The organism is Methylobacterium sp. Leaf91 (genome assembly GCF_001422815.1).
In the GTDB taxonomy this organism is placed as follows: domain Bacteria; phylum Pseudomonadota; class Alphaproteobacteria; order Rhizobiales; family Beijerinckiaceae; genus Methylobacterium.
The window spans coordinates 1-53,849 of the sequence record NZ_LMMP01000011.1 but is presented as its reverse complement, the minus strand read 5'-3'; the positions used below and the strand labels follow the sequence as shown (position 1 = coordinate 53,849).

Below are 53,849 nucleotides of genomic sequence, written 5' to 3'. Positions count from 1 at the left end.
CGCCGCAGCAACCAGCCGGGCCTCTTGTCTTCGCTCATTCCCACTTGCTCCCCCGACCCCGCATCAGTAGCGCAGGGCGATGTCTTCAGCCGATGTTCCCGTGGATCAGCCCATAACAGACATAGGCGCGCGCCTCCTCTACCGCGATGCCCTTGTCCTCGTCATCGACAAGCCGGCGGGCCTGCCCGTCCATCCCGGCCCCAAGGGCGGCGAGACGCTGACCGACCATCTCGATGCCTTGCGCTTCGGCCTGCCGCGCCGGCCCGAGGCGGCCCATCGGCTCGACCGCGACACCTCGGGCTGCCTGGCGCTCGGTCGCCACGCCAAGGCCCTGGCCCGTCTCAACAAGCTGTTCGCCGCGAGCGGCACGGTGGGTAAGACCTACTGGGCCATCGTTGAGGGCGGTCCCGCCGAGGACGAGGGCCGCATCGATCTGCCCCTCGCCCGCCGCTCGGACGACCCGCGCTCGTGGTGGATGAAGACGGACCCGGCCGGAGACCCCTCGCTGACCACATGGCTCGTCCTCGGCCGTTCGCCGGACCGGAGCCTCGCCTGGCTGGCCCTCAGCCCGGTCACCGGCCGCACGCACCAGCTGCGCGTCCATTGCGCCGCCATGGGCTGGCCCATCCTCGGCGATCCGATCTACGGTACCGCCCCGCGCTCGGGCGGGCCGGGGCTCCAGCTCCACGCCCGCGCGCTGACCCTGCCGCTCTACCCCAAGAAGCCGCCGATCGTGGTCGAGGCGCCTGCGCCGGGGCACATGCGGGAGCGGATGGAGATGTGTGGGTACGAGGCCGACGAGTAAGGCGCGAGTCCCTCCTCCCCCTTGTGGGGAGGAGTTGGAGGTGGGGGTGGTTGGGTGACCCTCAGCTTGCGGAGGCAAGCGGAACCACCCCCACTCCTAACCTCTCCCCACAAGGGGGAGAGGGACGCGCTCTGCCTGATAAAGCAGTTGGGTGGATCTCCTCGCTCGCAGAGGGGAAAGGATCACTCCGCCCCGATCAGCACCCGGCCATCGTGCCCCGCGATCGTCACGTCGCGGAGCTCGCTCGGAGGCGTGTCCGCCGCCAGCCGGACCGGCGTGAACCCTTCCGTACGCGCCATTCCGCCACGCTCGGTGAGTACCTGGTGCCTCCGGCCGACCTCCCCCGCGAGATGCGCCGTCAACGCCGCCGCTCCCGCGTCCCGGAGACGGGCGGCGCGCTCGCGGATCACGTCTCCGGCGACGGGCGGCATGCGCGCGGCCGGCGTGCCGGGGCGCGGTGAATAGGGAAACACGTGGAGATGCGTCAGCCCGCATTCCGCCACGAGATCGAGGGAGCGGGTGAACTGCTCCTCGGTCTCTGTGGGAAAGCCGGCGATGAGGTCGGCCCCGAAGACGGCATTCGGGCGAAGACGCCGCACGGCCTCACAGAACCGGATCGCATCGTCGCGGCCGTGCCGGCGCTTCATGCGCTTGAGGATCAAGTCGTCGCCGGCCTGCAGCGAAAGGTGGAAATGCGGCATCAGCCGGTTCTCGCCGGCAATCGCCTCCCAGAGAGCCGCGTCGGCCTCAATGGAATCGATGGAGGACAGGCGCAGGCGCGCGAGATCCGGCACGTGGCGCAGGATCGCCTGGACCAGCCGTCCCAGGCTGGATGACGGCGACAAATCCCGGCCATAGGCGGTGAGGTCGACGCCGGTGAGCACGACTTCGCGCCCGCCATGGTCGACGATGCGGCGGACCTGATCGACCGCGTCATCCAGCGTGACGGAGCGGGAATTCCCCCGGCCGAAGGGGATGATGCAGAAGGTGCAGCGATGGTCGCAGCCGTTCTGCACCGGCACGAAGGCGCGGGTACGGCCGGCGACCGAGGCGATCCGCGTCGGTGCGGCTTCCCGCGCGGCCATGATGTCGTCGATCTCGAGACGCGGTCTGACATGCGTGGCGGGCAGCCAGGTCTCGGCCCTGGTCTTGGCGTCGTTGCCGACGATGCGCGCCACTTCCGGCATCGCCGAATAGGCATCCGTCTCCACCTGAGCGCCGCAGCCGGTGACGACGATCTCGGCCCCCGGCCGCTCGCGGGCGAGCTTGCGGATCGCCTTGCGGGCCTGGCGTCCGGCCTCCGTCGTGACGGCGCAGGTATTGACGAGGACGAGGTCCGCCCCCGTCCCGGCCGCCTCGGCATGGCGGCGCATCACCTCGGATTCCACAATGTTGAGGCGGCAGCCGAAGGTCAGGGTCTCCACCGCCACTCAGTCCACCCGCGTGAAGAGTTCGGGGGACAGGAAATCCTCCCATTCGAGGGCCACGGGGCCGGTCATCAGCACGTGGTCGTCGGCGCGCCATTCGATGACGAGGTCGCCGCCGGGCAGGCTCGCGGTGGCGTGGCGCCCGAGCATGCGCAGGCGCGAGGCCGCCACCAGGGTGGCGCAGGCGGCGGTGCCGCAGGCGAGCGTCAACCCGGCGCCGCGCTCCCAGACCCGGAGCTTCATCGTGTCGGGCCCCGTCACCTGCGCCACGGAGATGTTGGCGCGCTCGGGAAAGATCGGGTGGTTCTCGAGCATCGGGCCGATGCGGCCGAGATCGTAGCCGTCGGGATCGCGCTCGACGAAGAACACCGCGTGGGGGTTGCCCATATTCACCACGCCCGGCGAATGCAGCACGGGCGCGTCGATCGGGCCGATCTGGAGCTCGATCCGCCGCGTGTCGGGGAACGGCTCGGCCAGCGGGATCTCGTCCCACTTGAGGCGGGGGCGGCCCATATCGACCGTGAAGGAGGTGTGCGCCACGCGCTTCACCTCGACGAGCCCCGCCTTGGTCTCCAGGGTGAGGCGGCCGTTCTCAGCCGGGCGCGCCATGGCCGGGTCGTCCAGCATGGCGTAGGCGACGCAGCGGGTGCCGTTGCCGCAGGCGCCGGATTCCGACCCGTCGGTATTGTAGATCCGCATGAAGCCGTCCGTGCCGGGGCTGCGCGGATCGTGGATGACCATGAGCTGATCGAAGCCGGAGCGCGGGTGGCCGGCGATGGCGCGGGCCTCCTCGGCACGCACGACCAGCTCCGTGCCGCGCAGGTCCAGCACCACGATGGCGTTGCCCGCCCCGTGCATCTTCAGGAACCGACGGTTCTCGAGCCTCGTCATGATCGTCTTCGGTTTCGTTGTCTGAACGGGGCATCCCGCGTGCGAGGCCCCCGCATATAGGACAAAGCGCCGGGCCGCGCACGCGGGGTCCGCTCGGGGGAGCGTTGCACAAGGGACGCGCCCGTCACGTTCCTGCGTTCGGGGCGGGTTGGCGTCTCGCAGGCGGGCGGCTTCCTCCCTATTTTAAGGCTTCGCGATTCAGCCGTACGATTCGTCGCGGCGTGCGATCTCCGGAGCGTTGCCTTGACCCGTCATCGTCTATTGCCGCTCGTCAGCCTCGCCGCCGCTTTGGCCGTCTCCTCCGCGCTCGCGCAGCAGCCGTCCTCGCCCGCGACCTCCTCTCCCCTGCCGACCACGACGGCGCCCGATCCGGTCAATCCCGACGCGCCGTCGCGTCCGGTGCCGACCCAGGCGCTCCCCGCCGCCCCGGTCCTCACGCCGGGACCGTCGCGCCCGACCCTGGTGGAGACCCCCGGCGACGCCAACGACGTGGACGAGGTCTCCCTGCCTCCCAAACCCGCCGCGATCCTGGCGGGGCGGGCGAGTTGGGAGGAGGCGGTGCCGGCCCTGAAGGCCGCCTTCGTGAAGATCGAGGAGGCGCTGGCCAAGGACGGGATCACCCCCACCGGGCGGCCGATCGCGGTCTTCGCCAAGACCGACGATGACGGATTCCAGTTCGAGGCGATGATCCCCATCGCCTCCATGCCGGACCCGAAGCCCGCCGAGACCGGCGGCCTGCGCTTCGGCACGACCCCCAGCGGCAAGGCCCTGCGCTTCCCGCACAAGGGCTCCTACGACGAGATCGACGGCACCTACGAGACCCTCACCGCCTATCTCGACGCCAAGGACGTGGTGGTCCAGGACCGCTTCATCGAGGAATACGTCACCGACCTGAACGACAAGTCGGACGAGAAGCTCGACGTGAACATCTACGCCCTGCCGAAATAGGCGGAGTCTCGCTCACGCGGTCGCTTCCGTTCGGGGAGCTTCCAGGATCGCGCCGTTGTTCAGGTGGATCACCCGGTCGGCCGCATCGAAGTAGCGGTCGTCATGGCTGATGACGATCAGGGTCCGGCCCTCACGCTTCAGGTCCGGCAGGAGCCGTGTGTAGAACAGGCGGCGGAAGGTGGGGTCCTGCTCCGCCGCCCACTCGTCGAGGACGAGGACCGGCCGCCCTTCGAGATAGGCCTGAACCAGGGCCAGGCGCTTGCGCTGCCCGGCCGAGAGATCGACGGTGGAGAAGGCCCCGTCCCGGATCGTCACCTTGTGGGCGAGGTCCAGGGTCTCGAGATAGGCATCCGCCGCCGCCGGATCCGCCCCGGCGGGCAGGACGAGATCGTCGAACAGGTAGTAATCGAAGAACACCGCCGAGAAATGCTGGCGGTAGGCGTCCCGCGTCTCGTCCGTCACCGGCGCCCCGTCGAGGAACAGGGTGCCGGTCTGTGGCGGATACAGGCCGAGGATCAGCTTGATCAGGGTGGTCTTGCCCGAGCCGTTCTCGCCGACGATGAACAGGATCTCCCCCCGCCGCACGGTGAGGTCGATGGGGCCGAGGGTGAAGCCCGGCTTGCCCTCGACGGCCGGGAAAGCGTGGCTGACGCCGCGAAGCTCGATGTCACTGATCGCACGGGGCGTCCGTGTTTCCACCGACGCGAGCAGGTTCGGCTCCGAGACGGTGCGTCCGGCCGAGAATTCGGCGATGCGCTGGTAGGCGATCCGGGCCCTGCCGATCTCGGGCAGGATGGCGAGGATATAGGTGACCGGCAGCTCGATATAGAGCAGCACGAGGACGAAGCCGGAGAGGACGGCGTTGTCGATCCCCAGAGTCGCCTTGTAGGTCACGATGGCCGCGATCGTGGCGAACAGGGCCAGCTTCTTCGTCAGGTAGGAGAATTCGAGGAGCGTATGGGTCCTGAATTCGTTGCGGCGGAGCTCCTCGATGGAGGAGGTCAGGGCCCCGTCCCTCAACCGCATCCGGCGCTGCCGGTTGAGCCGCAATTCCCGGCTGCCTTCGGTCAGGCTCTGGAAATGCTTCTGCATCGTGTCGGCGAGGGAGCGGCGCGTGCGGTAGCCGACCATGGCGCGGCGGCGCAGGATGTTCTCGACATAGCTGCCGAGGCCGAAGACCAGCAGGGTGATGGCGAGGAGCGGGGCTGACAAGGTGAGCATGTAGACGAGGCATCCGGCGGTGACGCCGCTCTGGATGATGAGCCCCGACAGCATCGCCACCGTCGTCGACAGCGTGCCGGCATCCGTGTTGAGCGAAGCGAGGACCTTGTGGCGGCCGATCTGCTCGATGCGGTCGATGGGCGCCGTGAGGATCATGTCGGCGAGATCGCGGCTGAGGCCGGCGCTGATGCGTCCGCTCGCCAGGGCGCTGCCGAGCCCGGAGAGAAGGGACCCGCCCACGCCGAGAAGGACGAGGCCGAGGAAGACGGGAATGAAAGTCTCGGAAAGACCGCCATCCGCATGGATGGCCGTGTTGACCTTGGCCAGAACCGTCGCCGTGGCGAGGCCGCTCAGCGCCCCGATCGCCGAGGACACGGCCACGAGCGGCCAGATCGGACGCAGCAGGCGCATCGCGTCCTTGCCGAGCCCGCTCAGACGATTGTCCGGTCCCGCCATTCATCCCTCCGGCTCGGCCCCGTCGTTGGGCCGCTGGAGAGGCGGATACGTCAGGAACGGGATGCGCCAAAATTCGAAACACGCAGGGCGTGTCTGCGGACGGGCCTGCTTGTCGTCGCGGTGGGGATGTGGAGAATAGCGACATCCCCAGATCGAAAGCATCGCGCCGGGTTCAGAGCAGGCTGAGCTGCGCCGAGACCCTGGAGGTCGCCCCGCGCTCAAGCGCGAGCAGCCATCGTTTCGTATCGAGGCCGCCGGCGAACCCCGTGAGGCTGCCCGCCGCGCCGATGACCCGGTGGCAGGGAACGACGATGGGGAGCGGGTTGGCGCCGTTGGCGGCCCCCACCGCCCGGCTGGCGCTCGGACGGCCGATTCGCCTGGCCAACTCGCCGTAGCTGATCGTCTCGCCCGGCGGGATGTCCATGAGCGCGGTCCAGACTTGCCTCTGGAACGGCGTGCCGCGCGGGTCGAGTTCGAGGTCGAACCGGGTCAGCCGGCCTTCGAAATAGGCACTCAATTGCCGCCGGGCTTCGGCGAAGGCCGCGTCGTCCTGGTGCCAGTCGGCCCGGGGTGTCACCGCGCCCTTGCCGGTGGGAAAGCCGATGCAGCGCAGGCACTCGTCCGCTCCCGCGAGAAGCAGCGCGCCGATGGGCGTGTCGAGGAAAGTGTAGCGGGTGTCGGGCATGGCGGATCGTCTCGGGCCGGCGGTTGCGCGCCTCGGGAGACCGCCATCCTACACGGAGGGAAGCGGCCCTCCTCCCCAGCGGATCTCGGGCCTGCCTGAGATCCGTCGAGCTTGTGGGGAGGAGTTGGAGGTGGGGGTGGTTGGGCGACCCTCATACCGCCGAGGCTGGCGGAGCCACCCCCACTCCTAACCTCTCCTGGAAGGCAGGGCGATCGCATATGCCGATTCGCCTGTCAGAAACCCGCTGGCACCACCCCGTCATCCCGGGTCCGCGCAGCGGAGCCCGGGATCCAGAAACACAAGTGGTGCAGGACTTTACACTGTCGGCGGCTCTGGATTGCACGCCTCTGGCGCGGCCCTCCGGGTCCGGGCTCGCCTGTGGCGACCCGGAATGACGGCGTGGTGTCATATGCGATCGCCCTGCCACAAGGGGGAGAGGGACGCGCTCTGCCCGTAGGAGGAGAGGTGTGGAACCAGTAGGCGAGGAGGCGGAAAACCCGCCCTATTCGGCCGCCTCGCTATAGGCATCCACCGGCGGGCAGGAGCAGACGAGGTTGCGGTCGCCGTAGGCGTTGTCGACGCGGTTGATCGGCGGCCAGTACTTGTCCATGCCGAGACTTCCCGAGGGGAAACACGCCGCCTCGCGGGAATAGGGCCGCTCCCACGGGCCGATCAGGTCCGCCACCGTGTGCGGCGCGTGTTTCAGCGGGTTGTCGACCTTGTCCATCCGGCCTTCCTCGATGGCGCGGATCTCCTCGCGGATCGCCAGCATCGCATCGCAGAATCGGTCGATCTCGCCCTTGGTCTCGGATTCCGTGGGTTCGATCATCAGGGTGCCGGCCACCGGCCAGCTCATGGTCGGCGGGTGGAAGCCGCAATCGATCAGCCGCTTGGCGATGTCCTCGACGCCGATCCCGGCCGATTTCTGGAACGGCCGCACGTCGATGATGCATTCATGCGCCACCCGGCCCTGTGCCCCGGCATAGAGCACCGGATAGGCGCCCTTCAGGCGGCTCGCGATGTAATTGGCGTTGAGGATGGCCACGCGGGTGGCCTGGGTGAGGCCGCGCCCGCCCATCAGCAGGCAGTAGCTCCACGAGATCGGCAGGATCGAGGCCGAGCCGTAGGGCGCCGCCGAGACGGCCCCTTCCTCGGCCGTACGCGGATCGGAGGGCAGGAACGGGATGAGATGCGCCTTGACGCCGATGGGACCCATGCCGGGGCCGCCGCCGCCATGGGGGATGCAGAAGGTCTTGTGCAGGTTGAGGTGGCTGACATCGGCGCCGATATCGCCGGGGCGCGCAAGGCCCACCATGGCATTGAGGTTGGCCCCGTCGAGATAGACCTGGCCGCCATGGGCATGGACGATGTCGCAGATCTCTCGGACCCGCACCTCGAACACCCCATGCGTCGACGGATAGGTGATCATGCAGGCCGCGAGGTTTTCGCCGTGCAACTCGGCCTTCCGCGAAAAGTCCTCCACGTCGATGTTGCCGTGCTGGTCGGCGCCGACCACGACGACGCTCATGCCGCACATCTGCGCCGAGGCCGGGTTGGTGCCGTGCGCCGAGGACGGGATCAGGCAGACCTTGCGGTGCCCCTCCCCGCGCGAGAGGTGGTAGGCCCGGATAGCGAGCAAGCCGGCATATTCCCCCTGCGCGCCGGAATTCGGCTGCATCGAGATCGCGTCGTAGCCGGTGATCGCGCAGAGCTTGTCGGAGAAGTCGCGCAGGAGTTCCTGGTATCCCTCGGCCTGATCCGCCGGCACGAAGGGGTGGATCTCCGAGAATTCCGGCCAGGAGATCGGCAGCATCTCGGCGGTGGCGTTGAGCTTCATCGTGCACGAGCCGAGCGGGATCATCGCGCGGTCCAGCGCCAGGTCGCGGTCGGCGAGGCGACGCATGTAACGCGTCATCTCGCTCTCGGCCCGGTTCATGTGGAAGATCGGGTGGGTGAGATAGACGGAGGTGCGGAGATTCGCCTCGGGGAGACGCTGCGCCGGCCAAGCCTCGTCATAGCTCAGACCTTCGCCGCCGAAGGCGCGCCATACCGCCTGGACGATGTCGGGCCGGGTACGCTCGTCGACGGTGATGCCGATACGGTCCGAGCCCACTTTCCGTAGGTTGATGCCGTTCTTCACCGCGTTCTGCAGGATCAACCCCTGGAAGGCGCCGACCTCGACGGTGATCGTGTCAAAGAAGCCCTTCGGCTCGACGGTGAAGCCGAGACTCTCAAGCCCTTCGGCGAGGCGCACCGCGTCGCGGTGGACCCGGGCGGCGATGGCCTTCAATCCGCGCGGCCCGTGGAACACCGCGTACATGCCGGCGATGACCGCCAGCAGCACCTGTGCGGTGCAGATGTTCGACGTCGCCTTCTCACGACGGATATGCTGCTCGCGGGTCTGCAGGGCGAGGCGATAGGCCCGGTTCCCCCGCGCATCGACGGAGACGCCCACGAGCCGGCCCGGCAAGGTGCGCTTATGCGCCTCGCGGGTGGAGAGATAGGCCGCGTGCGGGCCGCCATAGCCCATGGGTACGCCGTAGCGCTGCATCGAGCCGATGGCGATGTCGGCGCCCATTTCGCCGGGGGGCTTCAGCAGGGTGAGGGCCAGGGGATCCGCGGCCATCACCGCGACCGCGCCGGCCTCGTGCAGGCGGGCGATGATCTCCGAAAAATCGTGGATGGCGCCGCAGACGCCGGGATATTGGAAGACCGCGCCGAAGACCTCCGTGGGGTCGAGATCGGTCGACGGGTCGCCGACGACGATGGTCCAGCCCAGCGGCGCGGCACGGGTCTTCAGGACGGCGATGGTCTGGGGCAGGCATTCGCCGTCGACGAAGAAGGCGGTCTTGCCGTTGCGGGCGATACGCGAGGCCATGCCCATGGCTTCCGCCGCCGCCGTGGCCTCGTCGAGGAGCGAGGCATTGGCGATGTCGAGGCCGGTGAGGTCGCAGACCAGGGTCTGGAAGTTCAGCAGCGCCTCGAGCCGGCCCTGGCTGATCTCGGGCTGGTAGGGCGAATAGGCGGTGTACCAAGCCGGGTTCTCGAAGATGTTGCGCTGGATCACCGGCGGCATCGTGGTGCCGTGGTAGCCCTGGCCGATGAGCGAGACGAGAAGCCGGTTCTTATCGGCGATGCCGCGCATATGTTCGAGCACCCGGCGCTCGGTGAGCGACGTGCCGAAATCGATGCGCTCTTCCTGGCGGATGTCAGCCGGCAAGGTCTCGTCCACGAGGCCGTGCAGGCTCTCGGAGCCGATCACGGCCAGCATCGCCGCGATTTCGGCGGTGGTCGGACCGATATGGCGGCGATTGGCGAAATCGTAGGGATCGTAGCGATCGTTTGGCATGATGGGCCTCGGAGGTGCAATTGACGGCTGTGCGCGTCCCTCTGCCCTCTGCGGGAGAGGGTGGCCCGCGAATGCGGGTCGGGAGAGGGGAGCGCGTTGTCCGGAGAGGTCGCCCTCTCTCCCGCCTGCTCCGCAGGCACCCTCCCCCACCCAAATTGGGCTTGGCCCCATTTGGGCACTCAGGAACAGATCTCGGGCAGGCCCGAGGTCTGCGGGGGGAGGGTGGATTGGGCGCTACTTCGCGAACTCGGCGTAGGCGGCCTCGTCCATCAATCCGTCGAGGGAGGCGACGTCGTCGAGGCGGAGGCGATAGAGCCAGCCCGCGCCCTGCGGGTCGGTGCCGATGCTGGCCGGGTCCGACACGGCGGCCTCGTTGATTTCGGTCACCTCACCCGAGACCGGGGCGAACACATCGGACGCGGCCTTCACCGATTCCACCACCGCCGCGGCCTCGCCCTTGACGAGCTTGGCGCCGACCTTGGGGAGTTCGACGAAGACGAGGTCTCCGAGCTGCTCTGCCGCATGGGTGGTGATGCCGATGGTGGCGACATCGCCCTCGATGGCCAGCCACTCGTGCTCGTCCGTGAATTTCAGCATGATGCGCTCCGTGAAGAGGTGGTGTGGGGGAAGTCGGCCGGGGGCCGGGATTCAGCTGCGCTTGAAGCGCGCCGGCACGAAGGGAAGCGCCACGACCGAGACCGGCAGGCGCCGGCCGCGCACTTCCGCGAAGAGGCGGGTGCCGGGCGTCGACAGGGCGGCGGGGACGTAGCCCATGGCGATGGGCGCCTTGCGGCTGGGGCTGAAGCCGCCGGAGGTGACCCGGCCGATGGCCTCGCCGGCTTCCTCTGCGACGAGCGCGGCCCCTCCCCGCACCGGGGTCGGGCCCTCCGGCAGCAGGCCGACGCGTCGCGACGCGGGACCGTCACCGATCTCGCGGAGGATGCGCTCAGCGCCCGGAAAGCCACCCGCGCGCGCGCCGCCCTCGCGGCGGACCGGCTGGATCGCCCAGGTCAGACCGGCCTCGACCGGGCTCGTCCCGGCATCGATATCGGCTCCGTGCAGACACAGGCCGGCTTCCAGCCGCAGGGAATCGCGTGCGCCGAGGCCGACGGGCTCCACGTCCCTGTCCTGCAGCAACGCCTCGGCGACCGCATCCGCGGCATCCTCGGGAAGGGAGATCTCGAACCCGTCCTCCCCGGTATAGCCGGAGCGGCTGACGAGGGCGGACGCGCCGAGGAGCTCCACCCACTTCACATCGAGGAAGCGCATGGCGGCGGCCTCCGGGGCGAGCCGTGCCAGGGCGCTTTCGGCCATCGGCCCCTGGAGGGCGAGGAGCGCCCGGGGCAGCACCGTGATCTCGCACAGGCCGTCCAGATGAGCGCGAAGATGGGCCTCGTCCGCCATCTTGTTGGCTGCGTTGACCACCACGACCAGGCTGTCGTCGAGGCGCGCGACCATGAGGTCGTCGAGGATGCCGCCGGTGTCACCGGTGAGGAAACCGTAGCGCTGCCGGCCGGGCGCCAGCCCCAGCACGTCGATCGGCAGGAGGGTTTCGAGGGCGCGCGCGAGCTCCGCCATGCCGCCCGGACCTGGCTTCAGCTGGATCTGGCCCATATGCGACACGTCGAACAGACCGGCCGCCTTGCGGGTGTGCAGGTGTTCGGCGATCAGGCCGGCCGGATAATGGAGCGGCAGCGCATAACCCGCGAAGGGCACCATGCGGGCGCCGTGGCGCAGATGGAGCGCGTGAAGCGGTGTGCTGGAAGCGTCGAGCGGCATCTGGTCACCCCATGACAGATCGGCTCCGGATGCTCGATCGAGCGATCCGGCTACCCCCATCTGTCACGGTTACCTGAGAGCTTCTCCCGCCCCGCGAGGGACCGGGATTTCTCCTTCGGTGGACGCCCGCGAAGGCGCCTCTCTCCAGATTGTCAAAACGAAGCGGTGATTGTGCCTGAGAGTTTCCGGGGGTGGTTGCTCCGTCGGCGCCATGACCGGTTGGTACCGGCCTGGGCTCTCCCGCTTCGTCATTCGCTGACGGACAGAGCCTCGCATGACCTTCGCCGGGGCGCAAGGTTCGGGCTTTCACCTTGGCGCAACTGTCAGTCTATTGCACGATACTGCTGCCCTGCGGCACTTCCTCTCGCGCCGGATCGGAACCGGCGGGACTCGGCGCGGATTCCGTTGTCATGTCCATCGCATCCGGGCACGACCTCGCCGGCCCCCGCCCCCGGCAGACCAGACGCTCCGTTCCCCTCGCGGATGCGAGCCTGACGGACAAGGCGCTCGAGATCCATCGCCGGCTCTGCCCCGTCTACGGCTGCCCGATTCCGTATTTCCACAGCCTCGATCCCTTGAGCGAACTCGTCTCCTCGCTCCTGTCGCACCGCACCCGGAATGCCGATTCCGGTCGCGCCTTCAAGGCGTTGCGGGCACGCTACCCGGATTGGGCCGACCTCGTGAGCGCGCCCGTGGAGGAGATCGAGGCCACCATCTCCGGCGTGACATGGCCGGAACTGAAGGCTCCCCGCATCCGTGCCATCCTGGCGGCGGTGGCCGAGCGCCACGGCTCCCTTTCGCTCGATTTCCTGAAGGAGATGGAGGTCGATGCGGCGCGCTCGTGGCTCGAGGCGATTCCGGGCGTCGGCCCGAAAACCAGCGCGGCGGTGCTCTCGTTCAGCCTGTTGCGGATGCCGGCCCTGCCGGTGGACAGCCACCACCACCGAGTGGCGCAACGCACCGGCCTCATCGGCGCGAAGGTCGATGTCGGCCCCTCGCATCCGATCCTGCGGGCGCAGCTTCCGGCGGATTGGAGCGCGCAGGATCTCTACGACAACCACGAGATCCTGATGCTCCATGGCCAGGCCGTGTGCCATCACCGCAATCCGGCGTGCGGGAGATGCGTGCTGCTGGACATCTGCCCGACCGGGCAGGCGCGGCAGCGGGGTTAGGCGGTAGCGGCGGCGCTACCGCTTGGCGGCTCCGTATACGGCACTTCGCTCCCGCTTGCCGACCGCCACCACCGTCACGGTGACCGTCGTGTCATCGACACGGTAGACCAGGCGATAGCCTGCGGACCTCAGCTTGATCTTGTAGCAATCCTTCAGGTCGGCATCGCGCAGCTTGTCCGCTTCGACCCTCGGGTTCAGCAGACGCTCCGCCAGCTTCTTCTTGAACTGCCCCCGGAGCGTCTCGCCGAGCTTGTGCCACTCCTTGAGCGCGGAAGGCAGAAACTGGAGTTCAAAGGGCATCCAGGGTGACCCGCACGGGCACTTCCCCGGAGCGGGCTTTCACGATCGACGCCAGCACGTCGTCGTCAATGGCGTCCATCATGGCCTCGAAGGTCTCCGGCGGGACCATGTAGCCCATGACGCGGTTGTGGTTCAGGATCGCCACCGGTGCTCCGTCGGCGCGGTTCATCACCGATGTCGGGCTCTTCTTCAGCTCCGACACACTCACCGCCACATCGGCCATGACACTCTGCAGCTGAGCTTCCATTCGCGACTCCACCGCCTGCCGCCTCCCTGGAACGGCAGAGGCGATCTCGTCTCGGTACCAAATTGCGTACGAAAATTCGATCTTTTTCGGGTTCGATGCGGCGTATGCCGTCAAGCTGTGCACCTTGACCACCCATGGTGAGCCGTTCAGAACGCAAACGTCGGTGCCCTGACCCGAGCGTCGGCTTCTCCCTCGCCATCACGCCATAGGAACCACGCGCGATGACCGCGTTCACAGAGCTCGTGTTCTCGGGCGTCCAGCCCACGGGCAACCTGCATCTCGGCAATTACCTCGGCGCGATCAAGCGCTTCGTGGAGATGCAGGAGCGCGACGCGCAGTGCCTCTACTGCGTCGTCGACATGCACGCGATCACCCTGTGGCAGGACCCGGCCGCCCTGAAGGGCCAGATCCGCGAAGTCACGGCCGCCTTCCTCGCCGCCGGCATCGACCCGAAGCGCAGCATCGTCTTCAACCAGAGCCAGGTGCCGGCCCATGCCGAGCTCGCCTGGATCTTCAACTGCGTCGCCCGCCTCGGCTGGCTGAACCGCATGACCCAGTTCAAGGACAAGGCCGGCAAGGACCGGGAGAACGCCTCGATCGGGCTCTACGCCTATCCCGTGCTGATGGCGGCCGATATTTTGGCCTACCGCGCCACCCACGTGCCGGTGGGCGAGGACCAGAAGCAGCATCTCGAACTGACCCGCGATATCGCCCAGAAGTTCAACAACGACTTCTCGGAGTCGATCTCCGCCCATGGGCACGATGCGGGCGAGGGCTTCTTCCCGATCACCGAGCCGCTGATCGGCGGCCCGGCCGCCCGCGTCATGTCCCTGCGGGACGGCACCAAGAAGATGTCGAAGTCGGACCCCTCCGACAATTCGCGCATCAACCTCACCGACGAGGCGGATACCATCGCCAACAAGGTGCGCAAGGCCAAGACCGATCCTGAGCCCCTCCCCTCCGAGACGGCCGGTCTGGCCGCACGGCCCGAAGCCGACAACCTCGTGGGCATCTTCGCGGCGCTGAAGGGCGTCACCCGCGACGAGGTGCTGGCCGATTACGGCGGTGCCCAGTTCTCTGCCTTCAAGGGGGCGCTGGTGGAGCTCGCGGTGGAAACCCTCGCGCCCATCGCCTCCGAGATGAAGCGTCTCGTGGCCGACACCGACTATATCGACTCCGTCCTCGCCGATGGCTCCGAGCGCGCCGAGGCCATCGCGGCCCCGACGCTGGATGCAGTGAAGGACATCGTCGGTTTCGTCCGGCGCGGTCCGCGGTTGCGGACCGTCCAGTAATGATCCGGGCGCTCGTCTTCGACGTCTTCGGGACGCTCGTCGACTGGCGCTCGGGAGTGGCCCGCGAGGCCGCACGCCTCCTCGGCGCGGAGGCGCCCACCCTCGATGCCGACGCTTTCGCGGATGCGTGGCGCCGGCACTACGGGCCTTCGATGGAGACCGTGCGTTCTGGGGCCCGGCCCTTCGTGGACCTCGATATCCTCCATGCGGAGTCCCTGCCCCTCGTTCTGGCGGAGTTCGGCATCGTCGGCGCGCCGGATGCCACACGGCGGGAACTGGTCCAGGCCTGGCACCGGCTCGACGCTTGGCCCGACGTACCGCACGCTCTGCGGCGCCTTCGGACGCGCCACCTCCTGGCGCCAAACTCGAACGGTCATATCCGGCTGATGGCCGACCTCGCCCGCCGCAATGGGCTGATCTTCGACGCGATCCTGGGTGCCGGCCATTCCCGCGATTACAAGCCGAAACCCGCCCTCTATCACGATGCGGTGGCGGCCTTCGGCTTCGCTCCGGCGGAGACCTTGATGGTCGCCGCCCATTCGGGCGACCTCGCGGCAGCGGCGAGCCACGGCCTGTCCACCGCCCATATCGCCCGCCCGCGCGAGCACGGGCCGGGCGGTGGCGAAACGGCGCCCAATGTTCCGGTTACTTATGCAGCCCGTGACCTCACGGATCTGGCCGACCAGCTCGGCTGCTGACGACGACGGAGCGGAAGGGTGAGCACGATGGCCGATTGGAACCCAGCCCTCTATACCCGCTTCGAGGACGAGCGTACCCGTCCGGCGGCCGAGCTCCTGGCCCGTGTGCCTCTCGAAGCCCCGCGCCTCGTCTACGATCTCGGATGCGGCCCCGGCAATTCCACCGCGCTCATCACTGCACGCTTTCCCGAAGCGGAGGTGATCGGCCTCGACACCTCGCCGGCGATGCTGGAGCGTGCGAGGAGCCGCCTGCCCGGCCTCGCCTTCGCGAGGGCCGATGCGGCGACCTGGATCCCCGAGCAGGCGCCGGACCTGATCTACGCCAACGCCGTGCTGCAATGGCTGCCCGACCACCCGGTGCTCCTGCCCCGGCTCCTCGGCCTCCTGGCACCCGGCGGGGTGCTCGCCGTGCAGATGCCCGACAATCTCGCCGAGCCCTCGCACCGGTTGATGCGCGAGGTGGCGGGTGCCGGTCCCTGGGCCATCGGCGATCCGGCCGTGGCCGGGCGGCTCGGGCGGATGCTGGAGCCGGCCGGCTATTACGACCTCCTGGCGCCCCTCGCGGCCGAGGTCGATGTCTGGCGTACCGCCTATCATCACCCGATGACGGATGCCGCCGCCATCGTCGAATGGGTCAGGGCGACCGGGCTCCGGCCCTTCCTCGACCCGCTGGACCCCGAGGATACGGCCGGGTTCCTCGCCGCCTACACGACGGCGATCGATGCGGCTTATCCGCCGCGCAGCAACGGGGGACGCCTGCTCGCGTTCCCGCGGGTCTTCATCGTCGCCCGCCGGGCGGACTAAGCAGGCTCGCAAAAGTGCTCACCGGTTTTGCGTCCCAGAACCTGCGATACTTCAAGGGCCTAAGCGAGGTGAAGCGTTGGCTCACCGACGCGAACCTGCTGAGCGCACCGACCCGGATGCGATGGCCGGGACGGTGCGCGGCCGGGTTTCAGCTCTCGCCGCGCGCCACACGTGCCTCGTATTCCGGCAGGGCGAGCTGGCCTTCCTTCTCGACCCGCGCCTTGTCCTCGTCCGAGATCACGTCACCGACCATGTCGAGGCGCTTCCACAGGGCGAGCGGCGTCTCCTTGTCGGGGCGCGGCACGTATTTGTTCTGCGACACCTTCTGGTACTTGTGGATGTAGCGCGGGCAATTGACCCAGGCCTTCGTCACCTCGATCTTCACGAGGTACTTGGCCTCGGTGTATTCGGCCATCAGCGGATCGTCGCGCAGCATCCGGGCGTGTCCCTGGACGCGGACACGGTGCGGGGTCTCGAAATCGATGAACAGCAGCCCGACCTTGGACTGACCCTCGATGTTGCCCATCGAGTACCACATGCCGTTCCCGTCGAGGCCGGGGAAGACCAGCGTGTTGGCGTCGAGCACCTTCACGAAGCCGGTGCTGCCGCCCTTGTAGGAGACGGTGGGCATGCCGTCGGGATCGACCGTGGACAGGAAGAACATGTCGCGGCTGCCGATGAAGGCGGCCTCGTCGGGGCCGATCTCGTCATGCACCCAGCCGGTGTCGAGACGCTCGGCGAGCTTGACGGTGTTGTACTCTTCCTGAAGCGCGCGATGCTCGTCGTAATAGAGCGAAGCCATGGGTGTCCTCCAACCTTCGGCCGCTCTCAGATGGGCAGCCGTTACGGAGCATGATCGCCGGATTTGCTTAAGAGTACAACGGGGGGCGTCCGTCCCTCCCTCCTTCCCTTCAGAGCCGCCGACTGCCGGGCCGGATCGCTCATGGAGGTCGGTGGCGTACGTCGTTGACGTATGGGCGGTGTTGGCTTAGACGATCGGAATGCCCTCGCCCCTGCATACGGTCGCGGAAACCTCCGAGTTCGTCAGGGATGCGGATGCCGAGCGCATGCCGGCCGCAACTCGGACGGCCCTCAAGGACATGCTCGCCGCGAACCCGGAGGCGGGTGATCTCATCGTCGGCTCGGGTGGTATCCGTAAGGTGCGCGTCGCCGGGCGGGGCAAGGGCAAGAGCGGCGGCTATCGCGTTCTCGCTGCTTATGTCGGGCCCGATGCACCGGTCTACCTCCTGGCGGTTCTGAGCAAGGCGGACCGGGAGACCTTCTCGCCGGCGGAAGTCCAGCAACTGGCTCGGCTAACGCTTTCCATCAAGGCGCATTGGCAGAAGCGTGGAAGGTGACGCGCATCCATACGGCAACCAGGGCATCGCCCTCTCACAGGAGCAAGGTCGACCATGGGCAGGGATATTTTCGAACGAACCCTTTCCGCTCTGCGGGAAGCCGAGGAACACGCGCTGGGAGGGATGCCGGCCGGTCTCGTCGTCCATGTTCCCGAGACCGTCGATGTCGCCGGGATCCGCAGGCGGACCGGCAAGGCACAGCCAGCCTTCGCCGCGAGCATAGGCGTGCCCGTCGCAACTCTCAGGCAATGGGAGCATCAACGTCGCCAGCCTCAGGGGCCGGCGCGCGTACTCCTGGCTCTCCTCGACAAGAACCCTCGCCTCGTCGAGGAGACGCTCGGTCAGGTGCCATGACGGCAGAGAGATCGCCGCTCTTCCGCACTGGTTCGGGAGACGGCGGCCTTCGCAAGATCGAGGGGCGGGCAATGGGAGCGTCATCTCCCGAGATAAACTTCCTTGCCCGGTCGCGCACGAAAAAGCCGGCCCCGCTCGCACGAGGCCGGCTTTCTCCGCGAGGGGGGCAGCCGAGCGAAGCCCGGCCGCCCATCACAAAAAATCAGTTCTTGGACTTGTCGACCAGGGCCTTCTCGGAGATCCACGGCATCATGCCACGGAGCTTCGAGCCGACTTCCTCGATCGGGTGACGGGCGAGCTTGGCGCGGGTGGCCTTGAACGAGGTCTGGCCGACCTTGTTCTCCAGCATCCAGTCGCGGGTGAACTTGCCCGACTGGATATCGTCCAGCACGCGCTTCATCTCGGCCTTCGTCTCGGCGGTGACGATGCGCGGGCCGGTGACGTATTCACCGTACTCGGCGGTGTTGGAGATCGAGTAGTTCATGTTGGCGATGCCGCCCTCGTAGATGAGGTCGACGATGAGCTTCACCTCGTGGAGGCACTCGAAATAGGCCATCTCGGGAGCGTAGCCGCCCTCGACCAGGGTCTCGAAACCGGCCTTGATGAGTTCGACGAGACCGCCGCACAGCACGGCCTGCTCGCCGAACAGGTCGGTCTCGCACTCTTCCTTGAAGGTCGTCTCGATGATGCCGGCGCGGCCGCCGCCATTCGCCGAAGCGTAGGACAGGCCGAGATCGTGCGCGTTGCCGGAAGCGTCCTGCGCAATGGCGATCAGGGTCGGCACGCCGCCGCCCTTGAGGTACTCGCCGCGCACGGTGTGGCCGGGGCCCTTCGGGGCGACCATGAGCACGTCGAGGTCCTTGCGGGGCTCGATGAGGTTGAAGTGGACGTTGAGGCCGTGGGCGAACAGGAGGGCGGCGCCCTGCTTCATGTTCGGCTCGAGCGACTCCTTGTAGATGTCGCCCTGGAGCTCGTCCGGGGTGAGCATCATGACGACGTCGGCCTGTTTGGCGGCGTCGGCGACGTTCATCACCGTGAAGCCCTCGTGCTCCGCCTTCTTGGCGGTGGCCGAGCCCTCGCGGAGGGCGATGACGATGCCCTTCACGCCGGAATCACGCAGGTTGAGGGCGTGGGCATGGCCCTGGCTGCCGTAGCCGACGATGACGACCTTCTTGCCCTTGATCAGATTGAGGTCGGCGTCACGATCGTAATAGACCCGCATGGGTTGGTTCCTCTCTTCGTGGGGTGTCAGGGACGGGCCTGGCCGTAGAGGGCCAGGAACTGGTCGACGGCGCGGGCCGCGTCGCGTCGGATCTCGGCGGCGTCGAGGTCGAGCGCGTCGCCGAGGAGAAGTCGGATCTGGACGTCGCGCCCGACCAGACCGAAGAAGGTCCGGAAGGCGGTCTCGCTGTCCTCGAAGGCGAGGAGCCCGGCCGCGCGGCCCGCTTCGAGCACGGGCTTGACCCGCCCGCCGATGGCGAGCCGCCCGTTCGCCAGCACGATGGCGCCGAGGTTGCCCTTGCGCGACCCGGCATGCGCGATGGCGATGCGGTTCAGCACCACCGAGGTGCGGCCTGCGATCACATCGAGCCAGGTCACGGCGAAATCGAGCAGGCGATCGCGTAAGGCGGCCGCATCGAGCGCGCCCACCGCGTCGCGCCCCGCATGGACCCGCGAGGCCTGCCAGCGCACCGTGGCGGTGAGGAGACCGTCCCGGTCCCCGAACCATTTGTACAGGGTTTCCTTCGAGCAGCTCGCCCGGCGCGCGACCGCGTCCATGGTGAGCTGGTCGCCCTCTTCGACGAGGAGAGCGAGCACGGCATCGAGCACCGCCTGTTGGCGGGCCGAGGGCGCCTCATGCACCGTCTCGTCGCGTGCGACCGTCGTGCTCATGCTTCCAGAAAACCAGTACCGTACCGTACGGTACGCGGCGGCATAGGCCGATTCGGTTTCCCGGACAAGAGGCGGTGTACCCCCGGTCGAACCTTATTCAGGCAGTTTGAGGCCTTCGCGGGCGAACACGGCCTGCACGGCGGGCCGCGCCGCCATGGCGCGGGCATGCGCGGTCCAGTGGGGAAAGCGCTCCGCCATATCGAAACCGAGCGCGGGTCCCCGGCCCCAGGTCCAGAACAGCAGCAGGTAGGGATCGGCGACGCTGTAGGCTTCGCCGACGGCCCAGCCTCCGTTGGAGAGCTTGACCTCGGTCATGGTGAAGAGGTCGCCGCAGGTCTCGACTCCCTTGGCCTGGATGCCCGGGAAGGCCGTCTCATCGCTCGCGTAGCGCTCGGCCCGGCGGATATGCGCGTAGGCGATATGATGGCCGGTGGAGAGCCAGCCCAGCCATTCGTCGACCCGCGCCTGATCGCGGGGCGCTTGCGGCCACAGGCCGGCCTGCGGATGACTGCGCGCGATGTGGCGCAGGATGGCGGTGTTCTCGGTGAGCACCCAATCCTCCTCCACCAGCGCCGGCACGCGGCCGCGCTCGTTGATAGCGAGGTATTCGGCCGCCCGCTGGTCGCCCTTGGCGAGGTCGAGCCGCACGGTCTCGTAGGGCGCTCCCGTTTCCTCGAGGGCGATGTGGGAGGCGAGCGAGCAGGCGCCGGGGGCGTAGTAGAGGGTGGTCATTGAGCTGAGCCTTCCTGGGCCGCACTGCCGAACTGCAAGCCGATCAATGCTGCCACCTTCGCGCGGACTTCCGCGAGTATGGGATCGGGGACTGTCCCGAGGGAGCGGAGGATGCGCGCTCTGCGGTCGATCGAGCGGACCTGATCGGAGAGGATTGCGCCATCGACGCCCAGACCCGCTGGTAGAAAGACCTTCGTCGGCCAGGGATCGCGATTGCGGGTGACCGGGCAGATGATGATCCGCCGGGTCAATTTGTTCGTCTCCAGGGTCGAGATGACGAGGACCGGTCGCTTTCCGCGTTGCTCGGTTCCGAGGACGGGGTCGAGATCAACAAGAATCAGGTCCCCTGGCTCATACGGCCGATCAGCGGGGATCGTCATCGTCAATGATCTCGGAACCGACATCCGGTCCCCAATCGACCGTCGGAGGCTCGAAATCCGGCCCGAGTCGCTTCATCTCTGCTGCCATCTCGGCCATCGTGAAGACGGGGAACCCGTTGACGTAGCGGCGGGCGGGCGGAGGCGCGAGAGGAGCAGGCACTGGATCGATGTCCACTTCCTGGCCCTCGACGAGACCGAGCTTCCGCACGTCCTCTCGGGTCAATGAGAGGACGAAATCCTCTCCACTCCGTTCCAGCCTCGCTCTCATCGCATCACCCCCGGCACATCTCCGGCACTCTACCACCCTCGGCGAAAAAGCCTCACATCGCTTCCGAGCCACGCCCCATGGCCGCGATGCCCGTGCGGGAGATCTCCACGAGGCCGATCACCGTCATCAGGCCGATGAAGCGGTCGATCTCCTCGGTGGTGCCGGTGACCTCGAACACGAAGGAGTTCAGGGTCGCGTCCAGGGTCTTGGCGCCGAAGGCGGCGGCGAGGGTCAGCGATTCGGTGCGGTGCTCTCCGGTACCCGCCACCTTGACGAGGCAGAGCTCACGCTCGAGGGCCTTGCCCTGGAGCGTGAGGTCGACGACCCGGTGCACGGGCACGAGCCGGTCGAGCTGGGCCTTGATCTGCTGGATCACCGCATCGGTGCCGGCGGTGACGATGGTGATGCGCGAGATGTGGCGCGCCACCTCGGTCTCCGACACCGTGAGGCTCTCGATGTTGTAGCCGCGTCCCGAGAACATCCCCGCGATCCGCGCGAGGACGCCCGGCTCGTTGTCCACGATGACGGCGAGCGTGTGCCGGTTGATCGGCTCGACCCGACCGGCATCGGGGTAGTGTGTGTTCATGGCGTTCATGACGTCTCTCCTCCGCGCCGCCGGTCAGACCAGCATCTTGCCTTCCTCGGAGATCACGTCGCCGAGGTCCATACCGGTCTCGCCGAGGTAGTCGGAGAGCAGCATCTCATTGTGCGCCTTGCCCGACGGGATCATCGGGAAGCAGTTCTCTTTCTTGTCGACGATGCAATCGAAGATGACCGGGCCGTCATGGGCCAGCATCTCGGCGATCGCCCCGTCGAGCTCGCCCGGCTTGTCGCAGCGCATGCCCTTGGCGCCATAGGCTTCCGCCAGCTTGACGAAGTCCGGCAGGCTTTCCGAATAACTCTGGGAATAGCGCGATCCGTGCAGCAACTCCTGCCACTGGCGCACCATGCCCATATACTCGTTGTTCAGGATGAAGATCTTGACCGGCAGGCGATACTGCACGGCCGTCGACATCTCCTGGATGTTCATCAGGATCGAGGCCTCGCCGGCGATGTCGATGACGAGACCGTCTGGATTGGCGAGCTGGGTGCCGATGGCCGCGGGCAGGCCGTAGCCCATGGTGCCGAGGCCGCCGGAGGTCATCCAACGGTTCGGCTCGTCGAACTTGAAGTACTGCGCCGCCCACATCTGGTGCTGGCCGACCTCCGTGGTGATGAAGGTCTTCCGGTCCTTGCAGGCCTCGTAGAGGCGCTGCACCGCGTATTGCGGCTTGATGATCGTGCCCGACGGCCAATAGGCGAGGCAGTCCCGCGCCTTCCAGGTGCGGATCTTGGCCATCCACTCGTCGAAGCGGCCCTGGTCGGGACGCTTGGGCAGGGCCTTCCAGGCCGCGAGCATGTCTCCCAGCACCGAGCCGCAATCGCCGACGATGCCGACATCGACCTTGACCACCTTGTTGATCGAGGAAGCATCGACGTCGATGTGGATCTTCTTGGAGAAGGGCGAGAACGCGTCGAGACGGCCGGTGATGCGGTCGTCGAACCGGGCGCCGATACAGACCATCACGTCGCATTCGTGCATGGCGAGGTTGGCCTCGTAGGTCCCGTGCATGCCCAGCATGCCCAGGAACTGCGGGTTCGAGGCCGGGAAGGCACCCAGACCCATCAGGGTCGAGGTGACGGGAAAGCCGGTGACCTCGGCCAGCTGGCGCAGGAGCGCCGAGGCGTGCGGGCCGGAATTGATGACGCCGCCGCCGGTATAGAGAACCGGACGGCGGGCATTCGCCATCAGCTCGACGGCCGACTGGATCGCCTGCGCGTCGCCCTTGAAGGCGGGGCGGTAGGTCTTGTGGCCGTTATGGGTGGGGCGCTCGTAGATCCCGCTGGCGAACTGGATGTCTTTCGGCAGATCGACCACGACGGGGCCCGGCCGGCCGTTCGAGGCGACGAAGAAGGCCTCGTGCAGGATGCGCGGCAGGTCGTCGATCGATTTGACCAGATAATTGTGCTTCGTGCAGTGGCGGGTGATGCCGACCGTGTCGCATTCCTGGAACGCATCGGTGCCGATCAGGTGCGTCGGGACCTGGCCGGTGATGCAGACGAGGGGGATCGAATCCAGCATCGCGTCGGTGAGGCCCGTGACGATGTTGGTGGCGCCGGGGCCGGAGGTAACGAGGACGCAGCCGACCTTACCCGAGGAGCGGGCATAGCCCTCGGCCGCATGGACCGCGCCCTGCTCGTGGCGCACGAGGACGTGCTTCAGTTCTTCCTGGTGGAAGAGGGCATCGTAGATCGGCAGCACCGCACCGCCCGGATACCCGAACAGCGTATCGACACCCTGATCCCGGAACGCCCGGATGACCATTTCGGCCCCGGTCATGACCTCGCCGCTCATCGTCTCAACTCCCTGAAACCCGGTTGCTCGTTCCGTGTCACGTCTTGGCTCAGGCAACAAAAAAGGGCCCCGAAGGACCCTGCATGCGCCACCATCCGGATCGCGATCCTGCTGTCAGGACCGCCCCGTCGGTGGCGCTTTCGTTACGATAAGGATGACACGCATCGACTTGAAAACTTTTCTCTGTGACCCGCCGAAGGGCGAATCGACATTTCGAGGGGTCTGAATACAGAAGCAATCCATCACGGTCAACGGCCAATCAGAGGCAGGCTCACCGATGGTCGGTGGCGAAAACGTCGCGTGCGATCGCCACGGCGTTGAGCGCCGCAGGGAACCCCACATAGGGAATCATCTGCATGATCGTCTCGATCAAGGCCGCCGGCGTCACGCCGACGCGGAGGGCGGCCTGCATGTGGACCCGGAGTTGGGGCGCGGCCGTTCCCATCGCCGTGAGGGCGGCGACTGTGGCGATCTCCCTCGTCTTCACATCGAGCCCGTCGCGGGAAAACACGTCGCCGTAAGCGAACTCGACGATGTATCGGCCGAGATCGGGCGCGATGTCGTCGAGACTTCTGACGACCGCCGCGCCGTGCGGACCGCTGATGGCCTCCAGTTGAGCCAGTCCGCGTTGATAGCGGGTTTCAGTCGCTGCCTCCTGCGCCTCGGCATGTTGGGCCGCCAGCGGGAGGGCCGTTGCTGAGGTCAGCACGGTACGTCGGGTCATCGTCATTGTCCTTGCTCTCGCGCGTTGCTTCCAGGGCCCGGTAGTGGGTGATCTTGTCATCCAGTCCCGCGATGAGGTCCGACAGTTCCGACCTGCGCGCGATCAGCGCGATGCGATGCGCCTCGAGGAGACTGCGACGGGCTTCGAGGGTCGCATCGCCCTCCGCGCGCAGGCGGCTGTATTCGAGCCGTTCGCGCATGGGCATATCCATCGCCTGGAGCTTGCGAAGGAAGGTCGCCCAGACGAGGTCGTCGCTTCCGTAATCCCGCCGACCGCCGGAATCTCGTCCGCTGCGAGGGAGCAATCCGATCCGCTCATAGTATCGAAGCGTGTCGACGCTGAGCCCGCTCCTCGCTGCGAAGGCACTGATTCTCATCGCGAAACCCCTTCGGTAAAGGCTGTCTACGAGCTGGAGTGCGCTCCAGGTCAAGCGGCTTTTCGACGGTACGGCGAGACCGCTCCGTTCGGCCCGTAAGGTTGCACCCCGGCCGCTCTCTTGGCTGCGCGCGGCAACCTTCGATGGCCTTGCATCCGGCGACATCGGGATGACGAACCCGTTTGCGCCGGAGCGCCCTGTCGTCCTATCTGGCGGGGATCCGAAGTCGTACTTCCTCAGACCCCGCCGGGACGATGCCTCAGTCCGAGATGACGGCCTATCTCATCCTCGACGTGGCCGGCACCGGCTTCGCGATGCGACGCTCGTCCGTGAGCGAGGTCCTGCCCCTCCCCCGCCTCCATCCGCCCACCCTGACGGGCACATGGCTCGCCGGGTTCCTCGATCTCGGCGGGACGACGGTGCCGGTGATCGATCTCGGCCGGCTCCTGATGCTGCCGCCCATGCCCGCACGGGAGGCCGATCCCTACCGCCACCTGCTGCTGTCGGCCGATCGCGGCACGGCGATCCTGGTGGACCGCGCCCGCGATCTGGTTCTCGTCGCCCCGGACGCCGTCCGTGCGCGGGCGGCGGAGACCAGTCTCAACGGCTGTGTCGTCGGCGAGATCGTACAGGGCGAGCAGCTCACCCAGATCCTCGGCATGGACCGGCTCCTCGACGCCGAGGAGCGCCGCCGCGTGCAGGCGCTGACGGAGGCCGCCGCCGCGCGCCTGTCCGATCTCGCCCGTCTCGAAGACGCGTGAACCGCATGCCGCGTCCGAACGAGGTAGGCCCGACAGCGGTTCTGTCTGGGAAGTCCGCCGCATGAAGCGCCCGGTGCGTGCCGTCGCGGAGATCGATCCGGGTTTTCCCGCCCTCAAGGACAAGGTGATCGCCCGGACGGGGCATCACTACTACGCAGACAAGGACGATCTGCTCTTCGACCGGTTGCGCAAGCGCTTCAAGGCCTGCCGCCTTGCCGATTCCCAGGCCTATCTCGCACATCTTGACGGCGAGGCCACCGGGCCGGCGGAATGGGCCGCCCTGGAGGCCGAGATCACCATCGGCGAGACCTTCTTCTTCCGCTACGCCGAGCAGTTCGCGGCGTTGCGCGGGACCATCCTGCCCGGCCTGATCGCCGCGCGGGCGGAGGCGAAGTCCCTGCGGATCTGGAGCGCCGGCTGTTCCACCGGGGCGGAGCCCTATTCCATCGCGATCCTGATCCACGAACTCCTCGGCGATGCGCTGCACGAGTGGCGGATCGACATCACCGGCACGGATATCAGCACCGAAGCGCTGGCGACGGCGCGGGCGGCGCTGTTCGGGCGCTGGGCCCTGCGGACATTGCCGCCGGAAGAGCATGCCCGCTACTTCGTCTGCGGCCCTTCGGTGCCGGGGATCGCGCGCGAGGGCAGCTTCACCTTGCGGCCCGAGTTTCGAAGGATGGTGCGCTTCGAGCACCACAACCTGATGAGTCTCCTCGACGGTACGGCGCCGTCGCATTTCGCCGATTTCGACCTCATCCTCTGCCGCAACGTGCTGATCTACTTTCAGGCCGATGCTGTCCTCGGAATCGTGCGTGCCCTGGGACGCAGGCTGGTGCCGGACGGCTGGTTGCTCATCGGCCATGCCGAGCCGAACCCGGCCTTCGCCGGCACGCTGCAGCCGATGAACCTGCCCGGTACGGTGGCCTACCGACCGCTCGGCGGCGATGCCGTCGCCGTCACGCCTCCCGCGCCGCCCATCGTCCTGCCTCCGGTGACGGTCGCGGAGCCGTTTCCCCCCGTCGTCGAACTGCCGCGATTCGTCCCGCTTCCACCCCCCGTCGTCGAGACCATCCCGCCGCTCGCGGAGCCCGTCGAAGCCGAAGATCCGGACACGGTTCTCGATGCGATCCGGGCTTTGGGGGATTCCGGCCGGATCGCCGAGGGCTGGCGCATGGTCCGCGATGCCCTCCTCGCCACGCCCACGGACGCGCGACTCCACTACTATGACGGGCTTCTCGCCTATGGGCTCGGGCGCGAGGCCGAGGCCGAGCGGGCATTGCGCGGGGCACTCTATCTCGACCGGAGCTTCGCGATGGCGCATTACCAGCTCGGCCTTCTGCTCGCCGCCATCGGCCGGCACGCGGAGGCGGATCGCGCCTTCGACAACGCCATCCGCTTCGGCCGGGCCCAGCCGTCCGACGCCTCCGTGGCGGAAGGAGACGGCCTGACCGCCGGGCAACTGGTCGCCAATGCCGATGCCGCCCGCATGCGCATGAGGAAACCCGTATCGTGATCGAACCGCCCGCTGGGACTGCCGAGGTCGATCCCTACGTGGCCGCCCTCCTCGCCGAGCGCACCGTGGCCCTGGCCTGCCGTGGACGGGAGAGCACGGCTCGGGTCGCGATGACGCCTTTCCTCGTCTGCCAGTCGGGCGACGATCGCTACGGCCTGCCCCTGGAGGCGGTGGCGCAGGTGGTGCCGGCCCGTTCCTATACGCCGGTGCCGGGGGCGCCGGCGGAGCTGCTGGGCCTCATCGCCCTGTCCGGTCGCGTCGTCAGCGTCCTCAGCCTGTCCGGTGCGTTGCGGCGGCCCGTCTCGGCCAGGCCTGGCGACATGCCGGCCTCGGCCGGACATATTCTCGTGCTTCGCGGAGGGATCATGCCGCTCGCCCTCGCCGTCGACCGGGTTCTCGCGGTCAGCGATGTGGACGGCGCCTTCGCGAGTGCCCCGCTTCATCTCGGCGGCTTGGGTGCGGACGCGGTTTCGGGCTATGCACCGGCACCCGGCCAGGACGCCGCCCGCCAGGGCGGCGAGGCCGGCTTCGTCGTCATCGATCTGCCGCGCCTCCTGCGGCGATACCTGCCTCAAAGCTGACGGTAAGGCTCACCCGGGCCTTTTCCCGTCGAGCGGTTTCGGAGCATCGCCAAGCGTGTCGATCTCGATTGGAAAACGGATCCTCTTCGGCTTCGTCGTCGTCACCCTGGTGATGGTCGGACTGGGCGCCTATGCGCTGAGCCAGATCGGGGCCGTCCGCGACAACACGACGACGATCGTCTCGCGGGACCTCACCATCGCGCGCAAGCTCGACGATCTCGGCAACAAGTCTCGTGACCTCGGCAACCTTCGGCGCAACGGCGTGATCGCCGCGCTGATGCGCAACCGGCCCGATACCGAGATCGCCGCGATCATCGACACGTGGCGCCGCGTCGCCTCCGAATCCGAGGCTATCCTCGTCGACACCGTCCGCACCGCCGACGGCTATTCCGCGACGGCACCGTCGCCGGAGCGTGCCGCGATCTGGAAGAGGCTCGGCGAATCCGCGACTATTGCCGCCACGGATTTCCGGAAGCTGCGGACCGCCAGCGAAGTTCAGCTTTCCGCCATCGCGGCCAAGGATGTCGATGGGGTGGAGGCTCGCAACTCCGATCTGAACCGCCTGCAGGACGAGTTCCTGCGCGATCTCGACCGCACCCGCGACCTGCTCGATCAGGGGATCGATGCCGGCCAGCGCCGGGCTACCGACATCTACGAGCGCAGCCTCGTTTCCATCGTGCTCATCCTCGCCTTGTGCGTTCTCCTGAGCATCGTGGTCACCGGCCTCATCCGCCGGGGCGTGGTGAAGCCCCTCGAAGAGGTCATGGCCTTCGCCGAGCAGGTCGGATCGGGCGACCTGACCCGCACCCTCGACCGTACGGGGGGCGACGAGATCGGCCGTCTCGCATCGACCTTGAACAGAATGGTTTCGGGTCTTGCCGACCTCGCCCGGACCAATCGGGCGGCCACGTCCGACCTCAATGCCGCCGCCGCCGAGATCCGCGCTTCCGCCCAGGAACAAGCGGCCAGCGTCGAGGAGCAGTTCGCGGCCGTGCAGGAGACCGCCGCCACGGTGGATGAGATCACCCATTCCGGAGCCCAGATCGGCAAGCGCGCGAGCGAGGTGATCGCTACGGCCCAATCCACCGCGCAGATCTCGCGGGCAGGCCTCAGGGCTGTCGCCGATACGGCCAAGGCCATGGATGCCATCCGCGAGCAGGCGGAGGCCGTCGCCGGCAACATCGTATCCCTCAGCGAGAAGACCCAGGCGATCGGCGAGATCATCACCACCGTCAACGACATCTCGGAGCGCACCCATCTGCTGGCGCTCAACGCGGCGATCGAAGCGGCGGCGGCGGGCGAGAGCGGCCGGAGCTTCGCCGTGGTCGCCTCGGAGATGAAGCTTTTGGCCGATCAGGCCAAGGCGGCGACCGCGCAGGTGCGCACCATCCTGTCGGAGATCCAGAGGGGCATCAACACCTCGGTCATGCTCACCGAAGAGGCGGTCAAGCGCACGAGCACGGGCAAGGCCCGCTCGGACACGACCCAGCGGACCATTGAGGAGATCACCGCCAAGGTCGAGGAGAGCGTCCAGACCTTCCAGCAGATCGTCGCCTCCACCAACCAGCAGCAACTCGGAATCGAGCAGGTGATGGGCGCCCTCCAGAACATCCGGCAGGCGAGCCAGCAGACCGCCGCCGGGACCCGTGAGGTGGAAGCGGCCTCCGCCAATCTCACCGAACTCGCCCAGGCGCTCCTGACGCTCGCCGACCGATACCGGCACTGAGGGGAGAGGCCGGGCGACCGCCACCCATGGATATCCGCCAGCAACTCCTCGCGGCCTTCGAGGTCGAGCATCGCGAACATATCGACGCGATCCGCGCCGCCCTGGCCGGTGCGGCCGGGGATGTGCCTCCCGACTGGAACGACGTGTTCCGCCGGGCGCACAGCCTGAAGGGCGCCTCGCGGGCCGTGGACCTGCCGAAGGTCGAAGCCGTGGCGCATCGGCTCGAGACCCTGTTCGAGCGGATCGTCGCCGGTGACGGCACCCTCGACCGGGAGGCGACGGGCGCCGTCCATCTCGCCCTGGACCGGATCGAAGCCTATGTCGCCGCGCTCAAGGGCGAAGCGGACCCGGCCATGCCGGCGGATGCGCTCGCGTCCCTCGACCGCTGCCTTGCGGGCCCGTCGCCGGCTCAGCCCGACCCTCCCGTCGAGCCCCCTCCTCGGCAGCCCGGTCCACCGGCGGAGAGTGTTCCGGCGCAAGCGGGACTGCAGAAACCTGCATCGACTCCCACCGAGCCCGGCAGCGATCCGGGAGTGCTCCTGCGCGTGCCGGCGGATGCGGTGGAGGCGCTCACGCGGGCCTCGCATGAGCTCGCCAGCGCCCTCGGGGCGGAATCCGCGGTGGGCGAAGGTCTGGCTCGGCTCCAGCGGGATGCCGCCGCCCTCGGGCGCCGGGCCGAGAGCCTTCGCGGGAGCAAGGCGCAATCCGGTACGACCCGGCCTCGCCCCTCCGATGCCGAGACGGCGGAATCCGCCGTCGACGCCATGAGGGCGGAGCTGCGCGGCCTCGAGACGGCGCTCCTCGCGCTCGCCCGCGATGCGGCGCAGCTCGCGCAGATCCGCACCGGAATCATCGCCTCGGCGGAAGCGGCCTCCACCCGGATCGGGCGGGAGGCCGAGCGCCTGACCCTCGTACCGGCCGAGACCGTCTTCGGTGCGTTTCCGCGTGCGCTCCGCGACATGGCGCGAGAATCCGGTCGCGAGATCGACGTCGTCGCGCGCGGTCTCGATCTGCCCGTCGACCGCGCCATGCTGCAATCGCTGAAGGACCCGGTCCTCCACGCCTTGCGCAACGCCCTGAGCCACGGCGCAGAGACGCCCGAGCAGCGTGAACGCCAGGGCAAGCCGCCCGCACTTTCGATCACCCTCGACATCGCCGTGCGCGGCGGCCGGCTCGTCCTCGGCATCCATGACGACGGGCGCGGGCCGGACCTGCGCGCCATCGAGGCGACGGCGCGAGCGCGGGGCCTGATCGGGGCCGGCGACGGCGACCCCGATACCCTTCTGGCGCTGGTGTTCGAGCCCGGCTTCTCCACCGCCTCCGCCGTCGATACCCTGTCCGGCCGGGGCATCGGCCTCTCCGTCGTCGCCGACGCGGTCCGACGTCTCGGGGGCAGCGTCCGGCTCGAGCCGCGTGTTCCGGCCGGGACGTTGCTGATCATGCATCTGCCGCTTTCGGCGGCGCGGCGGACCTTGCTGCTGGTCGATGTCGGTGCCTCGCTCTTCGCCCTGCCGAGCGCCAGCGTGGAACGTCTCCTGCGCCTCGACCGGTCGAGCCTCTACACCGCCATGGGCCGGATCATGGTGCGTCTGCCGAGGGAGCGCGGCGAGGATCTGTCCCTTCCCCTCGTGGATCTGGCGAGCCTCGTCGGGGTGACGGGCGAGGAGAGCCGCCCGGGCGAGGGACACACGGTGACGGCGGTGCTGATGCGCTCGGGCGGCCGGTCATGGGTGCTGCGGATCGATGCCTTGCGCGACGTCCGAAACCTCCTCGTTCTGCCGGCGCCGCCGATCGGCGCGGATCCGCGCCTGATCTCGGGCACCGTCGTCCTGGGCGGCGATACGCCGGTTCTCGTCCTCGATCCCGACGGCCTCGCGGCGCGTGCGACCGAGACGAATCACGCTGCGCCCGAGCCTGTTGAAGACCGCACCGGAACAGCCGCGCTCCCGCGACGTTCGACGATCCTGGTCGTTGACGATTCCATCACCACGCGAACCTTGGAGAAGGGCATTCTGGAATCGGCGGGCTACCGCGTCGTCGTCTGCGTCGACGGGCAGGATGCGCTCGACCGCCTCCGCGCCGGGATCGAGCATGTGGATCTCGTCGTGGCCGATGTGGAGATGCCGCGCCTCGACGGGTTCGGCCTGCTGAAAGCCCTGCGGGCGGACGAGTCTTTCGCCCGCCTTCCCCTCATCCTGATGACCTCGCGGGGGGATGCCGACGATGTCGCACGGGGGCTCGGTCTCGGCGCGGATGCTTATCTGACGAAACAGACGTTCGACCAGCGCCAGCTTCTCGATACGATCGGGCAATTGTTGTGAGTGACACCGAACAGAGATCCGTCGAGGCGTCTCAGATCACGAGACAGGGCGCCCGCCTGCGCGTGATGCTGGTGGAGGATTCCCTCGTGGTGCGGGAACTGTTGCGCCACATCGTCGGCCGCGATCCGCGCCTGGAAGTGGTGGCGGCGGTCGCCTCCGGCGAAGAGGCGCTCGCGGCACTCTCCACTGCCCGCCCCGACGTCATCTCGATGGATATCCGCCTCCCCGGTATCGACGGGCTGGAGACCACGCGCCGGATCATGGCCGAGCGGCCGACGCCGATCGTGGTCATCGCCGATTCGGTGGAGGATTCCTCCCTGCGCATCTCCATGAACGCGCTGCGCGCCGGTGCGCTCTCCGTCGTCGAAAAGCCGGTGGCGACGACCAATGCCGGCTACGACGCCGTTTCCACCGAGATCTGCACGCAGCTGCGCATCATGGCCGAGGTGCCGGTGATCCGTCGCCGGCCGATCGGCTCGGAATGGGCCGGACGCCGGGCGGCCGCACTGTCGCCGTCGGACTTCGCCGCGCCCCCGGCCGCCTCGGACGCCGCGAGCGTTCTGGCCATCGCCGCCTCCACCGGCGGCCCACCCGCCCTCGCCCGCGTCATCGGTGGATTGCCTGATGGGTTTCCGCTCCCGATCCTCGTGGTCCAGCATATGGGGGCGGCCTTCATGGAAGGCTTCGCTTCCTGGCTGAACGGCGTCGTCTCCCTGCCGGTGAGGCTCGCCGCCGATGGCGAGCGGGCCGAGCCGGGCCATGTCTACGTGGCACCGGGCGACAGGCACCTCGAATGGGCGCCCGGCGGAAACCTCCGCCTCCTGGATGCTGCGCCCGTGGGTGGCCAACGCCCGGCTGCCACCGTCATGTTCGCTTCGGTGGCCCGCCATGCCGGCGCGCGCGGCATCGGCGTGCTCCTCACCGGCATGGGCGAGGATGGCGCCACCGGCCTTCTGGCCATGCGCCAGGCCGGCGCCCAGACCGTCGCCGAACACGAGAGCACCGCGGTGGTGTTCGGCATGCCGGCGGCGGCGATCCGCCTTTCGGGAGCCTCCGCGATCCTCCCGCTCGACCGGGTCGCGCCCCATCTCGTCCGGCTCGCTCTCCCGGGCCTCGCCGCGGCGGACCCCTTCGCATGAGCGGGACCGGCATACCCGACGAGGCTGCACCCCGGCCTCGCATCCTGCTGGTGGAAGATTCCGAGACGCAGGCGCTGGAACTGCGGCTGCTCCTGGAGAGCCACGGCTTTTCGGTGGAGCGCTGTCCCACGGCCGAAATGGCCCTCGACCATCTCAATACCCGCCTGCCCGACCTCGTCGTGGCCGACCACCACCTGCCGGGAATGAACGGCGACGAGTTCACCCGCCAGCTGCGCCTGTCGCTCCGTACCCGCGCCCTCCCCCTGCTGATGCTCACGGGCGCCCGCGATGGCGAACGCCAGGGGCTGGAGAGTGGTGCCGACGCCTATGTGGCGAAATCCGCCGACCGGGATATCCTGATCCTGCGCATCCGTGCCCTCCTGCGCGAGCGTCATGGCGGTAGCGCCCCCGGCGACGGGCCCGGCGTGTCGGCGTTCCGGCGCGGACGCGTTCTGGTGGTCGATGGCAGTGCGACCTACCGCACCTTCCTCGCCGGCCTCCTGGCGCATGAGGGCCATGAGGTCCGTACCGCCGCCACCCACGATTCTGCGCTCGCCGCCCTCGACGAGGCCGATGCGGCCTTCGATTGCGTGACCATCGACCTCCTCGGCCCCGCCTATGACGGCCTCGCCTTATGCAGGGCCATCGACCGCCGCCGGGCGGCCGGGATCGAGGCGCGGGAGGCGGGAGCGCCGACGTTCCACCTCGTCGGCATCGCCGGCAGCGCGCCGTCCAAGGATTTCTTGGTGGAAGCCTACGCTGCGGGGGCCGACGACGTGGTCTCGAAGGCCGATGGCGAAGTCCTCGTCATCCGCGTCAGGGGCCTGGTCCGGCGCAAGCTTCTGGAAGAAGACGACCGCCGCATCGCCGGCGAGTTCGGCGCTCGCGAGCGCGCCCTCGAACGCGCGCGTGCCGAGGCCGAGGCGGCCGAGGCGCGTGCCGCCCTGGCGGGTGCCCTCGAACAGGCCAACCAGGATCTCGCCACCGCCAACCGCAAGCTCACGGATGCCCAGGCCAAGCTGGTCCAGGCCGCCAAGATGGCGTCCCTCGGCGAGCTCGTCGCCGGCATCGCCCATGAGATCAACAATCCCCTCGCCTTCATCCTCGCGCATCAGGGCACGGTCGAGCGCCTGCTCGGCGAGATCGCGGATTCCGAGGCGGAACTCGCGTCGCACCGGTCGCTCGCCAAGTGCCGCGACCGTGTCGGCTCCATGCGCCTGGGCCTCACGCGCATCCAGGATCTCGTCCTGAACCTGCGCAAGTTCTCGCGGCTCGATGAAGGTGAGCGCACCCTCGTCAACGTACCCGAATCGATCGAGACGGTGCTGGCACTGATCCAGCACAAGCTCGGGACACGGATTACCGTCGAACGCGACTTCTCGGGCAGACCCGAGATCCATTGCACCCCCGCCCTCCTCAATCAGGTCGTCATGAACATCCTCGGCAATGCCGCCGATGCCATGCCGGAATCCGGCACCATCTCCATCGTCACCCAGGAATTGCCCGAGACGGACGTGATCCGCATCAGCGATACCGGGCCCGGTATTCCCGAAACCCTGCGGGAAAAGATATTCGAGCCCTTCTTCACGACGAAACCCGTCGGTTCGGGCACGGGGCTAGGTCTTGCGATTGCGTATAGCGTGGTTCAAGCGCATAGCGGCTCGCTTAGCGTGGAGACGGCCGAAGGGGGGGGAGCCTGTTTCGTGATCGGCATTCCGCGGCAGGCAGCGTAGACATGGCCAAAGGCACGATTCTCGCCGTCGATGACGAGCCGGATATCCTGATTGCCCTCGAAGACCTGTTCGAGGACGACTACACCGTCATCACCACGACGAAGCCGTCGGAAGCGCTCGACATTCTCCGGGCGAGACCGGACATCGCCGTGATCCTGTCCGACCAGCGGATGCCGGGCATTACCGGCGACGCCATGCTGGCCGAGGCACGGGGCTTCCACGACGCACAGGCGATCCTCCTCACCGGCTATGCCGATATGAGCGCCGTCATCGCCGCGCTCAACCGGGGAGGCATCACCGGCTACGTCACGAAGCCGTGGGACCCCGTCCTGCTGCGCTCCACCGTCCGCCAGGCCTTCGAACGGCACAGCCTCGCCCGCGACCTCGCCACCGAGCGCGCCCTCCTGCTCGGGCTCCTCGACAACGCGGAAGACGCCATCGCCTTCAAGGACGTGGAGGGACGATTCATTCGTCTCAACGCGCGGAAGGCCAGTCGTCTCGGCCACACCGTCGCCGAATGCCTCGGACGCACCAGGGACGAGATCGAAGGCACGCCCAGCGGCGAGAGTACCACGCGTGACGCCGACCGCGCCGCCATCGCGAGCGGGAGTATTTCAGAGACCGTGTCCGCTGAAGGCCCGGTCGGGGCGGAGCGGTGGAGCCATGTCACCCGCGTGCCGATTCGCGGTGCCGCCGGCGCCATCACCCATCTGGCGACGATCGAACGGGACGTGACCGAACAGAAGAATCTCGAGGCACGACTCCGCCAGTCGGACAAGATGCAGGCGCTCGGCACCCTCGCCGGCGGGATCGCGCATGACTTCAACAATCTCCTCACGGCGATCCTCGGCAGCCTCGAACTCGTGGGCCCCAAGATCGTCGACCAGCCAAGGGTCCAGCGCCTCGTCACCAACGCGGCACAGGCCGCGCAACGCGGCGCATCCCTGACGAAGCGGCTTCTCAGCTTCAGCCGCGCGCGCGACCTGCGCCCTCGCTCGGTCGACGTGAATGCCCTCGTCGCCGGAATGGACGTATTGCTCAAGGGCAGCCTAGGCGGGCTCGTCACGGTGACGACCAATCTCGACGCCCTGCATCCGGCGGCCATCGTCGATCCCGATCAGCTGGAACTCGCCATTCTCAACCTCTGCATCAACGCGCGTGACGCCATGCCGGAGGGTGGAACGATCTCCATCGCCACGGGTGCGGCGCGAGTGACCGACGACCCCGACTTGGCGGCGGGCGACTACGTGACCGTGGCGATCAGCGATACGGGGATGGGGATTCCACCCGAGATCCTGGCGCGGGTCTGCGAACCGTTCTTCACCACCAAGTCGATCGGACAGGGCACCGGGCTCGGCCTCGCGATGGTGTTCGGGCTGACCCAACAATCGCAGGGCAAGCTTCGGATCACGAGCGACGTGGGCAAGGGCACGCGGGTCGATCTGTTTCTCCCCCGTGCGGAGGCGGCAGAGGAAAAGACCCAGCGCGCCGCCGTGGCGGCCATGGGGGCCGCGAGCCCGGCGCGCATCCTCGTGGTGGATGACGATGCCGAGGTCCGCCACGTCACCGCGTCCTTCCTCAGCACGTTCGGTTACACCGAGACCGAGGCGGCCGACGGGGCGGCGGCGGTCGCCTTGCTGGAGCGCGCCTCGTTCGATCTCATCGTGGCGGATCTCGCCATGCCGGGGATGACGGGTGTCGAACTTGCGGAAATCGTAAGGCGGCGCTGGTCCGACGTTCCCATCCTCATCGTCACCGGACATGCGGAGGCGATCCCGATCCCCGACGATCTGCCTGTTCTGCGGAAGCCCTTCGATTCGGCCGACCTGGCGGCACTGGTCTCCGGGATGCTCGTCGCAGACGCGTGAGATCAACACGTCCCCTCCCCCGAGACTCGCTGCGGGTCATGGGGGGCGGGGCACCGATATTCCCATCCCGTAGAGATCATGAAAAAAGGCGGCCTCTCGGCCGCCTTTTCGTCGTCTGATGGGTGAAGCTGAGGCTTACGCCGCGTCGGAGACCTGCGACGGACCCGAATCCAGGCCGCGGGCATCGACATCGCGATCGACGAACTCGATCACGGCGAGCGGAGCATTGTCGCCGTAACGGAAGCCGGCCTTCATGATGCGGCAGTAGCCGCCCGGACGCGCATTGTAGCGCGGGCCGAGGACGGCGAAGAGCTTGCGGACCATGGCCTCGTCGCGGATCTGCGACATGGCGAGGCGGCGCGTATGCAGGCTGTCGATCTTGCCGAGGGTGATCAGCTTTTCGATGACCGGACGCAGATCCTTGGCCTTCGGAAGCGTGGTGATGATCTGCTCGTGCTTGATCAGCGCGGCGGACATGTTGGCGAACATCGCCTTGCGGTGTTCGGTAGTGCGGTTGAAGCGACGACCGCGAAATCCATGACGCATTTGGCTGTTCCTTGCTTATCTGGCCGCCGTGCCACGGTACGGCCGAGCGCCCCATGATCGGGGCTGTTCATTCCGCATGACCCCGCGGCGGGATTCTGTTTGCTGGGAAGCTTGCCGAACCCGGCCCGCCTCATTCGCCGCGTCATTCCGGGCTCTGCTGCGCAGCCCCGGAATGACGTCGTATGTCGGCTAGTAGTGCTCTTCGAAGCGCTTGGCGAGGTCTTCGATGTTCTCCGGCGGCCAGCCGGGGATGTCCATGCCGAGATGCAGACCCATCGCGGCCAGCACTTCCTTGATCTCGTTCAGCGACTTGCGGCCGAAATTCGGGGTGCGCAGCATCTCGCCCTCCGACTTCTGGATGAGGTCGCCGATATAGACGATGTTGTCGTTCTTCAGGCAGTTCGCCGAACGCACCGACAGTTCGAGCTCGTCGACCTTCTTGAGCAGGGCCGGGTTGAAGGGGAGCTGCGGCGCGAGCGGCTGCGCCTCTTCCTTGCGGGGCTCCTCGAAGTTCACGAACACCTGGAGCTGGTCCTGGATGATGCGAGCGGCATAAGCCAGCGCATCTTCCGGCGACACGGCGCCGTTGGTCTCGATCGTCATCGTCAGCTTGTCCTTGTCGAGATCCTGGCCCTCGCGGGTGGTCTCGATGCGGTAGGACACCTTGGTGACGGGCGAGAACAGCGCATCGACCGGGATGAGGCCGATAGGGGCATCCTCCGGACGGTTGCGCTCGGCCGGGACGTAGCCCTTGCCGGTGGCGACGGTGAATTCCATCCGGATCTCGGCGCCGTCATCGAGGGTGCAGATGACGAGGTCGGGATTGAGGATCTGGATGTCGCCAACGGCGGCGATATCGCCGGCGGTCACGGTGCCGGGGCCGGTCTTGCGCAGCGTCAGGCGCTTGGGGGCTTCCGTCTGAGACCGGATCGCGATGGTCTTGATGTTGAGGACGATGTCGGTCACGTCCTCACGCACGCCGGGGATCGACGAGAACTCGTGGAGAACGCCGTCGATCTGGACCGAGGTCACGGCCGCGCCCTGGAGCGACGACAGCAGGACCCGGCGAAGGGAGTTGCCGAGGGTGGTGCCGAAGCCGCGCTCGAGGGGCTCGGCGACGACGGTGGCGACCCGCTTGGGGTCGTGCCCGGTCGAAACCTGGAGCTTGTTCGGCTTGATGAGCTCTTGCCAGTTCTTCTGTATGACCACGGTCCTACCTCTCGCAATTCCGACACGAGCCACTGACGTGGTCGGTCCCTGAGCCCTTCCCGCGCATCGCCTTGCACGGCTCGGTCTCGAAAAACATGTGCCCGCGAAGCGGCGGGCGGTTAGTGGGCCGCGACCCAAAGTTCCGGGACGAAGCTGTAAGCCCCTCCATCCCGCGCCACGTAGCCCAGCGCCGGAAACTCCAGATGTCCACCGGTGACGAAGGTTCTCTCGCTCGAGACTTCGTCCAGCATCCGCTCGCGCACCGCCCTCGCCTCGTCCGGATCGACGTCGAAGACCATCGTGGCCTCCGGACGTTTGAACTGGATCGCCGGCAGATGGATGATGTCGGCCCACATCAGAAGCGATGCCGAGCCCGACACGATACGAAAACCCGTATGGCCCGGCGTATGCCCCGGCAGGGCGACCGCCGTGATGCCCGGAAGGACCTCACCGCCAGTCATCGTCCGCACGCGACCGGAATACGGCGCCACCGCCTTCTGGGCGTTCTCGAAATACGGGCGGGCCCCCTCGGCAGCCCGCGAGATCGCATCGTCCGCCAGCCAATGAGCGGCTTCGGCCTGATGAAGGACGAGTTCCGCATTGGCATAGGCGGCCGACCCATCCTCATGGATCAAGCCACCGGCATGGTCGGGGTGAAGATGCGTGAGCAGCACCGTCTCGATATCGTCCGGGCGGATACCCGTAGCGGCAAGCGCCGCGGGGACCCGACCGAGCGTATCGCCACCGAAATGGCCCATCCCCGAATCGATGAGGATAGGCTTCCGACCGGGCGCTTCGATCAGATAGGCGTTCAGCGTGATCCGAGGGGCTTGCGCGCGAAAGCCGGCCGCCTGAAGCGAGCCGGCCTCGTCCGCCCCGATCCCTGTGACGAGATCGAGGGAGCCTTGAAGGTAACCGTCATTCAGAACGGTGACGGTCAGATCGCCAAGGCTCCAGCGCAACACGCCGGGGAGCGCCTTCACGGCATCGGACACACGCTTCTCCGCTTTCAAACCCAAGGGCAGATCGACGAATCGTCTTAGACGCGACGACGCTTGCGCGGACGGCAGCCGTTATGCGGGATCGACGTCACGTCGCGGATCGAGGTGACGGTGAAGCCGGCGGCCTGCAGTGCGCGAAGAGCGGATTCACGGCCCGAACCGGGACCGGACACCTCGACCTCGAGCGTGCGCATGCCGTGCTCGGAAGCCTTGCGGGCGGCGTCTTCGGCGGCGACCTGGGCGGCGTAAGGGGTCGACTTACGCGAACCCTTGAAGCCCATTGCGCCAGCGGACGACCAGGAGATGGTGTTGCCCTGCGCGTCGGTGATGGTGATCATCGTGTTGTTGAACGAGGCGTTCACATGGGCAACGCCCGACACGATGTTCTTGCGTTCGCGGCGGCGAATGCGGGTTGCTTCCTTAGCCATTGTCTCTCGTCTCGTCCTTCAGGCGCGCCCGTCATTCCAGGCGCTCGGGATTTTTGCGGTGCTGGCAGCGCGGCTCTGGATGACCGTGCCGCCATACGGGCTGCCGATAGCGGGCCACCCGGCGCGATAAAAGGGAGGCAGAGCGAAGCGCCGCCTCCCAATCTCGAAAAATTACTTCTTCTTGCCGGCGATCGGCTTCGACTTGCCCTTGCGGGTGCGCGCATTGGTATGCGTACGCTGACCGCGGACGGGCAGATTGCGGCGGTGACGGAGGCCGCGGTAGCAGCCGAGATCCATCAGGCGCTTGATGTTCATCGACACTTCGCGGCGCAGATCGCCCTCCACGATGTAATCGCGGTCGATCGTCTCGCGGATCGACAGCACTTCGGCGTCGGTCAGCTGGTTCACGCGGCGCTCGGCGGGAATGCCGACCTTGCCGGTGATCTCTTCGGCCTTCTTCGCGCCGATGCCGTGAATATACTGGAGCGCGATGACGACGCGCTTGTTGGTCGGGATGTTGACGCCTGCGATACGGGCCAAGGTCTACTCCATCGGGCGCTCGGACGCTGCGGTCCGGCCCTGCTGTGTCACGCGCGTCCGGTGGAGGCCGGCCCCTGCGCGCCGCCCATAACGACAAATCGGCCCGCAGCGTCTCTTGAACCGAGACACTCCAGACCCATTGCGTATGGACGAATAACGGCCTGCTAGCGCGGACCGCCGATCTTGTCAACGTCCACCGGACGGTAAATTCAGGAGGCGGTCGCGCTGGCCAACGGTTCGAGCACGGCCATCACTTCGCTCGTGACCTCATCGACGGGATTCATCCCGTCGATGGTCCGGAGCATGCCGAGGCTCGAATAATAAGCCGAGAGCGGCGCGGTCTGTGCCCGGAAGGCGGCGAGGCGGGTCTTGAACACGTCGGGGGTGTCGTCCTTCCGCACCGGCTCTCCACGAGCAGCGGTCTCGGCGGCCCGCTTGGCAATGCGGCCCACGAGGATTTCCTCGTTCACCGCGAATTCGATCACGGCATCGAGGGACAGGTTCTTGTCGGCCAGCATCCTGTCGAGGGCAGCTGCCTGCTCCACCGTGCGGGGGAAACCGTCGAGAATGAAGCCCGGGCGCGCATCGGCCTCTTCGATCCGGTCGGCGACGATCCCCACCACCACGGAATCCGGGACCAGGCCGCCGCTCTCCATGATCGACTTCGCTTCGAGGCCGACAGGAGTGCCTGCTGCTACCGCAGCGCGCAGCATGTCGCCCGTGGAAAGCTGCGGAATGCCGAAACGCTCGACGATTCGGGCCGACTGGGTTCCCTTACCGGCACCAGGTGGTCCGAGAAGAATGATCCGCATAGCGTCGTTGTCCTCGTCCGGTGGCCGCATCGGGCGTTATGGTTCGGGCATCATGGGCGTAGAGAGGCGATGCCTGGACCGGCATCGCCCCGATCGATCGAGCTCGTCGAGCCGGCTTCAGCGACGGCGCGTGGCGCCGCGCAGCTTCGCCTTCTTCACGAGGCCCTCATACTGGTGGGCCATCAGATGGCCGTGGACCTGCGCCACCGTATCCATCGTCACGGAAACGACGATGAGGAGCGAGGTACCGCCGAACCCGAGGCTCGCCGATGCGTAGGAGGCCAGGATCTCCGGCACAAGGCAGACAAAGGTCAAATACAGCGCGCCGATCAACGTGATGCGCGTCAGAACCTTGTCGATGAACGTCGCCGTGCGCTCGCCCGGACGAATGCCGGGAATGAAGCCGCCCTGCTTCTTCAAATTGTCTGCCGTCTCCTGCGGGTTGAAGACCACCGCCGTGTAGAAGAACGCGAAGAAGATGATCAGCGCCGCGTAGAGAACCATGTAGAGCGGCCGGCCATGGCCGAGATAGGTGGTGATCGTCGCCAGCACGCCGGTGCCGCCGTTATTGGCCGAGAAGCTCGCCACGGTGGCGGGAAGCAGCAGCAGCGACGAGGCGAAGATCGGCGGGATCACGCCGGCCGTGTTCAGCTTCAGCGGCAGGAACGAGGTCTGACCCTCGTACATGCGGTTACCAACCTGGCGCTTGGGGTAGTTGATCAGGAGCCGGCGCTGAGCCCGCTCCATGAACACGATGAAGTAGACGAGGGCGATGGCGGCAAAGCCGACGCCGAGGATGACGGCGGCGGACAGCGCACCGGTCCGGCTCAGCTCGAGCGCTCCCACGATGGCGGTGGGCAGATGCGCGACGATGCCGGCGAAGATGATGAGCGACGACCCGTTACCGATGCCGCGTGATGTGATCTGCTCGCCGATCCACATCAGGAACAGCGTTCCGCCCGTGAGCGTGATCACCGTGGACAGGATGAAGAACGGTCCCGGATCGATCGCGGCGCTCGAACTCTGCAAGCCGAAGGCGATGCCCCAGCTCTGAACCAGTGCCAGCACGACCGTTAGGTAGCGGGTATATTGGTTGATGACCTTCCGGCCGGACTCACCCTCTTTCTTCAGCGATTCGAGGCTCGGGATCACCGAGGTGAGAAGCTGAATGATGATGGAGGCCGAGATGTACGGCATGATGTTGAGCGCGAAGATCGCCATGCGCTCGACGGCACCGCCGGAGAACATGTTGAACAAGCCGAGCACGCCACCGGCCTGCTGCTGGAAGTTCCGCGCGAATTGCTCGGGGTCGATACCGGGAATCGGGATGTAGGTGCCAAGCCGGAACACGACGAGCGCACCCAGCGTGAACCAGATCCGCTTCTTGAGCTCGTCGGCCTTGGCGATGGCCCCGAAATTGAGGTTCGCGGCAAGCTGCTCGGCGGCTGAGGCCATGGCACCGGTTCCTGAGATCGATCCAGATGGGGGATTGAAGGACCCCCGAACAAACTGAAACGGCGGCCACGCGCAGGTCGCACGGGCCGCCGCTCAGAGCTTCGACTTAAAGTCTGCTCCGACGCTACGCAACAGCGGCGTCGGAAGACTTACTCCGCGGACGGCTTGCCGCGGGTGGAGATGCCGGCACCGTAAGCGACGTTCACCGAACCGCCGATCTTCTCGACAGCCTCGACGGCCGACTTAGAAGCGCGGGTGACCTCGAAGGAGAGCTTCGCGGTCAGTTCGCCGACGCCGAGCAGCTTCACGCCGTCACGGGGACGGGCGATGATGCCGGCGGCGACGAGGGTCTCCACCGTGACCACGGCGGAAGCATCGAGACGGCCGGCGTCGACAGCCTGCTGGACGCGTCCGAGGTTCACCTCGTTCAGGTCCGTGGAGTACAGGTTGTTGAAGCCGCGCTTGGGCAGGCGACGGTGAAGCGGCATCTGACCGCCCTCGAAGCCCTTGATCGAGACACCGGTACGGGCCTTCTGACCCTTGACGCCGCGACCAGCGGTCTTGCCCTTGCCGGAGCCGATGCCCCGGCCGACGCGCATCCGGTTCTTGGTTGCGCCGTCGTTATCGTGGATTTCGTTCAGTTTCATGATGCCCTCCCTCAGGCCGCGTCGTCGAGGACGCGCACGAGGTGATGCACCTTGCGGATCATGCCGCGCACGGAGGGGGTATCCTCCAGCGTAGCGACCCGGTGCAGCTTGTTGAGCTTAAGGCCGATCAGCGTCGCACGCTGGTCGCCCTCGCGGCGGATCGGCGAGCCGATCTGCTCGACGCGGAGAGTCTTTGTTGCCATTGCACCCTCCCCTTAAGCGACTGCGGCTTCGGACAGGTCCGACGGATCGGCATCGCGACGGCGAGCCTGAAGCGTCGACACCTTGAGACCCCGACGGGCCGCGACGGCGCGCGGGCTGTCCTCGTTCTTCAGCGCCTCGAAGGTGGCGCGGACGAGGTTGTAGGGGTTCGACGAACCGAGCGACTTCGCCACGACGTCCTGCATGCCCAGCGTCTCGAAGACGGCGCGCATCGGACCGCCGGCGATGATGCCGGTACCCTGCGGCGCAGCGCGGAGAATGACCTTACCCGCACCGTGACGTCCGTAGACGTCGTGGTGAAGGGTACGACCTTCGCGCAGAGCGACGCGGACGAGACCGCGCTTGGCAGCTTCCGTTGCCTTGCGGATCGCCTCAGGCACTTCACGCGCCTTACCGTGGCCGAAGCCGACGCGACCCTTCTGGTCGCCGACGACGACGAGAGCAGCGAAGCCGAAGCGACGACCACCCTTCACCACCTTGGCGACGCGGTTGATGTGGACGAGCTTGTCCACGAATTCGCTGTCGCGCTCCTCGCGCTCATCGCGGCGGCCGCGGCCCCCGCCTTCCCGTTCACGTGCCATGTTTGAATCCTGTCTCACTGACGCGGGCGGCGGAGCCCGCTCGCTTGATAGCTTGTCCGAGGGACGGCCTGCGCCGCCCCTCCCCGCCTGGTCTTAGAACTCGAGGCCACCCTCACGGGCGGCGTCGGCGAGCGCCTTGACGCGCCCGTGATAGATGTAGCCCGAACGGTCGAAGATCACCTTGGTGACTCCGGCAGCCTTGGCGCGCTCGGCGACGAGCTTGCCGACGGCCGCGGCCGCTGCCGTATCGGCACCGGTCTTCAGGCCCGAGCGGAGATCCTTGTCGAGGGTCGAGGCGGCGGCGAGGGTCTTGCCCTCGGCGTCGTCGATGACCTGGACGTAGATCTGCTTGGAGGAACGGAACACCGAAAGCCGGGGCCGTCCATTCGCCGCCGCCCGCAGCGCGCGGCGCACACGCGCCTTGCGGCGGTCGAGTGCATCGATTTTGCGTGACATGATGGCCGGCCCTTACTTCTTCTTGCCTTCCTTGCGGAAGATGAACTCACCCGCGTACCGCACGCCCTTGCCCTTGTAGGGCTCGGGACCACGATAGTCGCGAATCTCGGCTGCCACCTGTCCCACCACCTGCCGGTCGATGCCGGAGATGACGATCTCGGTGGGCTTGGGCACCGCGATCGTGATCCCGACGGGGATCTCGTACTCGATGTCGTGGCTGTAGCCGAGGGAGAGCTTGAGGGCCTTGCCGGCCATGGCGGCACGATAGCCGACGCCGGTGATCTCGAGCTTCTTCTCGAAACCCTTGGAGACGCCCTCGACGAGGTTCGCCACCTGGGCCCGGGAGGTGCCCCACAGCGAGCGGGCCTCCTTGGTCTGGTTCTTGGGCAGCACCGAGACGGCGCCGTCCTCGAACTTCACGTCCACCACGTTGGGGACGATATACTGGAGCTCGCCCTTGGAGCCCTTCATCTTCACCGTTTGACCGGTCACCGTGGCCGTCACACCGGACGGGACGGGAACGGGCTTCTTGCCTACGCGAGACATAGCCTTTCCTCCAAGTCCGAGATCAGAACACCTTGCAGAGCACTTCGCCGCCAACGTTGCGCTCACGCGCCTCGTGGTCGGCCATGACGCCCTGCGGGGTGGACACGATGGTGACGCCGAGGCCGTCGGCGACGCGGGGAAGTTCGCTCACGGCCGAATAGACGCGGCGGCCGGGCTTCGAAACGCGCTGGATCGAGCGGATGACGGGCTGGCCGTCATAGTACTTGAGCTCGATCGAGAACTCGGTACGGCCGTTGCCGAAATCGGTCGTTGCGTAATCGCGGATGTAGCCCTCAGCCTTGAGGACGTCGAGAACGCTTGCACGGAGACGCGAGCCGGGTGTCTGAACGACGTTGCGGCGGCGCATCTGGCCGTTGCGGATGCGGGTGAGCATATCACCCACGGGATCGTTGACCATGGTGCCTGCTCCTTACCAGCTCGACTTGACCAGACCGGGAATGAGACCCCGGTTGCCAAGTTCCCGAAGCGCCACACGCGAGATGCCCATCTTGCGGTAGAAGGCGCGGGGACGTCCCGTCATGCCGCAACGATTGCGGACACGGGTCGCCGACGAGTTGCGGGGCAGTTCCGCGAGCTTGAGGCGAGCTTCGAAGCGCTCCTCCATCTCGAGGCTTTCGTTATTGGCGGTCGCAAGGAGGGCCTTACGCTTGGCGGCGAACCGCTTCACCAGTTCCTTGCGGTGATTATTCTTCTCGACTGAGCTTTTCTTTGCCATGTCTCTCTCCAGTGTCCGCGTCTAAGCGCTTTTCAGCACTTACTGCCGGAACGGGAATCGGAATTGCGAGAGGAGCGCACGTGCCTCGGCATCGGTACGGGCCGATGTCTGGATCACGATGTCCATGCCCCAGGTGGCATCGGCCTTGTCGTAGGAGATCTCCGGGAACACCAGGTGCTCCTTGAGGCCCAACGCGTAGTTGCCGTTGCCGTCGAACGAACGGGGGTTCAGGCCGCGAAAGTCACGAACGCGCGGAAGCGCGATGGTGATCAGGCGGTCCATGAATTCGTACATCCGGTGCTTGCGCAGCGTGACCTTGCAGCCGATCGGCATGCCTTCGCGGACCTTGAAGGTCGCGATGGCCTTGCGGGCCTTGGTGATGACCGGCTTCTGGCCGGCGATCAGCGCAAGGTCGCCGGCTGCGATGGAGGCCTTCTTGGAATCGGCGGTGGACTCGCCGACGCCCATGTTGATCACGATCTTCTCGATGACCGGAACCTGCATGGGGTTCTTATAGCCGAACTCTTCGATCAGCTTCTGGCGGACGACCTCATCGTAGTGCTTGCGCAGACGAGGGGTGTACGCGTCGTTGTTCTTCTCAGCCATCGATCAGATCCCCCGAGCGCTTGGCGAACCGGACCTTGCGGCCGTCGTCGAGAATGCGGAAACCAACGCGCGTCGGCTGACCGTCTTTCGGGTCGGCGATCGCGATGTTGGACAGATGAATCGCGGCTTCCTTGGAGATGATGCCGCCTTCCTGGTTCTGCGTCTGCTTCTGGTGCTTCTTAACCAGATTGACCCCGCGCACGAGCGCACGGTCTTCCTTCGGCATCACCTGGATGACCTCGCCGGAGCGACCTTTGTCGCGACCGGTGAGAATGACGACCTTGTCGCCCTTCTTGACCTTGGCAGCCATCACAGCACCTCCGGAGCGAGCGAGATGATCTTCATGTGGTTCCGGGCGCGCAACTCGCGCGGCACGGGTCCGAAGATACGGGTGCCGATCGGCTCTTTCTGATTGTTGATCAGGACAGCGGCGTTCTTGTCGAACCGGATCACGGATCCGTCGGCGCGCTTCACTTCCTTGGCGGTGCGAACGACGACGGCCTTCATGACGTCGCCCTTCTTCACGCGGCCGCGGGGAATGGCCTCCTTCACCGAGACGACGATGATATCGCCGACACCGGCATACTTGCGCTTCGACCCGCCGAGAACCTTGATGCACATCACGCGACGCGCACCAGAATTGTCGGCGACGTCCAGATTCGTCTGCATCTGGATCACGAGAGTGACCTTTCCTTGTTTCAGACGGGTTTCCGCACACGGACGGTATTGTCCGGCGGACGACGTCTGATGGGGATCTGATGTCCCCGGCTCATATAGAAGGACCGCGCATTCGGCGTTTCTCAACACCGGCGCGGTCACCGCGGTCCAGGGTGCGAACACCCTTTTGCATGTCGCGAAGGACGGCCTAATACTAGAGAGGGAAGCGCTGCGCAAGAGCAAAGACGCGCAGCTGTGCTGCAGACAGCAATCCAGGCCGGGTCTTCGTGAAAGTGCCCGAGCGGCCGTCTCCGACGCCGACAGCCATCCTGACGGGCGCCGTCAGTGGTACGCGTTGAATGATGGAACCGAACGCTCGGCGGAACTGAACAGGTGTTCGCGGTCGAAGCCGATTGTTCCGATTACGCTTCATCGGCCGTTAGGTGCGACCGACAGAGGGCCATGCGTCTCGCTGATTCGCGCGTTCTTCGTGGGTCGGCATAAGACGCAAAAAAGCGGGCGCAGAAACTGCGCCCGCTTTAACGACACTGCACCGGTCTCACGCTTCGGCGGAAGGAGATTCCACGGTGGCAGCGCCACCTTCGATGAGCTTCCAGGTCTTGGTCTTCGAGAACGGACGGCACTCTTCGATCGACACGGTCTGGCCGACCTTGGCGACGTTCGTCTCGTCGTGGGCGTGGTAGTTCTTCGAACGACGGACGGTCTTCTTCATCACCGGATGGGTGAAGCGACGCTCCACCTTCACGACGATGGTCTTCTCGCCCTTGTCGCTGACGACGACGCCCTGCAATACGCGCTTCGGCATGGTGTACTCCTCAGGCCTGCGCGGACTTCAGCGTCTTCTGACGCTGGAGAGTGCGAACGCGGGCGATATCGCGACGGACCTCACGGACGCGGGCGACGTTCTCGAGCTGGCCGGTGGCGCCCTGGAAGCGCAGGTTGAACTGCTCCTTCTTCAGGTTCAGCAGCTCATCGTTCAGCTGATCGGGCGACAGGGCGGCCAGATCCGACTGTCTCTGTGACGACTTCATGATCCCCTCCCCTTAGTCAGCGATGCGCTGAACGACGCGCGTGCGGATCGGGAGCTTCGCCGCACCGAGGCGGAGAGCCTCTTTGGCGATGTCCTCGGCGACGCCGTCGACTTCGAACATGATACGTCCGGGATGCACGCGGGCAGCCCAGAACTCGGGTGCACCCTTACCGGAGCCCATGCGGACTTCGGTGGGCTTTGCCGTGACCGGGACGTCCGGGAAGATCCGGATCCAGACACGGCCCTGACGCTTCATCTCACGGGTGATCGCGCGGCGGGCCGCCTCGATCTGACGTGCGGTGACGCGCTCGGGCTCCACGGCCTTGAGGCCGAAGGTCCCGAAATTGAGGTCGAAGCCGCCCTTGGCCGCACCGTGGATGCGACCCTTGAACTGCTTACGAAACCTGGTCTTCTTGGGTTGCAACATGGCAGCCTCTCAACACCTTCTATGGCTAACGGGCGTACGCGATCACGCTTTAAGCGTGTTCGCGCCGGCCGCGCTCGCGGCCACCCTCGCCATCGCGCTCGCGACGTCCGCCCGAACGGCCGCCTTCTTCCTGAGCGCGCTTGTCCTGCGCCATCGGGTCGTGCTCGAGGATTTCGCCCTTGAACACCCACACCTTGATTCCGCACGTCCCGTAGGTCGTGAACGCGGTCGCCACGCCGTAATCGACATCCGCGCGCAGGGTATGCAGCGGGACGCGACCTTCGCGGTACCATTCCTGACGGGCGATCTCAGCGCCACCGAGACGACCCGAGCAATTGATCCGGATGCCTTCGGCACCGAGACGCATGGCCGACTGCACGGCGCGCTTCATGGCACGACGGAAGGCGACACGGCGCTCGAGCTGCTGGGCGATCGAATCGGCCACCAGAGTGGCGTCGATCTCGGGCTTGCGCACCTCGACGATGTTGATCGTCACGTCGGCCTTGGTCAGGGTGCCCACGAGCTTGCGCAGCTTCTCGATATCCGCGCCCTTCTTGCCGATCACCACGCCGGGACGACCCGAGTGAATGGTGACGCGGCACTTCCGGTGCGGACGCTCGATGACGATCTTGGAAACGGCAGCCTGTTTCAGCTGCTTCATGAGGGCGGCGCGGATGGCGACGTCCTCGTGCATGAGCTTCGCGTATTCACCCTTCTGGGCGAACCAGCGGGAGTCCCAGGTCCGGTTGATACCGAGCCGAAGACCGATCGGATTGACTTTCTGGCCCATCAGGTCCTCCTCACGCCGCTTCGGCGGTCGGGACTTCGCGCACCACGATGGTGAGGTTCGCGAAGGGCTTCAGGATGCGGGCGCCGCGGCCACGTGCACGAGCATGGAAACGCTTGAGCACGAGTGCCTTGCCGACGAAGGCCTCGGAGACGACGAGATCGTCGACATCGAGGTCATGGTTGTTCTCGGCATTGGCGATGGCGCTCTCGAGGCACTTCTTGACCTCGCGGGCGATCCGCTTGCGGGAGAATTCCAGGTCGGCCAAAGCCGACTCGACCTTCTTACCGCGGATGAGTTGCGCAACGAGATTGAGCTTCTGAGGGCTCACGCGCAGCATGCGCGCGACGGCCTTCGCTTCGTTCTCGGGGAGCGCGCGGGGGGTGGCTTGCTTGCCCATCTCAGCGCCTCTTCGCCTTCTTGTCGGCTGCGTGGCCGTGGAAGGTACGGGTCGGCGAGAACTCGCCGAACTTATGACCGACCATCTCCTCGGACACATAGACCGGGATGTGCTTCTGTCCGTTGTGCACACCGAAGGTGAGCCCGACGAACTGCGGCAGGATCGTGGAGCGACGGCTCCAGATCTTGATGACTTCGTTGCGGCTGGATCCGCGAGCGGTCTCAGCCTTCTTGAGGAGGTAGCCGTCGATGAACGGCCCCTTCCAGAGCGAGCGTGCCATGAGGGTTACTTCTTGCGGTTGTGACGGCTGGCGAGAATGAAGACATCGGTCCGCTTGTTGGAGCGGGTCTTCTTTCCCTTGGTGGGCACGCCCCAGGGCGTGACCGGATTACGGCCGCCCGAGGTACGACCCTCACCACCGCCGTGCGGGTGATCGACCGGGTTCATGGCAACGCCGCGAACGTGCGGGCGCTTGCCGAGCCAGCGGTTGCGACCGGCTTTGCCGAGCGAGATGTTCATGTGGTCCGGGTTCGATACCGCACCGATGCTGGCGAAGCACTGACCGTGAACCAGGCGCTGCTCACCCGAATTCAGGCGCAGCGTGACATAGCCCTGGTCGCGCCCGACGATCTGAGCGTAGTTGCCGGCGGAACGGGCAATCGCGCCGCCCTTGCCGATCTTCAGCTCGATATTGTGGACGATCGTCCCCACCGGCATGTTGCCGACCGGTCCGGCATTGCCCGGCTTCACGTCGACCTGTTCGGCCGCGATCACCGTGTCGCCCGGCGACAGACGCTGGGGAGCCAGGATGTAGCTCTGCACGCCGTCCGGATAGGTGATAAGCGCGATGAACGCCGTACGGTTGGGATCGTACTCGATCCGCTCCACCGTCGCGGCGACGCCGAGCTGCTCGCGCCGCTTGAAATCGACGTTGCGCAGGGTGCGCTTGTGACCACCGCCGCGGAAGCGGACGGTGATGCGACCGAGGTTGTTGCGACCGCCCGAGGACGACTTGCCCTCGGTGAGCTTCTTGACCGGCTTGCCCTTGTAGAGCTCACGGCGGTCGACGAGCACGAGCTGGCGAAGGCTCGGCGTGACCGGTTTGAATGTCTTCAAGGCCATCGGCTTGATCCTAACGCTTTTCGTGTCAGAGCCCGGTCGTGACGTCGATCGTCTCACCCTCGGCGAGGGTCACGATCGCTTTCTTCACGTCCGAACGCTGTCCGCGAAGCCCGCGGAAAATCTTCTTCTTACCCTTGGTGACGAGCGTGTTCACGCCCGTGACCTTGACGTCGAACAGCTTCTCAACCGCCTCTTTGATCTGCGGCTTGGTAGCCTTCGGGGAGACCCGGAAGACGACCTTGTTCTGTTCGGTGAGGTTCGTCGCCTTCTCGGTGATGACCGGGGAGACGATGATGTCGTAGTGGCGCGGATCGGCACTCATTTGAATCGCGCCTCCAGCGCATCGATCGCTGCGCGCGTCAGCACGAGCTTGTCGCGACGCAGGATGTCGTAGACGTTGATGCCCTGGACCGGCAGGACGTCGATCTGCGGGATGTTGCGGGCGGCGCGACCGAAGTTCACGTCGACCTCAGCACCGCTGATGATCAGCGCGCTGGACAGGCCCATCTTCTCGAAGCGCTCGACCAGGTTCCGGGTCTTGCCGTCGGCGAGCGTCACGTCGTCCACGATGATCAAGGTCTCGGCCTTCACCTTCGCCGAGAGGGCGTGGCGAAGAGCGAGGGCACGCACCTTCTTCGGGAGGTCATGGGCATGGCTGCGCACGACCGGGCCGAAGGCACGTCCACCGCCGCGGAACTGCGGAGCGGAGGCAGCGCCGTGACGAGCGTTACCGGTGCCCTTCTGCTTGTACAGCTTCTTGCGCGTCCGGTTGACGTCCGAGCGGTTCTTGACCGCATGGGTGCCGGCCTGACGCTTGGCGAGCTGCCAGCGCACCATGCGCTGGAGAAGGTCGGCGCGGGGCTCGAGACCGAAGATGGTCTCGTCCAGGTCGATTGACCCGGCGCCGTCGCCGTCGAGAGTGGTGATATCGAGCTTCATCACGCGTTCTCCTCGGAAGCGGGAGCCTCGGGAGCCGGAGCTTCGGTGGCGGGAGCAGCGGAAGAACCGTTCTCACGGAACTTGCCGGGCTGCGGCACGTCGGCGGGGAGCTTGCGCTTCACCGCGTCGCGGATCTGGATCCAGCCGCCGGCGACACCGGGGACGGCGCCTTCGACGAGGATGAGGCCACGCTCGGGATCCGTGCGCACGACGCGCAGGTTCTGGGTCGTGACCCGGTCGACGCCCATGTGACCGGGCATCTTCTTGTTCTTGAAGGTCTTGCCCGGATCCTGGCGGCCACCGGTCGAACCGATCGAACGGTGCGAGATGGACACGCCGTGGGTGGCGCGCAGACCACCGAAGTTCCAGCGCTTCATACCGCCGGCGAAGCCCTTACCCGTGGTCGTGCCCGTCACGTCGACGAACTGGCCGGGGATGAAGTGATCGGCGGTGATCTCGGCGCCGACCGGGATCAACGCGTCCTCGGACACGCGGAACTCGGCGAGCTTCTGCTTGGGCTCGACCTTGGCGACCGCGAACCGGCCGCGCTCGGCAGCCGACACGTTCTTCACCTTGGCCTTGCCGACGCCGACCTGAAGGGCGACGTAGCCGTTCTTCTCGACGGTACGGTGGGCAACCACCTGACATTGATCGATTTTAAGCACTGTCACGGGGACATGTTCGCCAGCATCCGTAAAGATGCGGGTCATGCCGACCTTCTGTGCAATGACGCCTGAGCGCATAGGTGTCTCCCTCGCGCGATTCTACGGTAAGCTCTAAATCCCCGCGGGACTTAGAGCTTGATCTCCACGTCCACGCCGGCGGCGAGGTCGAGCTTCATCAGCGCGTCCACGGTCTGCGGCGTCGGATCAACGATATCGAGGACGCGCTTGTGGGTGCGCATCTCGAACTGCTCGCGCGACTTCTTGTCGATGTGCGGCGAGCGGTTGACGGTGAACTTCTCGATATGCGTCGGCAGCGGGATCGGACCACGAATGGTCGCGCCGGTGCGCTTGGCCGTCGACACGATCTCGCGGGTCGAGGCATCGAGGATGCGATGATCGAACGCCTTGAGGCGAATGCGGATATTCTGACCGTTCATGACCTGAAACCTTGGCGGGACTTAATAAGGGGCGGGCGCGAGGACCCGCCCCTCTGTCGATCCCAGCAGACTGAGCGTACCGAACTTAATCGTTGATGGCTGCGACGACGCCTGCGCCGACGGTGCGACCGCCTTCACGGATGGCGAAGCGGAGCTTCTCTTCCATGGCGACGGGGACGATGAGGGTGNTCGTTGATGGCTGCGACGACGCCTGCGCCGACGGTGCGACCGCCTTCACGGATGGCGAAGCGGAGCTTCTCTTCCATGGCGACGGGGACGATGAGGGTGACGTCCATGGTGACGCTGTCACCGGGCATCACCATCTCGGTGCCCTCGGGCAGTTCGCAGACACCGGTCACGTCGGTGGTGCGGAAGTAGAACTGGGGCCGGTAGTTGGTGAAGAACGGGGTGTGGCGRCCGCCCTCCTCCTTGGTGAGGATGTAGGCYTCGGCCTTGAACTTGGTGTGGGGCTTGACCGAGCCCGGCTTGCACACGACCTGGCCGCGCTCGACGTCYTCRCGCTTGGTGCCGCGCAGGAGCACGCCGACATTGTCGCCGGCCTGGCCCTGGTCGAGCAGCTTGCGGAACATCTCGACGCCCGTGACCGTGGTGGTCTGGGTGTCGCGGATGCCGACGATCTCYACGGTCTCGCCGACCTTGACGATGCCGCGCTCGACRCGRCCCGTCACCACGGTGCCGCGGCCCGAGATCGAGAACACGTCCTCGATCGGCATCAGGAACGGCTTGTCGATCGGACGCTCCGGCTGCGGGATGTAGGCATCCACGCTCGCCATCAGGGCCAGCACGGCGTCATGGCCGACGGCCTTGTCGCCGTTGTCGAGAGCCACCTTGGCCGARCCCTTGGTGATCGGGATGTCGTCGCCGGGGAAGTCGTACTTGGAGAGGAGCTCGCGCACCTCCATCTCGACGAGCTCGAGGAGCTCCTCGTCGTCGACGAGGTCGACCTTGTTGAGGAACACCACCAGCGCCGGCACGCCGACCTGACGGGCGAGCAGGATGTGCTCGCGGGTCTGCGGCATCGGGCCGTCGGCGGCCGACACGACCAGGATCGCGCCGTCCATCTGGGCGGCACCCGTGATCATGTTCTTCACGTAATCGGCGTGGCCGGGGCAATCGACGTGGGCGTAGTGACGGTTGGCCGTCTCGTACTCGACGTGAGCCGTCGAGATCGTGATGCCGCGCGCCTTCTCCTCGGGGGCCTTGTCGATCTGGTCGTAGGCCGTGAACGTCGCGCCACCCGACTCCGCCAGGACCTTCGTGATCGCAGCCGTCAGCGACGTCTTGCCGTGGTCRACGTGACCAATCGTGCCAATGTTGCAGTGCGGGCCGCCATGTTCACGTCGTGCAAGACCACGATGA

At 66.8% G+C, this 53,849-nt stretch carries 66 protein-coding genes and 1 riboswitch (1 of these 67 running past the window's edge); of the genes, 16 read left to right on the top strand and 50 right to left on the bottom strand.

Annotated elements, in window-relative coordinates; translation table 11 throughout:
- Positions 1-38 carry the beginning of a signal recognition particle-docking protein FtsY gene (gene ftsY, locus ASF32_RS10465; protein WP_056427469.1) on the bottom strand. It extends 1,354 nt beyond the left edge of the window, so only the first 38 of its 1,392 coding nucleotides appear in the window; the start codon lies at positions 36-38; its stop codon lies off the left edge, out of view.
- Between the two features lie 62 nt (positions 39-100).
- Between ftsY and ASF32_RS10460 the strand changes: the two genes are divergently transcribed.
- Positions 101-805, top strand: coding sequence for an RluA family pseudouridine synthase (locus tag ASF32_RS10460; RefSeq protein ID WP_244478042.1), 705 nt, complete (start codon positions 101-103; stop codon positions 803-805).
- Between the two features lie 182 nt (positions 806-987).
- Here ASF32_RS10460 and mtaB read toward each other — a convergent pair whose 3' ends face one another.
- Together mtaB and dapF are read right to left on the bottom strand one after the other, a co-directional pair.
- On the bottom strand, positions 988-2,235 hold the full coding sequence (gene mtaB / locus ASF32_RS10455; protein ID WP_056427463.1) for a tRNA (N(6)-L-threonylcarbamoyladenosine(37)-C(2))-methylthiotransferase MtaB: 1,248 nt from the start codon (positions 2,233-2,235) through the stop codon (positions 988-990).
- Positions 2,236-3,123 (bottom strand): diaminopimelate epimerase, encoded by an 888-nt coding sequence (dapF, locus tag ASF32_RS10450; protein WP_056427458.1) that lies wholly within the window; start codon positions 3,121-3,123, stop codon positions 2,236-2,238.
- A 243-nt stretch (positions 3,124-3,366) separates the two neighbouring features.
- Between dapF and ASF32_RS10445 the strand changes: the two genes are divergently transcribed.
- The gene (locus tag ASF32_RS10445; protein ID WP_056427455.1) at positions 3,367-4,071 is read left to right on the top strand and encodes a GyrI-like domain-containing protein; all 705 of its coding nucleotides are present in this window, start codon (positions 3,367-3,369) and stop codon (positions 4,069-4,071) included.
- 12 nt (positions 4,072-4,083) lie between these two features.
- Here the strand turns inward: ASF32_RS10445 and ASF32_RS10440 are convergent, their stop codons facing one another.
- From ASF32_RS10440 to gcvT, 5 genes are all read right to left on the bottom strand, one after another.
- Positions 4,084-5,748 carry a cyclic peptide export ABC transporter gene (locus ASF32_RS10440; protein WP_056427452.1) on the bottom strand — a complete coding sequence of 555 codons (1,665 nt, stop codon included), beginning with the start codon at positions 5,746-5,748 and terminating at the stop codon, positions 4,084-4,086.
- Positions 5,749-5,920: 172 nt separating this feature from the next.
- Positions 5,921-6,433, bottom strand: coding sequence for a methylated-DNA--[protein]-cysteine S-methyltransferase (locus ASF32_RS10435; RefSeq protein WP_056427449.1), 513 nt, complete (start codon positions 6,431-6,433; stop codon positions 5,921-5,923).
- Between the two features lie 502 nt (positions 6,434-6,935).
- Positions 6,936-9,782: an aminomethyl-transferring glycine dehydrogenase gene (gcvP, locus tag ASF32_RS10430; protein ID WP_056427446.1), complete on the bottom strand. Its 2,847-nt coding sequence runs from the start codon at positions 9,780-9,782 to the stop codon at positions 6,936-6,938.
- A 234-nt stretch (positions 9,783-10,016) separates the two neighbouring features.
- Positions 10,017-10,379, bottom strand: a complete 363-nt coding sequence (gcvH, locus tag ASF32_RS10425; RefSeq protein ID WP_056159241.1) for a glycine cleavage system protein GcvH — start codon at positions 10,377-10,379, stop codon at positions 10,017-10,019.
- 51 nt (positions 10,380-10,430) lie between these two features.
- Positions 10,431-11,561: a glycine cleavage system aminomethyltransferase GcvT gene (gene gcvT / locus ASF32_RS10420; RefSeq protein ID WP_056427443.1), complete on the bottom strand. Its 1,131-nt coding sequence runs from the start codon at positions 11,559-11,561 to the stop codon at positions 10,431-10,433.
- A gap of 50 nt (positions 11,562-11,611) precedes the next feature.
- A riboswitch (glycine riboswitch) is annotated at positions 11,612-11,719 on the bottom strand.
- A gap of 252 nt (positions 11,720-11,971) precedes the next feature.
- On the opposite strand from gcvT, the gene ASF32_RS10415 reads away from it, so the two are divergent.
- Positions 11,972-12,733 (top strand): Fe-S cluster assembly protein HesB, encoded by a 762-nt coding sequence (locus tag ASF32_RS10415; RefSeq protein WP_056427440.1) that lies wholly within the window; start codon positions 11,972-11,974, stop codon positions 12,731-12,733.
- 15 nt (positions 12,734-12,748) lie between these two features.
- Here ASF32_RS10415 and ASF32_RS10410 read toward each other — a convergent pair whose 3' ends face one another.
- Complete coding sequence (locus tag ASF32_RS10410; protein ID WP_056427437.1) at positions 12,749-13,033, bottom strand: type II toxin-antitoxin system RelE/ParE family toxin; 285 nt, start codon at positions 13,031-13,033, stop codon at positions 12,749-12,751.
- Entirely contained in the window at positions 13,023-13,268 is a 246-nt protein-coding gene (locus tag ASF32_RS10405) for a type II toxin-antitoxin system Phd/YefM family antitoxin (RefSeq protein WP_056427704.1), read from the bottom strand. Before ASF32_RS10405 ends, ASF32_RS10410 begins: the two co-directional genes overlap by 11 nt.
- Positions 13,269-13,501: 233 nt before the next feature.
- Between ASF32_RS10405 and trpS the strand changes: the two genes are divergently transcribed.
- Genes trpS through tam form a run of 3 tightly spaced genes read left to right on the top strand, consistent with a single transcriptional unit; the run spans position 13,502 to position 16,074 of the window.
- On the top strand, positions 13,502-14,572 hold the full coding sequence (gene trpS / locus ASF32_RS10400; protein ID WP_056427434.1) for a tryptophan--tRNA ligase: 1,071 nt from the start codon (positions 13,502-13,504) through the stop codon (positions 14,570-14,572).
- Positions 14,572-15,270, top strand: coding sequence for a haloacid dehalogenase type II (locus tag ASF32_RS10395; protein WP_056427432.1), 699 nt, complete (start codon positions 14,572-14,574; stop codon positions 15,268-15,270). Before trpS ends, ASF32_RS10395 begins: the two co-directional genes overlap by 1 nt.
- Before the next feature lie 27 nt (positions 15,271-15,297).
- Positions 15,298-16,074 carry a trans-aconitate 2-methyltransferase gene (gene tam / locus ASF32_RS10390; RefSeq protein ID WP_056427429.1) on the top strand — a complete coding sequence of 259 codons (777 nt, stop codon included), beginning with the start codon at positions 15,298-15,300 and terminating at the stop codon, positions 16,072-16,074.
- Positions 16,075-16,222: 148 nt separating this feature from the next.
- Here tam and ASF32_RS10385 read toward each other — a convergent pair whose 3' ends face one another.
- Positions 16,223-16,876 (bottom strand): pyridoxamine 5'-phosphate oxidase family protein, encoded by a 654-nt coding sequence (locus tag ASF32_RS10385; RefSeq protein WP_018044186.1) that lies wholly within the window; start codon positions 16,874-16,876, stop codon positions 16,223-16,225.
- Between the two features lie 199 nt (positions 16,877-17,075).
- Between ASF32_RS10385 and ASF32_RS10380 the strand changes: the two genes are divergently transcribed.
- Together ASF32_RS10380 and ASF32_RS10375 are read left to right on the top strand one after the other, a co-directional pair.
- Positions 17,076-17,432 (top strand): type II toxin-antitoxin system RelE/ParE family toxin, encoded by a 357-nt coding sequence (locus tag ASF32_RS10380; RefSeq protein ID WP_082470252.1) that lies wholly within the window; start codon positions 17,076-17,078, stop codon positions 17,430-17,432.
- A 54-nt stretch (positions 17,433-17,486) separates the two neighbouring features.
- Positions 17,487-17,786 (top strand): hypothetical protein, encoded by a 300-nt coding sequence (locus tag ASF32_RS10375; protein ID WP_056427426.1) that lies wholly within the window; start codon positions 17,487-17,489, stop codon positions 17,784-17,786.
- Positions 17,787-17,988: 202 nt separating this feature from the next.
- Here the strand turns inward: ASF32_RS10375 and ilvC are convergent, their stop codons facing one another.
- From ilvC to ASF32_RS26435, 9 genes are all read right to left on the bottom strand, one after another.
- The gene (ilvC, locus tag ASF32_RS10370; protein WP_019904456.1) at positions 17,989-19,008 is read right to left on the bottom strand and encodes a ketol-acid reductoisomerase; all 1,020 of its coding nucleotides are present in this window, start codon (positions 19,006-19,008) and stop codon (positions 17,989-17,991) included.
- A 26-nt stretch (positions 19,009-19,034) separates the two neighbouring features.
- Entirely contained in the window at positions 19,035-19,679 is a 645-nt protein-coding gene (locus ASF32_RS10365) for a TetR/AcrR family transcriptional regulator C-terminal domain-containing protein (RefSeq protein WP_056427423.1), read from the bottom strand.
- 93 nt (positions 19,680-19,772) lie between these two features.
- Positions 19,773-20,411, bottom strand: a complete 639-nt coding sequence (locus ASF32_RS10360) for a glutathione S-transferase (RefSeq protein WP_056427420.1) — start codon at positions 20,409-20,411, stop codon at positions 19,773-19,775.
- Positions 20,408-20,791, bottom strand: a complete 384-nt coding sequence (locus ASF32_RS10355; protein WP_056427414.1) for a type II toxin-antitoxin system PemK/MazF family toxin — start codon at positions 20,789-20,791, stop codon at positions 20,408-20,410. Before ASF32_RS10355 ends, ASF32_RS10360 begins: the two co-directional genes overlap by 4 nt.
- The gene (locus ASF32_RS10350; protein ID WP_244478044.1) at positions 20,775-20,999 is read right to left on the bottom strand and encodes a MazF family transcriptional regulator; all 225 of its coding nucleotides are present in this window, start codon (positions 20,997-20,999) and stop codon (positions 20,775-20,777) included. The genes ASF32_RS10355 and ASF32_RS10350 overlap by 17 nt, the downstream gene beginning before the upstream one ends.
- A 112-nt stretch (positions 21,000-21,111) precedes the next feature.
- Positions 21,112-21,654: an acetolactate synthase small subunit gene (gene ilvN / locus ASF32_RS10345; protein WP_018044192.1), complete on the bottom strand. Its 543-nt coding sequence runs from the start codon at positions 21,652-21,654 to the stop codon at positions 21,112-21,114.
- A 24-nt stretch (positions 21,655-21,678) separates the two neighbouring features.
- On the bottom strand, positions 21,679-23,454 hold the full coding sequence (locus ASF32_RS10340) for an acetolactate synthase 3 large subunit (protein ID WP_056427408.1): 1,776 nt from the start codon (positions 23,452-23,454) through the stop codon (positions 21,679-21,681).
- A 271-nt stretch (positions 23,455-23,725) separates the two neighbouring features.
- Positions 23,726-24,178 carry a carboxymuconolactone decarboxylase family protein gene (locus ASF32_RS10335; RefSeq protein ID WP_082470254.1) on the bottom strand — a complete coding sequence of 151 codons (453 nt, stop codon included), beginning with the start codon at positions 24,176-24,178 and terminating at the stop codon, positions 23,726-23,728.
- Positions 24,096-24,377: a hypothetical protein gene (locus ASF32_RS26435; protein ID WP_244478045.1), complete on the bottom strand. Its 282-nt coding sequence runs from the start codon at positions 24,375-24,377 to the stop codon at positions 24,096-24,098. Before ASF32_RS26435 ends, ASF32_RS10335 begins: the two co-directional genes overlap by 83 nt.
- A gap of 431 nt (positions 24,378-24,808) precedes the next feature.
- Between ASF32_RS26435 and ASF32_RS10325 the strand changes: the two genes are divergently transcribed.
- From ASF32_RS10325 to ASF32_RS10290, 8 genes are all read left to right on the top strand, one after another.
- On the top strand, positions 24,809-25,315 hold the full coding sequence (locus ASF32_RS10325) for a chemotaxis protein CheW (RefSeq protein WP_056427405.1): 507 nt from the start codon (positions 24,809-24,811) through the stop codon (positions 25,313-25,315).
- 61 nt (positions 25,316-25,376) lie between these two features.
- Positions 25,377-26,831 carry a CheR family methyltransferase gene (locus ASF32_RS10320; RefSeq protein ID WP_056427403.1) on the top strand — a complete coding sequence of 485 codons (1,455 nt, stop codon included), beginning with the start codon at positions 25,377-25,379 and terminating at the stop codon, positions 26,829-26,831.
- The gene (locus ASF32_RS10315; RefSeq protein WP_056427400.1) at positions 26,828-27,412 is read left to right on the top strand and encodes a chemotaxis protein CheW; all 585 of its coding nucleotides are present in this window, start codon (positions 26,828-26,830) and stop codon (positions 27,410-27,412) included. The genes ASF32_RS10320 and ASF32_RS10315 overlap by 4 nt, the downstream gene beginning before the upstream one ends.
- A gap of 55 nt (positions 27,413-27,467) precedes the next feature.
- Positions 27,468-29,138 carry a methyl-accepting chemotaxis protein gene (locus ASF32_RS10310; RefSeq protein ID WP_056427397.1) on the top strand — a complete coding sequence of 557 codons (1,671 nt, stop codon included), beginning with the start codon at positions 27,468-27,470 and terminating at the stop codon, positions 29,136-29,138.
- Positions 29,139-29,164: 26 nt separating this feature from the next.
- A complete protein-coding gene (locus tag ASF32_RS10305) occupies positions 29,165-31,459 on the top strand; it encodes a response regulator (protein WP_056427395.1) in 2,295 nt (764 codons plus the stop codon).
- A 65-nt stretch (positions 31,460-31,524) separates the two neighbouring features.
- Positions 31,525-32,598, top strand: a complete 1,074-nt coding sequence (gene cheB, locus ASF32_RS10300) for a chemotaxis-specific protein-glutamate methyltransferase CheB (RefSeq protein WP_056427695.1) — start codon at positions 31,525-31,527, stop codon at positions 32,596-32,598.
- Positions 32,595-34,331: a response regulator gene (locus tag ASF32_RS10295; protein ID WP_056427392.1), complete on the top strand. Its 1,737-nt coding sequence runs from the start codon at positions 32,595-32,597 to the stop codon at positions 34,329-34,331. Before cheB ends, ASF32_RS10295 begins: the two co-directional genes overlap by 4 nt.
- Positions 34,332-34,333: 2 nt before the next feature.
- Complete coding sequence (locus ASF32_RS10290) at positions 34,334-36,199, top strand: response regulator (RefSeq protein ID WP_056427386.1); 1,866 nt, start codon at positions 34,334-34,336, stop codon at positions 36,197-36,199.
- A 135-nt stretch (positions 36,200-36,334) separates the two neighbouring features.
- On the opposite strand, the gene rplQ is transcribed toward ASF32_RS10290, so the two are convergent.
- The 30 genes from rplQ to tuf form a co-directional block, all read right to left on the bottom strand.
- Positions 36,335-36,745, bottom strand: coding sequence for a 50S ribosomal protein L17 (gene rplQ, locus ASF32_RS10285; protein ID WP_018044203.1), 411 nt, complete (start codon positions 36,743-36,745; stop codon positions 36,335-36,337).
- Positions 36,746-36,934: 189 nt separating this feature from the next.
- A complete protein-coding gene (locus ASF32_RS10280) occupies positions 36,935-37,972 on the bottom strand; it encodes a DNA-directed RNA polymerase subunit alpha (protein WP_200919091.1) in 1,038 nt (345 codons plus the stop codon).
- A 101-nt stretch (positions 37,973-38,073) separates the two neighbouring features.
- A complete protein-coding gene (locus tag ASF32_RS10275; protein ID WP_056427691.1) occupies positions 38,074-38,949 on the bottom strand; it encodes an MBL fold metallo-hydrolase in 876 nt (291 codons plus the stop codon).
- Positions 38,950-38,993: 44 nt separating this feature from the next.
- The gene (rpsK, locus tag ASF32_RS10270) at positions 38,994-39,383 is read right to left on the bottom strand and encodes a 30S ribosomal protein S11 (RefSeq protein ID WP_018044206.1); all 390 of its coding nucleotides are present in this window, start codon (positions 39,381-39,383) and stop codon (positions 38,994-38,996) included.
- Positions 39,384-39,554: 171 nt separating this feature from the next.
- Positions 39,555-39,923 (bottom strand): 30S ribosomal protein S13, encoded by a 369-nt coding sequence (gene rpsM / locus ASF32_RS10265; RefSeq protein WP_018044207.1) that lies wholly within the window; start codon positions 39,921-39,923, stop codon positions 39,555-39,557.
- 209 nt (positions 39,924-40,132) lie between these two features.
- On the bottom strand, positions 40,133-40,735 hold the full coding sequence (locus ASF32_RS10260; RefSeq protein ID WP_056427687.1) for an adenylate kinase: 603 nt from the start codon (positions 40,733-40,735) through the stop codon (positions 40,133-40,135).
- Positions 40,736-40,852: 117 nt separating this feature from the next.
- On the bottom strand, positions 40,853-42,190 hold the full coding sequence (secY, locus tag ASF32_RS10255) for a preprotein translocase subunit SecY (RefSeq protein ID WP_056427383.1): 1,338 nt from the start codon (positions 42,188-42,190) through the stop codon (positions 40,853-40,855).
- 149 nt (positions 42,191-42,339) lie between these two features.
- Positions 42,340-42,837, bottom strand: a complete 498-nt coding sequence (gene rplO / locus ASF32_RS10250; protein WP_056427380.1) for a 50S ribosomal protein L15 — start codon at positions 42,835-42,837, stop codon at positions 42,340-42,342.
- An 11-nt stretch (positions 42,838-42,848) separates the two neighbouring features.
- Entirely contained in the window at positions 42,849-43,040 is a 192-nt protein-coding gene (rpmD, locus tag ASF32_RS10245; protein WP_018044211.1) for a 50S ribosomal protein L30, read from the bottom strand.
- A gap of 12 nt (positions 43,041-43,052) precedes the next feature.
- Positions 43,053-43,640, bottom strand: coding sequence for a 30S ribosomal protein S5 (gene rpsE, locus ASF32_RS10240; RefSeq protein WP_018044212.1), 588 nt, complete (start codon positions 43,638-43,640; stop codon positions 43,053-43,055).
- Positions 43,641-43,733: 93 nt separating this feature from the next.
- Entirely contained in the window at positions 43,734-44,096 is a 363-nt protein-coding gene (gene rplR / locus ASF32_RS10235) for a 50S ribosomal protein L18 (protein WP_018044213.1), read from the bottom strand.
- A 12-nt stretch (positions 44,097-44,108) separates the two neighbouring features.
- Entirely contained in the window at positions 44,109-44,642 is a 534-nt protein-coding gene (rplF, locus tag ASF32_RS10230; RefSeq protein ID WP_056427377.1) for a 50S ribosomal protein L6, read from the bottom strand.
- A 22-nt stretch (positions 44,643-44,664) separates the two neighbouring features.
- A complete protein-coding gene (gene rpsH / locus ASF32_RS10225) occupies positions 44,665-45,060 on the bottom strand; it encodes a 30S ribosomal protein S8 (protein WP_056427374.1) in 396 nt (131 codons plus the stop codon).
- A 12-nt stretch (positions 45,061-45,072) separates the two neighbouring features.
- A complete protein-coding gene (gene rpsN, locus ASF32_RS10220; protein WP_056427370.1) occupies positions 45,073-45,378 on the bottom strand; it encodes a 30S ribosomal protein S14 in 306 nt (101 codons plus the stop codon).
- 39 nt (positions 45,379-45,417) lie between these two features.
- Positions 45,418-45,984: a 50S ribosomal protein L5 gene (rplE, locus tag ASF32_RS10215; protein WP_056427367.1), complete on the bottom strand. Its 567-nt coding sequence runs from the start codon at positions 45,982-45,984 to the stop codon at positions 45,418-45,420.
- Positions 45,977-46,294 carry a 50S ribosomal protein L24 gene (rplX, locus tag ASF32_RS10210; RefSeq protein WP_018044218.1) on the bottom strand — a complete coding sequence of 106 codons (318 nt, stop codon included), beginning with the start codon at positions 46,292-46,294 and terminating at the stop codon, positions 45,977-45,979. Before rplX ends, rplE begins: the two co-directional genes overlap by 8 nt.
- Positions 46,294-46,662: a 50S ribosomal protein L14 gene (rplN, locus tag ASF32_RS10205; protein WP_018044219.1), complete on the bottom strand. Its 369-nt coding sequence runs from the start codon at positions 46,660-46,662 to the stop codon at positions 46,294-46,296. Before rplN ends, rplX begins: the two co-directional genes overlap by 1 nt.
- A 538-nt stretch (positions 46,663-47,200) precedes the next feature.
- Entirely contained in the window at positions 47,201-47,467 is a 267-nt protein-coding gene (rpsQ, locus tag ASF32_RS10200; RefSeq protein WP_056427364.1) for a 30S ribosomal protein S17, read from the bottom strand.
- Between the two features lie 10 nt (positions 47,468-47,477).
- Positions 47,478-47,693, bottom strand: a complete 216-nt coding sequence (gene rpmC, locus ASF32_RS10195; RefSeq protein ID WP_018044221.1) for a 50S ribosomal protein L29 — start codon at positions 47,691-47,693, stop codon at positions 47,478-47,480.
- A gap of 12 nt (positions 47,694-47,705) precedes the next feature.
- A complete protein-coding gene (gene rplP / locus ASF32_RS10190) occupies positions 47,706-48,119 on the bottom strand; it encodes a 50S ribosomal protein L16 (protein ID WP_056251136.1) in 414 nt (137 codons plus the stop codon).
- A 49-nt stretch (positions 48,120-48,168) separates the two neighbouring features.
- Complete coding sequence (rpsC, locus tag ASF32_RS10185) at positions 48,169-48,909, bottom strand: 30S ribosomal protein S3 (protein WP_018044223.1); 741 nt, start codon at positions 48,907-48,909, stop codon at positions 48,169-48,171.
- A gap of 10 nt (positions 48,910-48,919) precedes the next feature.
- On the bottom strand, positions 48,920-49,306 hold the full coding sequence (rplV, locus tag ASF32_RS10180) for a 50S ribosomal protein L22 (protein ID WP_018044224.1): 387 nt from the start codon (positions 49,304-49,306) through the stop codon (positions 48,920-48,922).
- A gap of 1 nt (position 49,307) precedes the next feature.
- Entirely contained in the window at positions 49,308-49,586 is a 279-nt protein-coding gene (rpsS, locus tag ASF32_RS10175) for a 30S ribosomal protein S19 (protein ID WP_018044225.1), read from the bottom strand.
- Positions 49,587-49,591: 5 nt separating this feature from the next.
- The gene (gene rplB / locus ASF32_RS10170) at positions 49,592-50,428 is read right to left on the bottom strand and encodes a 50S ribosomal protein L2 (RefSeq protein WP_056427361.1); all 837 of its coding nucleotides are present in this window, start codon (positions 50,426-50,428) and stop codon (positions 49,592-49,594) included.
- A 25-nt stretch (positions 50,429-50,453) separates the two neighbouring features.
- Entirely contained in the window at positions 50,454-50,750 is a 297-nt protein-coding gene (locus ASF32_RS10165) for a 50S ribosomal protein L23 (protein ID WP_018044227.1), read from the bottom strand.
- Complete coding sequence (gene rplD / locus ASF32_RS10160) at positions 50,747-51,367, bottom strand: 50S ribosomal protein L4 (RefSeq protein WP_027172970.1); 621 nt, start codon at positions 51,365-51,367, stop codon at positions 50,747-50,749. Before rplD ends, ASF32_RS10165 begins: the two co-directional genes overlap by 4 nt.
- Positions 51,367-52,110 (bottom strand): 50S ribosomal protein L3, encoded by a 744-nt coding sequence (gene rplC / locus ASF32_RS10155; RefSeq protein WP_018044229.1) that lies wholly within the window; start codon positions 52,108-52,110, stop codon positions 51,367-51,369. The genes rplD and rplC overlap by 1 nt, the downstream gene beginning before the upstream one ends.
- A gap of 50 nt (positions 52,111-52,160) precedes the next feature.
- The gene (gene rpsJ / locus ASF32_RS10150; RefSeq protein ID WP_018044230.1) at positions 52,161-52,469 is read right to left on the bottom strand and encodes a 30S ribosomal protein S10; all 309 of its coding nucleotides are present in this window, start codon (positions 52,467-52,469) and stop codon (positions 52,161-52,163) included.
- Between the two features lie 85 nt (positions 52,470-52,554).
- Complete coding sequence (locus ASF32_RS24475) at positions 52,555-52,635, bottom strand: hypothetical protein (RefSeq protein WP_082477544.1); 81 nt, start codon at positions 52,633-52,635, stop codon at positions 52,555-52,557.
- 23 nt (positions 52,636-52,658) lie between these two features.
- On the bottom strand, positions 52,659-53,849 hold a 1,191-nt coding region (gene tuf / locus ASF32_RS10145; protein WP_280136555.1), incomplete at both ends, for an elongation factor Tu.

Excerpts from the sequence above, each read along its gene's own strand:
- gcvH (WP_056159241.1), bottom strand. The coding sequence starts at position 10,379 with ATGCTGAAATTCACGGACGAGCACGAGTGGCTGGCCATCGAGGGCGAT.
- ASF32_RS10360 (WP_056427420.1), bottom strand. The coding sequence starts at position 20,411 with ATGACCACCCTCTACTACGCCCCCGGCGCCTGCTCGCTCGCCTCCCAC.
- rpsS (WP_018044225.1), bottom strand. The coding sequence starts at position 49,586 with ATGGCACGCTCGCTCTGGAAGGGGCCGTTCATCGACGGCTACCTCCTC.
- trpS (WP_056427434.1), top strand. The coding sequence starts at position 13,502 with ATGACCGCGTTCACAGAGCTCGTGTTCTCGGGCGTCCAGCCCACGGGC.
- gcvP (WP_056427446.1), bottom strand. The coding sequence starts at position 9,782 with ATGCCAAACGATCGCTACGATCCCTACGATTTCGCCAATCGCCGCCAT.
- ASF32_RS26435 (WP_244478045.1), bottom strand. The coding sequence starts at position 24,377 with ATGCGCGAACGGCTCGAATACAGCCGCCTGCGCGCGGAGGGCGATGCG.
- ASF32_RS10295 (WP_056427392.1), top strand. The coding sequence starts at position 32,595 with ATGAGCGGGACCGGCATACCCGACGAGGCTGCACCCCGGCCTCGCATC.
- ASF32_RS10415 (WP_056427440.1), top strand. The coding sequence starts at position 11,972 with ATGTCCATCGCATCCGGGCACGACCTCGCCGGCCCCCGCCCCCGGCAG.
- ASF32_RS10165 (WP_018044227.1), bottom strand. The coding sequence starts at position 50,750 with ATGAGTGCCGATCCGCGCCACTACGACATCATCGTCTCCCCGGTCATC.
- ASF32_RS10290 (WP_056427386.1), top strand. The coding sequence starts at position 34,334 with ATGGCCAAAGGCACGATTCTCGCCGTCGATGACGAGCCGGATATCCTG.
- dapF (WP_056427458.1), bottom strand. The coding sequence starts at position 3,123 with ATGACGAGGCTCGAGAACCGTCGGTTCCTGAAGATGCACGGGGCGGGC.
- cheB (WP_056427695.1), top strand. The coding sequence starts at position 31,525 with ATGCTGGTGGAGGATTCCCTCGTGGTGCGGGAACTGTTGCGCCACATC.
- gcvT (WP_056427443.1), bottom strand. The coding sequence starts at position 11,561 with ATGCCGCTCGACGCTTCCAGCACACCGCTTCACGCGCTCCATCTGCGC.
- ASF32_RS10335 (WP_082470254.1), bottom strand. The coding sequence starts at position 24,178 with ATGACCCGACGTACCGTGCTGACCTCAGCAACGGCCCTCCCGCTGGCG.
- ASF32_RS10260 (WP_056427687.1), bottom strand. The coding sequence starts at position 40,735 with ATGCGGATCATTCTTCTCGGACCACCTGGTGCCGGTAAGGGAACCCAG.
- ASF32_RS10410 (WP_056427437.1), bottom strand. The coding sequence starts at position 13,033 with ATGCCCTTTGAACTCCAGTTTCTGCCTTCCGCGCTCAAGGAGTGGCAC.
- ASF32_RS10355 (WP_056427414.1), bottom strand. The coding sequence starts at position 20,791 with ATGACGATCCCCGCTGATCGGCCGTATGAGCCAGGGGACCTGATTCTT.
- rpmD (WP_018044211.1), bottom strand. The coding sequence starts at position 43,040 with ATGGCAACAAAGACTCTCCGCGTCGAGCAGATCGGCTCGCCGATCCGC.
- ASF32_RS10440 (WP_056427452.1), bottom strand. The coding sequence starts at position 5,748 with ATGGCGGGACCGGACAATCGTCTGAGCGGGCTCGGCAAGGACGCGATG.
- rplQ (WP_018044203.1), bottom strand. The coding sequence starts at position 36,745 with ATGCGTCATGGATTTCGCGGTCGTCGCTTCAACCGCACTACCGAACAC.
- rplV (WP_018044224.1), bottom strand. The coding sequence starts at position 49,306 with ATGGGCAAGCAAGCCACCCCCCGCGCGCTCCCCGAGAACGAAGCGAAG.
- rpsN (WP_056427370.1), bottom strand. The coding sequence starts at position 45,378 with ATGGCAAAGAAAAGCTCAGTCGAGAAGAATAATCACCGCAAGGAACTG.
- ASF32_RS10320 (WP_056427403.1), top strand. The coding sequence starts at position 25,377 with ATGAAGCGCCCGGTGCGTGCCGTCGCGGAGATCGATCCGGGTTTTCCC.
- ASF32_RS10375 (WP_056427426.1), top strand. The coding sequence starts at position 17,487 with ATGGGCAGGGATATTTTCGAACGAACCCTTTCCGCTCTGCGGGAAGCC.
- ASF32_RS10435 (WP_056427449.1), bottom strand. The coding sequence starts at position 6,433 with ATGCCCGACACCCGCTACACTTTCCTCGACACGCCCATCGGCGCGCTG.
- ilvC (WP_019904456.1), bottom strand. The coding sequence starts at position 19,008 with ATGCGGGTCTATTACGATCGTGACGCCGACCTCAATCTGATCAAGGGC.
- rplE (WP_056427367.1), bottom strand. The coding sequence starts at position 45,984 with ATGGCTGAGAAGAACAACGACGCGTACACCCCTCGTCTGCGCAAGCAC.
- rpsH (WP_056427374.1), bottom strand. The coding sequence starts at position 45,060 with ATGGTCAACGATCCCGTGGGTGATATGCTCACCCGCATCCGCAACGGC.
- rplD (WP_027172970.1), bottom strand. The coding sequence starts at position 51,367 with ATGAAGCTCGATATCACCACTCTCGACGGCGACGGCGCCGGGTCAATC.
- ASF32_RS10340 (WP_056427408.1), bottom strand. The coding sequence starts at position 23,454 with ATGAGCGGCGAGGTCATGACCGGGGCCGAAATGGTCATCCGGGCGTTC.
- rplC (WP_018044229.1), bottom strand. The coding sequence starts at position 52,110 with ATGCGCTCAGGCGTCATTGCACAGAAGGTCGGCATGACCCGCATCTTT.
- rplX (WP_018044218.1), bottom strand. The coding sequence starts at position 46,294 with ATGGCTGCCAAGGTCAAGAAGGGCGACAAGGTCGTCATTCTCACCGGT.
- ASF32_RS10395 (WP_056427432.1), top strand. The coding sequence starts at position 14,572 with ATGATCCGGGCGCTCGTCTTCGACGTCTTCGGGACGCTCGTCGACTGG.
- rplB (WP_056427361.1), bottom strand. The coding sequence starts at position 50,428 with ATGGCCTTGAAGACATTCAAACCGGTCACGCCGAGCCTTCGCCAGCTC.
- ASF32_RS24475 (WP_082477544.1), bottom strand. The coding sequence starts at position 52,635 with ATGGAAGAGAAGCTCCGCTTCGCCATCCGTGAAGGCGGTCGCACCGTC.
- rpmC (WP_018044221.1), bottom strand. The coding sequence starts at position 47,693 with ATGAAGTCGTCACAGAGACAGTCGGATCTGGCCGCCCTGTCGCCCGAT.
- ASF32_RS10385 (WP_018044186.1), bottom strand. The coding sequence starts at position 16,876 with ATGGCTTCGCTCTATTACGACGAGCATCGCGCGCTTCAGGAAGAGTAC.
- tam (WP_056427429.1), top strand. The coding sequence starts at position 15,298 with ATGGCCGATTGGAACCCAGCCCTCTATACCCGCTTCGAGGACGAGCGT.
- ASF32_RS10380 (WP_082470252.1), top strand. The coding sequence starts at position 17,076 with ATGCCCTCGCCCCTGCATACGGTCGCGGAAACCTCCGAGTTCGTCAGG.
- rpsE (WP_018044212.1), bottom strand. The coding sequence starts at position 43,640 with ATGGCACGTGAACGGGAAGGCGGGGGCCGCGGCCGCCGCGATGAGCGC.
- ASF32_RS10325 (WP_056427405.1), top strand. The coding sequence starts at position 24,809 with ATGCCTCAGTCCGAGATGACGGCCTATCTCATCCTCGACGTGGCCGGC.
- rplP (WP_056251136.1), bottom strand. The coding sequence starts at position 48,119 with ATGTTGCAACCCAAGAAGACCAGGTTTCGTAAGCAGTTCAAGGGTCGC.
- rplR (WP_018044213.1), bottom strand. The coding sequence starts at position 44,096 with ATGTCACGCAAAATCGATGCACTCGACCGCCGCAAGGCGCGTGTGCGC.
- secY (WP_056427383.1), bottom strand. The coding sequence starts at position 42,190 with ATGGCCTCAGCCGCCGAGCAGCTTGCCGCGAACCTCAATTTCGGGGCC.
- rpsQ (WP_056427364.1), bottom strand. The coding sequence starts at position 47,467 with ATGCCGAAGCGCGTATTGCAGGGCGTCGTCGTCAGCGACAAGGGCGAG.
- ASF32_RS10305 (WP_056427395.1), top strand. The coding sequence starts at position 29,165 with ATGGATATCCGCCAGCAACTCCTCGCGGCCTTCGAGGTCGAGCATCGC.
- rplO (WP_056427380.1), bottom strand. The coding sequence starts at position 42,837 with ATGAAACTGAACGAAATCCACGATAACGACGGCGCAACCAAGAACCGG.
- rpsJ (WP_018044230.1), bottom strand. The coding sequence starts at position 52,469 with ATGAACGGTCAGAATATCCGCATTCGCCTCAAGGCGTTCGATCATCGC.
- rplF (WP_056427377.1), bottom strand. The coding sequence starts at position 44,642 with ATGTCTCGCGTAGGCAAGAAGCCCGTTCCCGTCCCGTCCGGTGTGACG.
- rpsK (WP_018044206.1), bottom strand. The coding sequence starts at position 39,383 with ATGGCTAAGGAAGCAACCCGCATTCGCCGCCGCGAACGCAAGAACATC.
- ASF32_RS10365 (WP_056427423.1), bottom strand. The coding sequence starts at position 19,679 with ATGAGCACGACGGTCGCACGCGACGAGACGGTGCATGAGGCGCCCTCG.
- ilvN (WP_018044192.1), bottom strand. The coding sequence starts at position 21,654 with ATGAACGCCATGAACACACACTACCCCGATGCCGGTCGGGTCGAGCCG.
- rpsC (WP_018044223.1), bottom strand. The coding sequence starts at position 48,909 with ATGGGCCAGAAAGTCAATCCGATCGGTCTTCGGCTCGGTATCAACCGG.